Annotated in this window: 56 protein-coding genes and 2 tRNA genes (1 of these 58 running past the window's edge); 24 read left to right on the plus strand and 34 right to left on the minus strand. The window is 64.4% G+C overall.

Annotated features, from left to right (window positions below; translation table 11 throughout):
• Together BTH42_RS19270 and BTH42_RS19275 are read right to left on the minus strand one after the other, a co-directional pair.
• Positions 1-107: muconolactone Delta-isomerase family protein (locus BTH42_RS19270; protein WP_218641997.1), on the minus strand; the 107-nt coding region annotated here is incomplete at its 3' end.
• Between the two features lie 28 nt (positions 108-135).
• Positions 136-1,272: a muconate/chloromuconate family cycloisomerase gene (locus BTH42_RS19275; protein ID WP_075302336.1), complete on the minus strand. Its 1,137-nt coding sequence runs from the start codon at positions 1,270-1,272 to the stop codon at positions 136-138.
• A gap of 484 nt (positions 1,273-1,756) precedes the next feature.
• Here BTH42_RS19275 and ribBA point away from each other — a divergent pair, with 484 nt between their 5' ends.
• The 4 genes from ribBA to BTH42_RS19295 all read left to right on the plus strand — a co-directional run bounded on the left by ribBA (position 1,757) and on the right by BTH42_RS19295 (position 5,299).
• On the plus strand, positions 1,757-2,890 hold the full coding sequence (gene ribBA, locus BTH42_RS19280) for a bifunctional 3,4-dihydroxy-2-butanone-4-phosphate synthase/GTP cyclohydrolase II (protein ID WP_075302338.1): 1,134 nt from the start codon (positions 1,757-1,759) through the stop codon (positions 2,888-2,890).
• Positions 2,891-2,938: 48 nt separating this feature from the next.
• Positions 2,939-3,448, plus strand: a complete 510-nt coding sequence (gene ribH / locus BTH42_RS19285; protein WP_075302340.1) for a 6,7-dimethyl-8-ribityllumazine synthase — start codon at positions 2,939-2,941, stop codon at positions 3,446-3,448.
• Positions 3,445-3,879 carry a transcription antitermination factor NusB gene (nusB, locus tag BTH42_RS19290; protein WP_075302342.1) on the plus strand — a complete coding sequence of 145 codons (435 nt, stop codon included), beginning with the start codon at positions 3,445-3,447 and terminating at the stop codon, positions 3,877-3,879. Before ribH ends, nusB begins: the two co-directional genes overlap by 4 nt.
• Positions 3,880-4,102: 223 nt before the next feature.
• Positions 4,103-5,299 (plus strand): pyridoxal phosphate-dependent aminotransferase, encoded by a 1,197-nt coding sequence (locus BTH42_RS19295; protein ID WP_075302344.1) that lies wholly within the window; start codon positions 4,103-4,105, stop codon positions 5,297-5,299.
• 101 nt (positions 5,300-5,400) lie between these two features.
• On the opposite strand, the gene BTH42_RS19300 is transcribed toward BTH42_RS19295, so the two are convergent.
• Entirely contained in the window at positions 5,401-6,597 is a 1,197-nt protein-coding gene (locus BTH42_RS19300) for a lytic transglycosylase domain-containing protein (protein WP_075302346.1), read from the minus strand.
• A gap of 650 nt (positions 6,598-7,247) precedes the next feature.
• Between BTH42_RS19300 and BTH42_RS19305 the strand changes: the two genes are divergently transcribed.
• Positions 7,248-8,825, plus strand: coding sequence for a UbiD family decarboxylase (locus BTH42_RS19305; protein WP_075302348.1), 1,578 nt, complete (start codon positions 7,248-7,250; stop codon positions 8,823-8,825).
• 59 nt (positions 8,826-8,884) lie between these two features.
• Positions 8,885-9,565, plus strand: a complete 681-nt coding sequence (locus BTH42_RS19310) for a LysE family translocator (RefSeq protein WP_075302350.1) — start codon at positions 8,885-8,887, stop codon at positions 9,563-9,565.
• Positions 9,566-9,651: 86 nt separating this feature from the next.
• On the opposite strand, the gene BTH42_RS19315 is transcribed toward BTH42_RS19310, so the two are convergent.
• Entirely contained in the window at positions 9,652-9,948 is a 297-nt protein-coding gene (locus tag BTH42_RS19315; RefSeq protein WP_075302352.1) for a hypothetical protein, read from the minus strand.
• An 856-nt stretch (positions 9,949-10,804) separates the two neighbouring features.
• On the opposite strand from BTH42_RS19315, the gene BTH42_RS19320 reads away from it, so the two are divergent.
• The 3 genes from BTH42_RS19320 (at position 10,805) to BTH42_RS19330 (ending at position 12,954) form a co-directional block, all read left to right on the plus strand.
• Entirely contained in the window at positions 10,805-11,734 is a 930-nt protein-coding gene (locus BTH42_RS19320) for a Rossmann-like and DUF2520 domain-containing protein (RefSeq protein WP_075302481.1), read from the plus strand.
• A gap of 87 nt (positions 11,735-11,821) precedes the next feature.
• Positions 11,822-12,142 (plus strand): EthD family reductase, encoded by a 321-nt coding sequence (locus tag BTH42_RS19325; RefSeq protein WP_075302354.1) that lies wholly within the window; start codon positions 11,822-11,824, stop codon positions 12,140-12,142.
• 248 nt (positions 12,143-12,390) lie between these two features.
• Entirely contained in the window at positions 12,391-12,954 is a 564-nt protein-coding gene (locus BTH42_RS19330) for a YggT family protein (RefSeq protein WP_075302356.1), read from the plus strand.
• 93 nt (positions 12,955-13,047) lie between these two features.
• Here BTH42_RS19330 and BTH42_RS19335 read toward each other — a convergent pair whose 3' ends face one another.
• The gene (locus BTH42_RS19335; RefSeq protein WP_075302358.1) at positions 13,048-14,763 is read right to left on the minus strand and encodes a methyl-accepting chemotaxis protein; all 1,716 of its coding nucleotides are present in this window, start codon (positions 14,761-14,763) and stop codon (positions 13,048-13,050) included.
• Between the two features lie 205 nt (positions 14,764-14,968).
• On the opposite strand from BTH42_RS19335, the gene BTH42_RS19340 reads away from it, so the two are divergent.
• From BTH42_RS19340 to trmB, 3 genes are all read left to right on the plus strand, one after another.
• A complete protein-coding gene (locus BTH42_RS19340; RefSeq protein ID WP_143752129.1) occupies positions 14,969-16,003 on the plus strand; it encodes a hypothetical protein in 1,035 nt (344 codons plus the stop codon).
• A 118-nt stretch (positions 16,004-16,121) separates the two neighbouring features.
• A tRNA-Gly gene (locus tag BTH42_RS19345) sits at positions 16,122-16,195 on the plus strand.
• 199 nt (positions 16,196-16,394) lie between these two features.
• Positions 16,395-17,210 (plus strand): tRNA (guanosine(46)-N7)-methyltransferase TrmB, encoded by an 816-nt coding sequence (trmB, locus tag BTH42_RS19350; RefSeq protein WP_075302362.1) that lies wholly within the window; start codon positions 16,395-16,397, stop codon positions 17,208-17,210.
• A 145-nt stretch (positions 17,211-17,355) separates the two neighbouring features.
• Here trmB and BTH42_RS19355 read toward each other — a convergent pair whose 3' ends face one another.
• The 3 genes from BTH42_RS19355 to BTH42_RS34365 all read right to left on the minus strand — a co-directional run bounded on the left by BTH42_RS19355 (position 17,356) and on the right by BTH42_RS34365 (position 19,175).
• Positions 17,356-18,192: an undecaprenyl-diphosphate phosphatase gene (locus BTH42_RS19355; RefSeq protein WP_075302364.1), complete on the minus strand. Its 837-nt coding sequence runs from the start codon at positions 18,190-18,192 to the stop codon at positions 17,356-17,358.
• A gap of 91 nt (positions 18,193-18,283) precedes the next feature.
• A complete protein-coding gene (locus BTH42_RS19360) occupies positions 18,284-18,877 on the minus strand; it encodes a DUF1439 domain-containing protein (protein ID WP_075302366.1) in 594 nt (197 codons plus the stop codon).
• A 22-nt stretch (positions 18,878-18,899) separates the two neighbouring features.
• Complete coding sequence (locus BTH42_RS34365; protein WP_083654852.1) at positions 18,900-19,175, minus strand: YkgJ family cysteine cluster protein; 276 nt, start codon at positions 19,173-19,175, stop codon at positions 18,900-18,902.
• Between the two features lie 303 nt (positions 19,176-19,478).
• Between BTH42_RS34365 and hemN the strand changes: the two genes are divergently transcribed.
• Positions 19,479-20,864 (plus strand): oxygen-independent coproporphyrinogen III oxidase, encoded by a 1,386-nt coding sequence (hemN, locus tag BTH42_RS19370; RefSeq protein WP_075302370.1) that lies wholly within the window; start codon positions 19,479-19,481, stop codon positions 20,862-20,864.
• A gap of 96 nt (positions 20,865-20,960) precedes the next feature.
• Positions 20,961-21,045, plus strand: a tRNA-Leu gene (locus BTH42_RS19375).
• 327 nt (positions 21,046-21,372) lie between these two features.
• Here BTH42_RS19375 and BTH42_RS19380 read toward each other — a convergent pair.
• From BTH42_RS19380 to BTH42_RS19415, 7 genes are all read right to left on the minus strand, one after another.
• Positions 21,373-21,594 (minus strand): hypothetical protein, encoded by a 222-nt coding sequence (locus tag BTH42_RS19380; RefSeq protein ID WP_075302372.1) that lies wholly within the window; start codon positions 21,592-21,594, stop codon positions 21,373-21,375.
• Positions 21,595-21,822: 228 nt separating this feature from the next.
• On the minus strand, positions 21,823-22,110 hold the full coding sequence (locus BTH42_RS19390; RefSeq protein WP_075302376.1) for a helix-turn-helix domain-containing protein: 288 nt from the start codon (positions 22,108-22,110) through the stop codon (positions 21,823-21,825).
• Complete coding sequence (locus BTH42_RS19395; protein WP_083654850.1) at positions 22,107-22,808, minus strand: KilA-N domain-containing protein; 702 nt, start codon at positions 22,806-22,808, stop codon at positions 22,107-22,109. Before BTH42_RS19395 ends, BTH42_RS19390 begins: the two co-directional genes overlap by 4 nt.
• A 3-nt stretch (positions 22,809-22,811) precedes the next feature.
• Positions 22,812-23,021, minus strand: coding sequence for an AlpA family transcriptional regulator (locus tag BTH42_RS19400; RefSeq protein WP_075302378.1), 210 nt, complete (start codon positions 23,019-23,021; stop codon positions 22,812-22,814).
• Between the two features lie 121 nt (positions 23,022-23,142).
• Positions 23,143-24,153, minus strand: a complete 1,011-nt coding sequence (locus BTH42_RS19405) for a hypothetical protein (protein WP_075302381.1) — start codon at positions 24,151-24,153, stop codon at positions 23,143-23,145.
• Positions 24,150-24,884, minus strand: coding sequence for a hypothetical protein (locus BTH42_RS19410; RefSeq protein WP_075302383.1), 735 nt, complete (start codon positions 24,882-24,884; stop codon positions 24,150-24,152). Before BTH42_RS19410 ends, BTH42_RS19405 begins: the two co-directional genes overlap by 4 nt.
• Before the next feature lie 469 nt (positions 24,885-25,353).
• Positions 25,354-26,739, minus strand: a complete 1,386-nt coding sequence (locus BTH42_RS19415) for an amino acid permease (protein WP_075302385.1) — start codon at positions 26,737-26,739, stop codon at positions 25,354-25,356.
• A 284-nt stretch (positions 26,740-27,023) separates the two neighbouring features.
• Between BTH42_RS19415 and BTH42_RS19420 the strand changes: the two genes are divergently transcribed.
• Entirely contained in the window at positions 27,024-27,983 is a 960-nt protein-coding gene (locus BTH42_RS19420; RefSeq protein ID WP_075302387.1) for an alpha/beta fold hydrolase, read from the plus strand.
• Between the two features lie 115 nt (positions 27,984-28,098).
• On the opposite strand, the gene BTH42_RS19425 is transcribed toward BTH42_RS19420, so the two are convergent.
• The 9 genes from BTH42_RS19425 to BTH42_RS19465 all read right to left on the minus strand — a co-directional run bounded on the left by BTH42_RS19425 (position 28,099) and on the right by BTH42_RS19465 (position 39,284).
• The gene (locus BTH42_RS19425; RefSeq protein ID WP_075302389.1) at positions 28,099-28,938 is read right to left on the minus strand and encodes a M55 family metallopeptidase; all 840 of its coding nucleotides are present in this window, start codon (positions 28,936-28,938) and stop codon (positions 28,099-28,101) included.
• Positions 28,935-30,074, minus strand: a complete 1,140-nt coding sequence (locus BTH42_RS19430) for a P1 family peptidase (protein ID WP_083654851.1) — start codon at positions 30,072-30,074, stop codon at positions 28,935-28,937. The genes BTH42_RS19425 and BTH42_RS19430 overlap by 4 nt, the downstream gene beginning before the upstream one ends.
• On the minus strand, positions 30,071-30,976 hold the full coding sequence (gsiD, locus tag BTH42_RS19435) for a glutathione ABC transporter permease GsiD (protein WP_075302391.1): 906 nt from the start codon (positions 30,974-30,976) through the stop codon (positions 30,071-30,073). Before gsiD ends, BTH42_RS19430 begins: the two co-directional genes overlap by 4 nt.
• Positions 30,977-30,983: 7 nt before the next feature.
• On the minus strand, positions 30,984-31,904 hold the full coding sequence (gene gsiC / locus BTH42_RS19440) for a glutathione ABC transporter permease GsiC (protein ID WP_075302393.1): 921 nt from the start codon (positions 31,902-31,904) through the stop codon (positions 30,984-30,986).
• A gap of 69 nt (positions 31,905-31,973) precedes the next feature.
• Positions 31,974-33,536 (minus strand): glutathione ABC transporter substrate-binding protein GsiB, encoded by a 1,563-nt coding sequence (gene gsiB, locus BTH42_RS19445; protein ID WP_075302395.1) that lies wholly within the window; start codon positions 33,534-33,536, stop codon positions 31,974-31,976.
• A gap of 139 nt (positions 33,537-33,675) precedes the next feature.
• Positions 33,676-35,598, minus strand: a complete 1,923-nt coding sequence (locus BTH42_RS19450) for a dipeptide ABC transporter ATP-binding protein (protein WP_075302397.1) — start codon at positions 35,596-35,598, stop codon at positions 33,676-33,678.
• 164 nt (positions 35,599-35,762) lie between these two features.
• Positions 35,763-36,752 carry an isoaspartyl peptidase/L-asparaginase family protein gene (locus tag BTH42_RS19455; RefSeq protein ID WP_075302399.1) on the minus strand — a complete coding sequence of 330 codons (990 nt, stop codon included), beginning with the start codon at positions 36,750-36,752 and terminating at the stop codon, positions 35,763-35,765.
• Entirely contained in the window at positions 36,749-37,801 is a 1,053-nt protein-coding gene (locus tag BTH42_RS19460; protein ID WP_075302401.1) for a MurR/RpiR family transcriptional regulator, read from the minus strand. The genes BTH42_RS19455 and BTH42_RS19460 overlap by 4 nt, the downstream gene beginning before the upstream one ends.
• Positions 37,802-38,003: 202 nt before the next feature.
• The gene (locus tag BTH42_RS19465) at positions 38,004-39,284 is read right to left on the minus strand and encodes an MFS transporter (protein ID WP_075302403.1); all 1,281 of its coding nucleotides are present in this window, start codon (positions 39,282-39,284) and stop codon (positions 38,004-38,006) included.
• Positions 39,285-39,378: 94 nt separating this feature from the next.
• On the opposite strand from BTH42_RS19465, the gene BTH42_RS19470 reads away from it, so the two are divergent.
• Positions 39,379-40,089, plus strand: a complete 711-nt coding sequence (locus BTH42_RS19470) for a pseudouridine synthase (protein WP_075302405.1) — start codon at positions 39,379-39,381, stop codon at positions 40,087-40,089.
• Positions 40,090-40,246: 157 nt separating this feature from the next.
• Complete coding sequence (locus tag BTH42_RS19475; RefSeq protein WP_075302407.1) at positions 40,247-40,435, plus strand: hypothetical protein; 189 nt, start codon at positions 40,247-40,249, stop codon at positions 40,433-40,435.
• A 184-nt stretch (positions 40,436-40,619) separates the two neighbouring features.
• Here the strand turns inward: BTH42_RS19475 and BTH42_RS19480 are convergent, their stop codons facing one another.
• Positions 40,620-41,660, minus strand: coding sequence for an NAD(P)-dependent oxidoreductase (locus BTH42_RS19480; protein ID WP_075302409.1), 1,041 nt, complete (start codon positions 41,658-41,660; stop codon positions 40,620-40,622).
• 94 nt (positions 41,661-41,754) lie between these two features.
• On the opposite strand from BTH42_RS19480, the gene BTH42_RS19485 reads away from it, so the two are divergent.
• The gene (locus BTH42_RS19485) at positions 41,755-42,786 is read left to right on the plus strand and encodes a CDP-6-deoxy-delta-3,4-glucoseen reductase (RefSeq protein WP_075302411.1); all 1,032 of its coding nucleotides are present in this window, start codon (positions 41,755-41,757) and stop codon (positions 42,784-42,786) included.
• 280 nt (positions 42,787-43,066) lie between these two features.
• Here the strand turns inward: BTH42_RS19485 and BTH42_RS35530 are convergent, their stop codons facing one another.
• Positions 43,067-43,237, minus strand: a complete 171-nt coding sequence (locus BTH42_RS35530) for a hypothetical protein (RefSeq protein ID WP_178392200.1) — start codon at positions 43,235-43,237, stop codon at positions 43,067-43,069.
• Between BTH42_RS35530 and BTH42_RS19490 the strand changes: the two genes are divergently transcribed.
• Together BTH42_RS19490 and BTH42_RS19495 are read left to right on the plus strand one after the other, a co-directional pair.
• The gene (locus BTH42_RS19490) at positions 43,227-44,411 is read left to right on the plus strand and encodes an acetylornithine transaminase (RefSeq protein ID WP_075302413.1); all 1,185 of its coding nucleotides are present in this window, start codon (positions 43,227-43,229) and stop codon (positions 44,409-44,411) included. The genes BTH42_RS35530 and BTH42_RS19490 overlap by 11 nt on opposite strands.
• A 19-nt stretch (positions 44,412-44,430) precedes the next feature.
• On the plus strand, positions 44,431-44,892 hold the full coding sequence (locus tag BTH42_RS19495; protein ID WP_075302415.1) for a GNAT family acetyltransferase: 462 nt from the start codon (positions 44,431-44,433) through the stop codon (positions 44,890-44,892).
• 95 nt (positions 44,893-44,987) lie between these two features.
• Here the strand turns inward: BTH42_RS19495 and BTH42_RS19500 are convergent, their stop codons facing one another.
• From BTH42_RS19500 to BTH42_RS19530, 7 genes are all read right to left on the minus strand, one after another.
• Positions 44,988-45,692: an ABC transporter ATP-binding protein gene (locus BTH42_RS19500; RefSeq protein WP_143752133.1), complete on the minus strand. Its 705-nt coding sequence runs from the start codon at positions 45,690-45,692 to the stop codon at positions 44,988-44,990.
• 17 nt (positions 45,693-45,709) lie between these two features.
• On the minus strand, positions 45,710-46,522 hold the full coding sequence (locus tag BTH42_RS19505) for an ABC transporter ATP-binding protein (RefSeq protein WP_075302419.1): 813 nt from the start codon (positions 46,520-46,522) through the stop codon (positions 45,710-45,712).
• A gap of 20 nt (positions 46,523-46,542) precedes the next feature.
• Positions 46,543-47,712, minus strand: a complete 1,170-nt coding sequence (locus tag BTH42_RS19510; protein ID WP_075302421.1) for an ABC transporter ATP-binding protein — start codon at positions 47,710-47,712, stop codon at positions 46,543-46,545.
• 26 nt (positions 47,713-47,738) lie between these two features.
• Positions 47,739-48,689: a branched-chain amino acid ABC transporter permease gene (locus tag BTH42_RS19515; protein WP_075302423.1), complete on the minus strand. Its 951-nt coding sequence runs from the start codon at positions 48,687-48,689 to the stop codon at positions 47,739-47,741.
• 230 nt (positions 48,690-48,919) lie between these two features.
• Complete coding sequence (locus BTH42_RS19520; protein ID WP_075302425.1) at positions 48,920-50,119, minus strand: branched-chain amino acid ABC transporter substrate-binding protein; 1,200 nt, start codon at positions 50,117-50,119, stop codon at positions 48,920-48,922.
• 542 nt (positions 50,120-50,661) lie between these two features.
• On the minus strand, positions 50,662-51,621 hold the full coding sequence (ispH, locus tag BTH42_RS19525; RefSeq protein WP_075302427.1) for a 4-hydroxy-3-methylbut-2-enyl diphosphate reductase: 960 nt from the start codon (positions 51,619-51,621) through the stop codon (positions 50,662-50,664).
• A 2-nt stretch (positions 51,622-51,623) separates the two neighbouring features.
• Positions 51,624-52,079 carry a peptidylprolyl isomerase gene (locus tag BTH42_RS19530; protein ID WP_075302429.1) on the minus strand — a complete coding sequence of 152 codons (456 nt, stop codon included), beginning with the start codon at positions 52,077-52,079 and terminating at the stop codon, positions 51,624-51,626.
• A gap of 211 nt (positions 52,080-52,290) precedes the next feature.
• Here BTH42_RS19530 and radC point away from each other — a divergent pair, with 211 nt between their 5' ends.
• From radC to nadB, 4 genes are all read left to right on the plus strand, one after another.
• The gene (gene radC / locus BTH42_RS19535; protein ID WP_075302431.1) at positions 52,291-53,196 is read left to right on the plus strand and encodes a DNA repair protein RadC; all 906 of its coding nucleotides are present in this window, start codon (positions 52,291-52,293) and stop codon (positions 53,194-53,196) included.
• Between the two features lie 191 nt (positions 53,197-53,387).
• Entirely contained in the window at positions 53,388-53,621 is a 234-nt protein-coding gene (gene rpmB, locus BTH42_RS19540; protein ID WP_006050117.1) for a 50S ribosomal protein L28, read from the plus strand.
• A 10-nt stretch (positions 53,622-53,631) separates the two neighbouring features.
• The gene (rpmG, locus tag BTH42_RS19545) at positions 53,632-53,799 is read left to right on the plus strand and encodes a 50S ribosomal protein L33 (protein ID WP_008919555.1); all 168 of its coding nucleotides are present in this window, start codon (positions 53,632-53,634) and stop codon (positions 53,797-53,799) included.
• 237 nt (positions 53,800-54,036) lie between these two features.
• Positions 54,037-55,635, plus strand: a complete 1,599-nt coding sequence (gene nadB / locus BTH42_RS19550) for an L-aspartate oxidase (RefSeq protein ID WP_075302433.1) — start codon at positions 54,037-54,039, stop codon at positions 55,633-55,635.
• Positions 55,636-55,767: 132 nt separating this feature from the next.
• Here nadB and nadC read toward each other — a convergent pair whose 3' ends face one another.
• A protein-coding gene (gene nadC, locus BTH42_RS19555; protein WP_075302435.1) for a carboxylating nicotinate-nucleotide diphosphorylase crosses the window boundary here: on the minus strand, positions 55,768-56,372 show its 3' portion. 325 nt of this gene lie beyond the right edge of the window; only the last 605 of its 930 coding nucleotides appear in the window; the start codon falls outside the window, past its right edge; the stop codon is at positions 55,768-55,770.

A 56,372-nucleotide genomic window follows, 5' to 3' on the forward strand; every position in this document is an offset into this window, starting at 1 on the left:
CGCTGCAGGTCCTGCGAATAAGCCTTCTCGCGGGTTTTGATTTCGTTGGCGATTTCCGCCGGCATATCGACCGGCAGATTCACGTCCATGCGTACGTGGAATAGCATCTTTAAATCCTCTTGAATCGGAATCCGTTTAGCGGGTGACTTTCATCAGCCCATCGCGAGTGAAGCGCTTGATCTTCGCCTCGTCAAGTTCGATACCCAGACCCGGGCCGTTCGGCACGGTCAGTTCGAAGTCGCTGTAGTCCAGCGGCTGGGTCAGAATTTCTTCGGTGATCAGCAGCGGGCCGAACAGTTCGGTGCCCCACTGCAGGTTCGCGAAACTCGCGAACAGATGTGCGGACGCGACCGTGCTGAATGCGCCTTCGAGCATCGTGCCGCCGTACAGCTCGATGCCGGCGGCATCCGCGATCGCGGCCACGCGTTGCGCGGCGAACAGGCCGCCGCTTTGTTCGATCTTGATCGCGAACACGTCGGCGCCGCCGTTCTTCGCGATTTCAAACGCGCTGTCCGGGCCTTGCAGCACTTCGTCGGCCATCAGCGCGACCGGGAAACGGCGCATCAGGCGCGCGAGCGCGGCCGCCGATGCAACCGGCTGCTCGACTAGGTCGCAGCCCGCTTCGGCCAGTGCCGGAATCGCCCATGCGGCCTGGGTTTCACTCCACGCCATGTTGACGTCGACACGCACCGCCGCGCGGTCGCCGACCGCTTTCTTGATTTCGGCGACGTGTTTGATATCGGTTTTGAGTTCCTTCGCGCCGATCTTCAGCTTGAAGACGTTGTGGCGGCGCACTTCGAGCATGTGCTCGGCTTCGGCGATGTCCTTCGCGGTATCGCCCGAGGCGAGCGTCCACGCGACCGGCAGACGTTCACGGCGACGCCCGCCCAGCAGTTCGCTGACCGGCACGCCAAGACGCTTGCCGTGCGCGTCGAGCAGCGCGGTTTCGAGCGCGCTCTTCGAGAAATGATTGACCTTGACCAGCTTGCCCAGGTGCGCCATCAGCGCCTGGATGCGCGTCGCGTCCTTGCCGATCATCGCCGGCGCGAGGTACGCGTCGATCGCGAGCTTCATCGCTTCCGGGCTTTCCGGGCCGTAGGCCATCCCGGCGATCGTCGTGCCTTCGCCGATACCGACCACGCCATCGCTGCAGTAGATCTTCACCAGCATCAGCGTCTGCCCGTACATCGTGGCGACCGACAGTTTGTGAGGGCGGATCGTCGGCAGATCGACGAGGCTGGTTTCGATGCGTTCGATGGTCGGGTGGGTCATGGGGGGCGGCTGCGAGAGAGGAAGTTCGTTGGACGTTTTTATACCTCTGGCGCGATTTTGGCGTCCAATACTTTTGCCGTCCGCTTCCATACCTCCAAAGCATGATGTAGCCGAAAACCGCGTGTTTTCGACCTATTCCGCACTGCACCATGCAACTGATGCATTGAAAAACCGGCGCTTTTTCTTGCCCCCTCATGATCTACGTCAAGCTTCCATGCATGTGGAGCATGTTGTGCGATATGCCCATGATCTGGAGCAAAGCAGCGACGGTCGAGTTAGGTTAGATGCGTCCGCTTACGAGCCGAGGGGCGCCGCCCCGCCGCGAGAAACCTGAGCCCTCGCCACGGCCACCCAACCGTTTCGACGAGCGTAACAACGACGCCCCGCCCACCGATAGCCGGCCAAACGATCTATGTCGTCCGGCCCAGGCGACTTGGGCCCGCGCGTGGCGTAAAATACGCGCTTTCCCGAAAATCTCGCCAACATGACGCTCGCCTCCACCCAAGAGATCATCGCCGAACTGAAAGCCGGCCGGATGGTGATCCTCGTCGACGAAGAAGACCGCGAAAACGAGGGCGACCTCGTGATCGCCGCCGAGTTTGTCACTCCGGAAGCGATCAATTTCATGGCCCGCTACGGCCGTGGCCTGATCTGTCTGACGCTCACCCAGGAACGCTGCAAGCAGCTGAACCTGCCGTTGATGACGTACCGCAACGGCACCCAGTACGGCACCGCGTTCACGGTCAGCATCGAAGCGGCCGAAGGCGTGAGCACCGGCATTTCGGCCGCCGACCGCGCCCGCACGGTCGCCGCCGCGGTCGCGCCGGACGCGCGCGCCGAGCACATCGTGCAGCCGGGCCACGTGTTCCCGATCATGGCCCAGCCGGGCGGCGTGCTGGTGCGCGCCGGCCATACCGAAGCCGGCTGCGACTTCACCGCGCTGGCCGGTCTCACACCGGCCTCGGTGATCTGCGAAGTGATCAACGACGACGGCACGATGGCGCGCCTGCCCGACCTGATCAAGTTCGGCGAAGAACACGGCCTGAAGATCGGCACGATCGCCGATCTGATCCATTACCGCAGCCTCACCGAATCGATCGTCGAGCGCGTTTGCGAACGCACGATGCAAACCGCGCACGGCGCGTTCCGCGCGATCATGTATCTGGACCAGCCGAGCGGCCAGCCGCATCTCGCGCTGGTGCGCGGCACCCCGAGCCCGGACGTCGACACGCCGGTGCGCGTGCACGAGCCGCTGTCGGTGCTGGATCTGCTCGAAGTCGGCGAATCCACCCATTCGTGGACGCTCGACGCGGCCATCAAGGAAATCGCCGAGCGCGATCTCGGCGTGGTCGTGATGCTGAACTGCGGCGACTCGAAAGACCATCTGATCGACGTCTTCAAGGCGTTCGACTCGAAGGAAAAGGCCGATGCGCTCAAGCGCCGGCCGGTCGACTTCAAGACCTACGGGATCGGCGCGCAGATTCTGCGCGAACTCGGCGTCGGCAAGATGCAGGTGCTGTCGAATCCCCGCAAGCTCGGCAGCATGTCGGGTTATGGTCTCGAAGTCACGGGCTTCGTGCCGATGCCCGGTGGTAGCACGCAAGCCCCGCAAGGCTGATCCGGCCACTCCCGCGCATCGCGCCCACTCAAACACTACGGAATTCACATGGAAATCGGACAATACCAACCGAATCTCGATGGCGACGGACTGCGTATCGGCATCGTCCAGGCGCGCTTTAACGAACCGGTCTGCAACGGCCTCGCGGACTCCTGCATCGAAGAACTCGAACGCCTCGGCGTGACCGGCGAAGACGTGCTGCTGGTCACCGTGCCGGGCGCGCTGGAAATCCCGCTGGCGCTGCAAAAGCTCGCGGAAAGCGCGCAATTCGACGCGCTGATCGCGCTCGGCGCGGTGATCCGCGGCGAGACCTACCACTTCGAACTCGTCTCGAACGAAAGCGGCGCGGGCATCACCCGCATCGGTCTGGACTTCGGCATCCCGGTCGCGAACGCGGTGCTGACCACCGAGAACGACGAACAGGCGGTCGCGCGCATGACCGAGAAGGGTCGCGACGCGGCACGCGTGGCGGTCGAAATGGCCAACCTCGCGGTTGCGCTGGAACAACTCGGCGGCGATGACGACGAGGAAGAAGACGAAGACGAGGAACAGGCATGAAGAGCGCACGCCGACGCTCCCGCGAACTGGCCACGCAGGGGCTTTACCAGTGGCTGCTGTCGGGCTCGCCCGCCGGTGAAATCGACGCGCAACTGCGCGGCGCGCAAGGTTACGACAAGGCCGATCACGAGCACCTGGACGTGATCCTGCATGGCGTGATGCGCGATTCCGAGGCGCTGTCGGCCGCGATCGCACCGTGTCTCGACCGGCCGATCGAGCAGTTGTCGCCGGTCGAACGCGCGGTGCTGCTGGTCGCCGCGTTCGAGCTGAAGAATCACGTCGACATTCCGTATCGCGTGGTCATCAACGAGGCGGTCGAACTGACCAAGACGTTCGGCGGCTCGGACGGCTACAAGTACGTGAACGGCGTGCTGGACAAGCTCTCGGCGCAACTGCGCGCGACCGAGACGCAAGCGGCCCGCAAGGGCTGACCCGGGCGCGGGTGCGGCCACCCACCAGGATGGCCGCACGCGCCGCCTCGCATTACCCGAATCAAGCGGATGGCAAAGCTGGCCGTCCGCCCGGATGGCACCTCGCGCGCGACAGCGGCTATGTCGGCGCCTCATGCAACTCAGCGTCCCACTCCCCTTCCCGCGCGCGCCATCCCGCTTCTGCTTTCGTTTCCGCCTGTGCTTCTGAACTGGATCTAACTGTATGAACTCCGTGACCGAACCGCTCGCGCGGCTTGCCGCCCGCGTCGACGCGATCCAGCCCTTCTACGTGATGGAACTGGCCAAGGAGGCAGCGCTGCTCGAGCGCGCCGGGCGCGACATCATCCACATGGGAATCGGTGAACCCGATTTCACCGCGCCCGAGCCGGTCATCGAGGCGGCGGCGAACGCGCTGCGCCGCGGCGTCACGCAGTACACCAACGCGCTCGGCCTGCATGCGCTGCGCGATGCGATCTCCGCGCATTACGCCGACTTTTACGGCGTCGAGGTCGATCCGGCCCGGATCGTCGTGACCGCCGGCGCGTCGGCCGCGCTGCTGCTCGCGTGCGCGGCGCTGGTCGATCGCGACGACGAAGTGCTGATGCCCGACCCGTGCTATCCGTGCAACCGCCATTTCGTGATCGCCGCCGAAGGCAAGCCGGTGATGGTGCCGAGCGGCCCCGCCGAACGGTTCCAGCTGACCGCCGCCGACGTCGAGCGCCTGTGGGGCGAACGCACTCGCGGCGTGCTGCTCGCGTCGCCGTCGAACCCGACCGGCACGTCGATCGAGCCGGCCGAGCTCGAACGCATCGTCAAGGCCGTGCGCTCGCGCGGCGGCTTCACGATCGTCGATGAAATCTACCAGGGTCTCAGTTACGACGCGAAGCCGGTGTCGGCGCTGTCGTTCGGCGACGACGTGATCACCGTCAACAGCTTCTCGAAGTACTTCAACATGACCGGCTGGCGACTCGGCTGGCTGGTGGTGCCGCCGGCGATGGTCGGCGCGTTCGAAAAGCTCGCGCAGAACCTGTTCATCTGCGCGTCGGCACTCGCGCAACACGCGGCGCTCGCCTGCTTCGAGCCCGACACGATCGCTATCTATGAAGCGCGCCGCCTCGAATTCAAACGACGCCGCGATTTCATCGCGCCGGCGCTCGAAGCGCTCGGCTTCGCGGTGCCGGTAATGCCGGACGGCGCGTTCTACGTGTACGCGGATTGCCGCGGCGTCGCGCATCCGGCGGCCGGCAATAGTGCGGAGCTAACCAAGGCGATGCTGCACGACGCCGGCGTCGTGCTGGTGCCGGGTATGGACTTCGGCACGCATGCGCCGAAGGACTATATCCGGCTGTCGTATGCGACCGCGTATCCGAAGCTCGAAGAGGCGGTCGAGCGGCTGGCGAAGCTGTTTGGGCGGCATTGAGCGGCGCCGCGCGGAGCTGAATCGACCGCTGGAAACAAAAATGGACACCCTCGGGTGTCCATTTTTTTACGAGCTCAACCGCCCGGAACCGCTGCCGTCAGTCAGGCGCCCAGTTCCGAAGCCGACGCGACATGCCGCGTCGCACTCGCGCTCGTATCGTCATCCGGCTCGGCCGACGGCGTATGCGTCGACGTACCCGTGTGGCCGGTCTGCAACGTCACCTGCACGCGCTTGCCGTTAGCACCGTTGCTGCTGGCGGCAGCCGGAGCCGGATTAGCCGACGCGGTCAGAACCGGCGCCTGCGGCGCGTTGATCGGCACCTTGCGGCCGCGCGCGACGTCACGCAGACGACCACGCTCGGCCATCACCTTGGCGCCATAGCCGCCGTCGTCCGGCGAGGTCGAGCCGACGTACAGACGCAGGCCGCCCGGCAGCGAACCGCCGCGCGCGATGCAATCCTTCAGCACGAGCGCGCCGACCTTGATGTTGGCGAGCGGTTCGAGCGCCGCGCTCTGGCCGCCGAAGTACTGGAATTTGTCCGAATGCACCTTCGACATCACCTGCATCAGGCCCTGCGCGCCGACGCCGCTTTCGGCGTACGGGTTGAAGCCCGATTCGATCGCCATCACCGACAGCAGCAGCAGCGGGTCGAGACCGACTTCGCGGCCGGTATCGAACGCGGCTTTGACGAGTTCGCCGACCGGGTCCTGAGCAACGCGATAGCGCCGTGCGAGGTACGACGCCACCAGTTCCTGCTCGCGGCTCGACACCAGCACGCGGTCGTCGCGGGCATCGGCGGAGACGCGCTGCGCCGGAATCAGGCTGGCCAGCGCGGTGACGCTCTGCATCGTGCGCGGATCGAGGCCGTTCAGCGTCGCCACACCCATGCCGGCCGAGCCGGAATTGTTGAAGGCGCTGTCGAAGCTGGTGCTGCCGACCGTGAAGGTCGTGCTGCCGTCGTTAGCGGCGTCGGCGTTACCCGACATGCTGGGCGTGTTGGCCGCCAGCGAGTCGTCGGACGACGGACCGTTGTAGTGGGCCGGACCGATCGCGGGCATCGGATTGCCTTGCAGCAGGCGGGCCGGGCCGGCCTGCACGGCGGCGGACACCACCGGCATCAGCCGCGCGGCGAGCACGCCGCGCCATGTCGGCATCAGCCAGAGAGCGAGTGCCAGTACCACGGCGATTCCGCCGACAATACTGAACAGGTGATGACTGAGTCGCGTCCCGCGACGCAGCACACCACGCATCAACTGCGCAATACGCTCATCGGGACGCCACGATAACCAGGCGTTCATTCAGATCTCCCATCTTGCATGATCCGCGCACGCCGCCGGATAAACACAGGCGGAACGACATGTTCGCGGAGTCAAGACATCGTCTGCTCGCTGGTTGGGCAGCAGCGATGTCGGGAAAACGGCAAATACCGTCCGGGGAGCCATCTCAAAAACAGCCCAGACACACTCGAAGCGTGCCGGGCTTGGCTCCCACGCGAAAAACCAGCGTCAGCGGACGCTGGTGAGGACTTTCAGTGTGGCCGTTCGTGCCCTGAGGGCAAACGGAAACGGTGACGCGTTGCGTCGAAGGAGCGGGGCAGCGGTAAAAAGGTTAACGCCCTGTGACTAATGTGGACGGATTCTATGCACGGTTTTATAGATCGTCAACACTATAGAATGCAATATCTATAACTATTTGTAATTATGAACAGCGTTCAGTCGGTCGAAAACCGCGCGCCATGCGCGTTTTCAGCGGTCTGACCCTGACCGTTTCGGAGCGGTCATTTAGTCGAACTACGTGCGCTGGCCAACGCAGGTAAAATCGACAACCGTTTTTGCGCCAGCCGGGCTCCTTGCGCCGTTCCGGCCGTCGCATTTTGCGGCGGTTTTTGCACCGCTACCCGTCCGTCATCCGCCCCTATGCGCCGCGCATGCGGCCCCGACCGTTACAGATGAAATACAAAGACCTGCGCGACTTCATCGGCCGCCTCGAATCGATCGGTGAACTGCGCCGTATCTCGCAACCGGTATCGCCGCAACTCGAAATGACCGAGCTGTGCGATCGCGTGCTGCGCGCCGGCGGCCCGGCTGTGCTGTTCGAGAACACCGAGCGGCATGCGTTCCCGGTGCTCGGCAACCTGTTCGGCACGCCGCGGCGGGTCGCGCTCGGCATGGGCATCGACGCCGAGGCCGGCGCGGGCGACCACGACGCGCTCGAATCGCTGCGCGACGTCGGCCGGTTGCTGTCCGCGTTGAAGGAGCCGGAACCGCCGAAGGGGCTCAAGGATGCGGGCAAGCTGTTCTCGCTCGCGAAGGCGGTGTGGGACATGGCGCCGAAGACGGTCAGCGCGCCGCCCTGCCAGGAAATCGTCTGGGAAGGCGACGACGTCGACCTCGCCAAGCTGCCGATCCAGACCTGTTGGCCCGGCGACGCCGGCCCGCTGATCACCTGGGGCCTGACCGTTACGAAAGGCCCGAACAAGAGCCGACAGAATCTCGGCATTTATCGACAGCAGCTGATCGGCCGTAACAAGCTGATCATGCGTTGGCTCGCGCATCGCGGCGGCGCGCTCGATTTTCGCGAGTTCGCGCTGCGCAACCCGGGCCAGCCGTATCCGGTCGCCGTGGTGCTCGGCGCCGATCCGGCCACCACGCTCGGCGCGGTCACGCCGGTGCCCGACACGCTGTCCGAATACCAGTTCGCCGGGCTGCTGCGCGGCGGCCGCACGGAGCTCGCGAAGTGCCTGACGCCGGGCGTCGACGGTCTGCAGGTGCCGGCGCGCGCCGAGATCGTGCTGGAGGGCTTTATCTATCCGCAGGACGGCGCGCCTGCCCCCGCGCCGGCCGGTGCGCCGCCGCGGCCGTCGAAGGGCGCGTCGGCGGGCTACGAGCACGCGCTCGAAGGCCCGTACGGCGACCACACCGGCTACTACAACGAACAGGAGTGGTTCCCGGTCTTCACGGTCGAGCGCATCACGATGCGGCGCGACGCGATCTACCACTCGACCTACACCGGCAAACCGCCCGACGAACCCGCGGTGCTCGGCGTCGCGCTCAACGAAGTGTTCGTGCCGCTCTTGCAGAAGCAGTTCACCGAAATCACCGACTTCTATCTGCCGCCCGAAGGCTGCAGCTACCGGATGGCGATCGTGCAGATGAAGAAGAGCTACGCCGGCCACGCGAAACGCGTGATGTTCGGCGTGTGGAGCTTCCTGCGGCAGTTCATGTACACGAAGTTCATCGTGGTCGTCGACGAGGACGTCAACATCCGCGACTGGAAGGAAGTGATCTGGGCGATCACGACGCGGGTCGACCCGACGCGCGACACGGTGCTGGTCGACCGCACGCCGATCGACTATCTCGACTTCGCGTCGCCGGTAGCCGGGCTCGGCTCGAAGATGGGGCTCGACGCGACCAACAAGTGGCCGGGCGAAACCGACCGCGAATGGGGCCGCCCGATCGTGATGGACGACGCGGTGAAGCAGCGCATCGATAGCCTGTGGGATCAGTTGGGCCTCGGCAAACCCTGAGCCCCCTGTCACCGCACAACCCGCATAACCCATAACAACAAAGTTGGAGCAGGACCCGGATGCCCGCCTTTTCAATGATGTCGGACGGATTTTTTCTGTCCCTGTCGCTGTGTCTCGACATCGGTCTCGTCAACGTCGCGATCATTTCGATGACGCTGTCGCACGGCTTCCGGCCGGGCTTCTGGCTCGGCCTCGGTTCGTGCGTCGGCGACCTGATCTACGCGGCGCTCGCGCTCGCCGGCATGGCCGCGCTGCTGCAATTCGAGTCGGTGCGCTGGGTCGTATGGATCGGCGGCGCGGCGATCCTGCTGTTTCTCACGTGGAAGATGGCGCGCGAGGCGATGTTCCCCGCCACGTCGCCCGCGGCCGCCGGCGACGGCACCACCGCCGTGCCGCAACCGTCCGCGTGGCGCGGCTTTCTGCGCGGCGTGCTGCTCGCGGTGTCGTCGCCGACGGCGATTCTGTGGTTCGCGGCGGTCGGCGGCGCGCTGATCGCGAAAGCCGGCGCGACGAGCCCGAGAACCGCGCTGATCTTTCTCGGCGGCTTTTTCCTCGGTGGACTGTGCTGGACGCTGTTCATCTGCGGACTCGGCAGCCACGGCCGCAAGCGCGCCGGCACCGGGCTGCTGCGCGCGTGTCACGTGCTGTCGGCGTTGCTGTTCGCGTATTTCTCGTACAGCGTGATCGTCAATGGGTATCACGATCTGATCGTGCAGAGCACCGCGCATGTCAGCAGCTGACGCGCGCTGACCACCCAAACGCCGCCCAAACGCAAACGGCTCGCAGATGCGAGCCGTTTTTCATTGCGCGTCAGATGCGCCGGCGCCTAGCGGCGGTAATAGCCGTGGCCGTATCCATGGCCGTAGTAGCCGCGATAGTAGCCATGCCGATAGTACGGACGACCATAGCCGTAATAAGCCGGCGCGACGACGACCGGAGCCGGCCCATAGACCACCGGCGGGGGCGGCGCGTAATAGACCGGCGGCGGCGGCGCCGCATACACCGGATAGGCCGGCGCGACCGGCACCCCGAGGCCAATACCGACGGAAACGTGTGCCTGAGCGGCCCCGCCAAGTCCCAGGCCGAGTCCGGCTGCTACGACAAAAGGAACGATCTTTTTCACTTCTATTCTCCTAGCGCGGCCTGCCAAGGTCGCCGACTGCGCATGCCTCGCATGCTGTTGATCCAATTTAACGAAAAAGCCCCCGCCGAACTGTTCGCATTTGTTGCAAATTGCAATCAGCAACAGCCGACGAGCCACCGCGAACCGCGCACGAGCGTGCAGCCGCGCTCGCGGGGAGCCGGAAACGGACCGGGAATCAAGGGGTTGGGCGAGACTGACGCGGCGCGCTGGAAGGCCCGGCGCGCGCGAGTGAATGGAGCTTCGCGATTCGGTAATGTTTGATTACAAATTCGCTTCAAAACTGACAGCGGCAATCAATTCCCTACGAAAAATGCCCGGCCAAAACGTCATGCCGGGCATTTTCTCACCTGTAACGAGCGCGGGCCTACCCGACCTTCACATATGTAAATTCGCGCGACACATTCGGCGGCACGTACGCGACGCTGATCCGCACGCGCGGCGTCAGGCGCTTTTTCTGATCCCACCAGCGACGGCGCTGGGCGTGCGTCAGGAACCGCAAATGTTTTCGGTAAGAAAAAATACTCATCGCTACCCTCCCGAATCTCTGACTGCTTCACGTAGACAGGAACCGCAAAAGTACGCAACCGCAACTTCTTCCAAACCATTGCTTCATTCCACTCACGATTCTGAGCAGTTTTCAGGCCCGCGGGCATCGCGCGGCCCGATGACCGGCCGTGGGCGCCATATCGCCGGCGAACTGATCGGACGACAGGTGGCCACACGAGCGCAGAAACATCACGGAAAATCGCCGGGGCCGGACCGCGCGCGTGCGCGCCGCCGGATGCGCGATACTTCGTTTTTCCCGTTCAACCGATCCGTCCCGGAGCCGCCGACCATGTCCCAGTCTTCCCTGCCGCGCGTCGGCTTCATCGGCGCGGGGCGCCTCGCGCGCTGTCTCGCGCTGGGCTTCGCGCGGGCCGGCTATCCGGTTACCGCGATCGCCAGCCGCTCGACCGGGTCCGCGCGCCGGCTCGCCGACCAGCTCGAACACTGCGCGGCGTCGGATGATCCGCAACAGGTCGTCGCTGCCGCCGATATCGTTTTTTTAGCCGTTCCCGACGACAGCATCGGTACGACAGCGCACACACTCCGATTCGGCCCCGAAGACGCGAGCGGCAAGGCGCTCGTGCATTGCAGCGGCGCGTCGCCGGTCGAACTGCTGGCGCCGGCCCGCGCGCAGGGCGCGGCGATCGGCGGCTTTCATCCGCTCTATCTGTTTGGCGGCGAGCCCGCCGATCTCGAGCGGATCGCCGGCTGCTCGGTGACGATCGAAGCCGACGGCGCGCTGAAGGACCAGTTGACCGCGCTCGCGCTCGCGCTGCGCTGCCATCCGCTATCGATCCCGCCCGGCAGCCGGATGCTCTATCACGGCGCCGCGCACTACGCGGCGAGCTTCGCGCTGTGCAGCCTCGCCGAATGCGTCGCGCTGTGGCGCACGCTCGGTTTCGCCGAAGACGACGCGCTGCGCGCGCTGCTGCCGATGCTCGCCGGCACGATCGAAACCGCCCGCGACAAAGGGTTGTCGAACGCACTCGCCGGCCCGGTGTCACGGGGCGACACCGGCGTCGTGCAAAAGCAGCTGGCGCTGCTCGAAGGACTCGGCGGCGATCACGCCGCGCTCTACGGATTGCTGACGCGCCGCGCGGTCGAACTCGCGCGGCGTCGCGCGACCCCGCCCGCGACCCTCGATGCAATCTCGGCGTCGGTGGAAGAATCGCTGGGCCGCTCGCTCGATCAGGCGGCCGCAGGTGCAAGCGTCAAGTAAGCCGTGATAATGTGACGACCGGCGCGACCGCCAGACCGCCCGCGGCTGGCCGCGCCGCGCTTCGGGACCAACAGACGAGAACGCACAATGATCAAGGTCAGCATCCTTTATCCGTACCGGGAAAACGGCCGCTTCGACATGGACTACTACTGCGCGACCCACATGCCGCTCGCGGCGAAGTTGTTCGGGCCGGCGCTGAAAGGCTGGTCGGTCGACGCGGGTCTCAATGCGGGGCCGCCCGGCACGCCGCCGCCGTACGTGGCCGCCGGTCACTTCCTGTTCGACAGCGCGGACGACTTCTATAAAGTGTTCAAGCCCGCGTCCGAACAGTTGCTGGCGGACATTCCGAATTACACCGACGGCGGCAACGGCAAGATCCTGATCAGCGAGGTCCGGGTTTCCGTGTGATGCCGGACAGACAGCCGGCGGGCGGCGGAGCGCAATGACGTCGAGCCGCCGGCGGGCCGAGCCGGTCGAAATCTTTCCAACGCAATTTCCGCGCGACTCACCGCCAGCACCCCGCGCGGCCGCCTGAAACCGACACCAGTCGAGACGCCGTTGCGCGAGCAACACGTCTGCCAATCAACCGAGCACCGGCGCGCCCACGCGGGCAACCCCGGCCAACCGGGCCGCGCTCAGAAGCATAAGGACACGAGATGTTTGGCGATATCGCCCGTTTTCTACTCAATACCGTTTTCACGCTGTTCGGCGCGGCGCTGCTGCTGCGCGCGTGGCTGCAGGTCGTGCGTCTGCCGCCGTACAACCCGGTATCGAACGCCGTGATGCAGGCGACCAACTGGATCGTGCTGCCGCTGCGCCATATCCTGCCGAGCACGCGCAGGATCGACTGGGCGAGCGTGATCGCGACGCTGATCGCCGCGATCGTCTACGTGGTGCTGATGGTCGTGCTGACCGGCGCCGATCCGCTGGCGCTGGCGCCGACGCTGCTGATCGTCGCGGTGCTGACCGCGATCAAGTGGGCGCTGAACCTGATCATCTGGATGACGATCCTGATGGCGCTGCTGTCGTGGCTCAACCCGCGCTCGCCGGCGATGCCGATCCTCTATCAGCTGACCGCGCCGTTTCTGAATCCGCTGCGCCGCGTGCTGCCGCAGCTGGGCGGCATCGACCTTTCGCCGATTCTGCTGTTCGTGATCGTGCAGGTGCTGCAGATGGTGGTCACGCGCGCGGCGGTGCAGCTGACTTACTTTGTGATCTGAGTGTGTGTTGAAGCGAAGTGGCGCGTGGTGAAAGCCGCGCGCCGCTCGCCTCGGCGGCGCCACAGCCTCGCCTCAACGCGGATTTAGCGCAGCTCAGAACGTATCCCAGTCGTCGTCCGCCGTCGCCATCGCAGGCCTCGGCGCCGCCACCGAGGGCTTCTGCGCCACAGGCTGCGTTACCGCGGGCTTCGCGGCCCGCGCCGGCACCAGCGGCGCCGCCTTCGGCGCCAGCTCCGCCGCGAAACCCCGGCTCTCCCCGGTCCGGAACACCGCCACCGTCTGCTTCATCTTGCGCGCCTGCGCATCGAGCGATTGCGCAGCCGCCGCGGCCTGTTCGACGAGCGCCGCGTTCTGCTGGGTGGTCTCGTCCATCTGCGTGACTGCCTGGCCGACCTGATGGATGCTGCGGTTCTGCTCCTCGGAGGCCGTCGCGATTTCGCCGACGATATCCGACACCCGATGGATCGCGTCCTTGATGTCGGCCATCGTCGCGCTGACTTCGGCGGCCTGCTGCGTGCCGCCCTCGATGATCGCCGCCGAAGTCGTAATCATTTCCTTGATTTCCTTGGCCGCGCTGGCCGAGCGTTGCGCGAGATTGCGCACCTCGCTCGCGACCACCGCGAAGCCGCGCCCCTGCTCGCCGGCGCGCGCGGCTTCGACCGCCGCGTTCAACGCGAGGATGTTGGTCTGAAACGCGATGCCCTCGATCACGCCGGTGATCTCGGAAATCTTCGTCGAGCTGCCGCTGATCTCGCCGATCGTGCGCACCATCCCCTCGACCGCGGTGTTGCCGGTGTTCGCAACCTGCGCGGCCTGGGTGGCGAGCGCGCTGGCATTGCGCGCGTTGTCGCTATTGCGGCTGACGGTCTGCGTCAGCTCCGACATGCTCGCTGCGGTCTGTTCGAGCGATGCGGCCTGCCCTTCGGTGCGCGCGGACAGATCGATGTTGCCGCTCGCGATCTGCTGCGACGCGACGCTCACCGACTCGGCGCTTTCGCGAATCGAACCGATCGTGGTCGCGAGACGCTGCTGCATGTCGGCGATCGCGCCGAGGATGCTGCGCTGACCGGTGCGGCCGCTCTCCAGACGCTGACTCAGATCGCCGCCGGCGATCAGTTCGACCACCTGCGCGACGTCGGCCGGCTCGCCGCCGATCTGCCGCACGACCGCGCGCGTCACCAGCAGGCCCAGGCCGAGTGCGATCGCGACGCCGGCAAGCGCGCAGCTCGCTATCCACCACGTGACTGAGCGCACCGCGTCGACACCGTGTTCGACGCGCCGCCGCGCGAGCTCGTCGCGCACGTCCGACAGCTTGATCAGCAGCGTACGCAGTTTCACGTGCAGCGGATCGGTATTGGATTTCAGCTCGGCGAGCGCGCCGGGCTGATCGCCCTGGTCGGCGAGCGCCATCACTTTCGCGACCGAACTCATATAGGCCGGCCACGCGGCGTCGAAGTCGTCGAGCAACTGCTTCTGCGCGTCGGTGCTCGCGTGCTTGCGCTCGTAGTCGAACGCCGACAGGATCGCCGCCTCGCCGCCGTGATTGAGGCGCACGGTATCGGCGCGGCCGGCCACGTCCGGGTTCAGGATGTACGAATAGAGGCGCCGGAAGTGCGAGGCCGCCTGCCACGCGGCGGTGCCGTCGTTGCGCACCGGCACGAATTCACGCTCATACATTTCGGTCTGCATCGTCGCGACTTCGCGCACCTTGAGCACGCCGACGATGCCGACGATAGCCGTCACGAACGCACACAGCATCAATGCGCCGACCAGCTTGTGACTGAGCTTCAGATTGGAAAACCACTGCATTTTGGGAAATTCTCTCAACGGGATAGGAGGCGCCGCGGCGTTGGCTTTTCTTTTTTGAAGCTTATGGATCCAGGCGCAGACCGGGATAACGGCAGGAAGAAGGGGTTCTGAAGGCTAGAGCGTATAGCCCACAAGCACACATACAGGTTTTTAAACAGATGCCGTAAACCTTCGATAAATAACCGCCACCGTTCAGGAGAATGAAGTGCAAGGAATCATCTACCGAATCGAACAGCCGATAAACACGCTCCAGATAACTACCCCTCTACAAGGATCTTATTTTCTTGGGGCGGTTCATAGTTCAACCATGACGAGCGCCCATGACGGTTTGAACGAGCCATTCGCAATTCGCTTTTTTTCCGGCTCTAATCGATCGACCGTATTCTGTTTTTGTCCAGTTGACACTCTGAGCGACGGAGCCAAAAAATATGCCTGGGTATGCGCACGCAAATTCGCGCAGCAAGATACACCGGTTGAGGAAATAGGCCGGTTTGTCTGGTCCACCAGCAACTCGGCATCCATGATTAATGACATCTCGATGTTCTTTCGAGAGTCAGCCACCTTAACCCGAGAAGCCTATTCAGAGGTCGCGGGGGTAGAAGCGGCCGTCGATGCAAAAGGCATGGCGATTCTCGCGACATGGTCCAGCAGCGACCGGGTAGAACGAGCCTTAGTGGCATACATGCTCGGGCGCGCTTATCACCGTATGCTGGAAGATGCTATCCACGAACTTGCCGAATGCTGCCGCGACGATTTGAAAGTGAAGCGCATTGAAGCAATGCATTCGGAAATCTCTCGCTTCATTGCAAGCTATTACTTCGATGCGCCCGCACGAGTCACCACTACGGAGGTCGGGCCACTTTATGAAACGATCTACGAGCGGCTGCTCCTCAAATCGCTTCGCCACGAGCTTGTCGATCAACTGGGGAGAATCGCCGAAATCATTCGGATAGAGAGAACGGCTGCGGAATCCGCTTTCGAGACAAAGTTGCAACGACGTCTCACTATATTTGGCTCGTTGATTGGAATACTAGGCTTATTGCAATTGACGCAAACCACTCCAGCCCAAATCAGTGCTTTTGTAACTGGCTGGAAAGCAGAAATCTCAAACACTCCGGCGGTAACTGCGACATCGCCCGAGTCACAGAATTCCATTGCACTACAGCAGGACGACCATCCGGAGCCACAGTCTCACAAGCTAAAGCGACTCCGCCATGACGCGCAGATCGGCACTCACTGACTGCTCCCGATTAGAGCGACACACATTTCATACAAAAGCGTAGGGGCGGATCGCGCTGCCGGTCGCCGCAACCGCCCATTGCCCCCGACGCCCAAAACCCTGTAAAATCTCGCCTTCTGCGGGCGTCGTATAATGGTAATACCCTAGCTTCCCAAGCTAGAGCCGTGGGTTCGATTCCCATCGCCCGCTCCACTTTCCGCACTTGAGCGGTCAGCGGAACCCAGCAAGAGCCGCCTCCCTGAAGGCGGCTTTTTTGTAGCGGGCTTTTTTGTAGCGGTAAGGCCCGGCAGCGCGCGACGAGTAGCGCGCGACGCGCCCCGCCAACCCCGCATTCCGCGCGCGGCCCGCCACGCCAGCCGCGCAGCCCTCATCCTTGCAGCAGCATCGACGAATGATCCACGATCCCAACGACTCCGGCCTGCCGGACGACCTCCCGACGCCCGCCAACGATAGCGCGGAGCAGCCCGTCAGCGACGCGCCGGACAATCTCGACGACGACAGCGCCGGCGCGACCCCGGTCGACCCGCTGCACCATCGCCGCATCCGCAGCTTCGTGACGCGCGCCGGTCGCGTGTCGACCGGCCAGCGCCGCGCGCTCGACGACCTGGGCCCGCGCTTCGTCGTCCCGTACGCGCCGCAGCAGCCGGACTGGGACAGCGTGTTCGGCCGCGCGGCGCCGCGCGTGCTGGAGATCGGTTTCGGGATGGGCGCGACCACCGCGGAAATCGCCACGCATCGTGCGGGCGATGACTTCCTCGGCGTCGAAGTTCACGAGCCGGGCGTCGGCGCGTTGCTCAAGCTGATGGGCGAGCAGTCGTTGACGAACATCCGCATCATCCAGCACGACGCGGTCGAAGTGCTCGAACAGATGATCGCGCCCGACAGCCTCGACGGCGTGCACATCTTCTTCCCGGACCCGTGGCACAAGGCGCGTCATCACAAGCGCCGGCTGATCCAGCCGAAGTTCGTCGCGCTGCTGGTGTCGCGTCTGAAGCCGGGCGCGTATCTGCATTGCGCAACCGACTGGCAGAACTACGCCGAGCAGATGCTCGAAGTGCTCGGCGCCGATCCGTTGCTGGAGAACACCGCCGACGGCTACGCGCCGCGCCCCGACTATCGTCCGGTGACGAAGTTCGAGCGCCGCGGGCTGCGGCTCGGTCACGGCGTGTGGGATCTGGTGTTCCGCAAGCGCGCGGCGACGGCGTAAAGCCACGCAGGCATCGGCCGCAGCGCAGCTGCCGGCCAGCAAAACAAAAAAGGTCCGCAATCGCGGACCTTTTTGCTTTCGCTCATGCAACCGTGAGCGAACCGGTGGGCGGCCAGTCACGGCCTCCCTAATCGTTCGAAAAACCTCAATCCGCCCAGCTCAACCCGCCGCTATAACCGATCAGCAGAATCAGCAGGCCGAAGCCGATCCGATACCACGCGAACACCGTGAAGTCATGCGACGCGACGTAGCGCAACAACCAGCGGATACAGATGAACGCACTGACGAACGCCGCCACGAAGCCGAGCGCGAAGCTGCCGAGCGCATCGGTGGAGAGCGCGTGCCAGTCCTTGTAGAGCTCGTACGCGGTCGCGCCGAAGATGATCGGAATCGCGAGGAAGAACGAGAATTCGGTCGCCGCGCGCCGCTCGATGCCGAACAGCATCCCGCCGATGATCGTCGAACCCGAGCGCGAGGTTCCCGGAATCAGCGCGAAGCACTGCGCGAGACCGACCTTCAACGCATCGAGCGGCGTCAGATCGTCGATGCTACGCACCCGCAACGCCGCGTCGCCGCGCGCGCGCTGGCGCGCCTCGGCCCACAGGATCACGACACCGCCGACCACCAGCGCCAGCGCGACCGGCACCGGCGAGAACAGCGCCGCCTTGATGGTCTTTTCGAACATCAGGCCGAGCACGATCGCCGGAATCGTCGCGATGATCACGTTCAGCGTGAAGCGGCGCGCCTCGGGCTTGCTCGGCAAACCGACGATCACATCGCCGATGCGGCGCCGGAACTCCCAGCACACGGCGAGAATCGCGCCGAGCTGGATCACGACGTCGAAGGTCTTCGCGTGCTCATCGGTGAAGTTGAGCAGACTGCCGACGACGATCAGATGGCCGGTGCTCGACACCGGCAAAAACTCGGTCAATCCCTCAACGACGCCCAGAATCAGCGCTTTGCAAGCCAGTATCCAGTCCATCCGTGCCCCTTATCGCGGTAGGTAGGTTGTCGCAACGATCAGGGCCGGCACGCTGATTCAGAAATGCGCGGCCCCGCGGCCGCCGCGCGCGTCATTTTTCGACGATCTGCACGCGTATGCCGTTTGTAAGGACGGTGATTGTACCGGGTTCGTAGTGCGCGCCGGCAAATTGCAGCTGCTCGGGCTTGAACGTGTAGATCGGGTAATTGGTCAGCAGCTGCGTGGCGAGCAGCGCCGCGGCCGCGTTGATCTGCTGCGTGTAGGCCTGCGCCTGCCCGTTCACGCTGACGTTGTCGACGTTCGGCGATTTGAGGATCACCGAATGGCTGCCCGGGTCGTACGCGAGTTCGCTCGACAGCGTGAACACGCCATCGACCGGCTGTTGCAGGAACGGGCTCGCAAAGCGCGCGTCGAGCTTCACCGACACCCGGTTCGCATCGGGCAACAGCCCCACCACCGGGTTGCTCAGCGCGACGTCGAACACCTGCGACACCGTGCGCTGATACGGGAACTTGCGCTGCACCGCGTCCTGCACCTGCTGCTGCGAGAACGTGTAGTGCGACGGGATGAACGGAAAGGTCGGGCTCGCGCAGGCCGCGAGCGACATCGTGATGCCAAGCGCGCTGCAGCCGCTCAGCGCTGCGCGCAGAAAGCGGCGCCGGGCGGGCGCTGCGGGTCGGGTCATGCGAAATCTCCTGGGGAGGGGTTCAAACAGGCGACGCCGGTTGCGTCTGCGCTTCGAGCTGCGTGAGCCACGCCAGCGCCTCGCCGCGATTCGCGCCGCACATTTCGAGCTGCGGCTGCAGGCCCGAGCAGCACGCCGGCCGCTCCGGCTGGCCGAAGATCGCGCAGCGCAGATCGTCGCCGAGCTGCACGCAGCGCACGCCCGCCGGCTTGCCGTTCGGCATGCCCGGCAGCGGGCTCGAGATCGACGGCGCGATACAGCACGCGCCGCAATCGGGACGGCACGCATGACCGTCCACCTGAAACGGCGACGCGCGCGGCGCGCTGCCCTGTTGCAACGCCGCGCGGTCAGACCCGTCACGGCGCATTGCGCTGTTCAACCCTTGATCCACGTCATCTTTCCTGAACTGAAACCTTGGCAAAGCATGCCAGACCCGCATTGTGCCACCGCCTTTCCGTGCGACCTTTTTACACAATTTGTGAGAGAAGCACTCACTTAAACTCGAACGCTTCCGCGCCTCGTGCGCAGCGGCTCGCAGCACTGAAACAGCGCCGCCCTCGCGCCCGAAGCGTCCGCAGTCACCCACCGTAACGCCCCGCTCATGTCCATCGCCGACAGCCTGTTCCGCCCCGACCTGCTCGCCCGCTACAGCGCGAACGGTCCGCGGTATACGTCCTATCCGACCGCCCCGCAGTTCCGCGATTCGTTCGATCCCGCCGACTACCGGCGCGCCGCCGCCGACCCCGGCGCGGCATCGACCGATCTGTCGCTGTACTTCCACATTCCGTTCTGCGACACCGTGTGCTTCTACTGCGGCTGCAACAAGGTCGCGACGAAAAACCGCGCGCATGCGCGGCCGTACCTCGAACAGCTGAAGCGCGAAATCGCTTTGCAGGCGGCGTGTTTCGACACGCTGCGTCCGGTGACGCAACTGCATTGGGGCGGCGGCACGCCCACCTTCCTGTCGCACGACGAAATGGCCGAGTTGATGGCCGTGACCCGCGAGCACTTCACGCTGCTGCCGGACACCGACGCCGAATATTCGATCGAAGTCGATCCGCGCGAAGCGTCGCCCGCAACGATCGCGCACCTGCGCGAGCTCGGCTTCAACCGCCTGAGCCTGGGCGTGCAGGATTTCGATCCGCGCGTGCAGCGGGCAATCAACCGGATCCAGCCGTTCGAGCTGACCGCCGCGGTGATGCAGGCCGCGCGCGCGGAGGATTTTCATTCGATCGGTGTCGATCTGATCTACGGGCTGCCGCATCAGAGCGTGGACAGCTTCAGCCGCACGCTCGACACGATGCTCGAACTCGCGCCGGACCGGCTGTCGGTATTCGCGTATGCGCACATGCCGCAGCTCTTCAAGATGCAGCGGCAGATGGATCCGGCCACACTGCCCTCGCCCACTCAGCGGCTCGCGCTGCTGCAACGGGTGGTCGAGCGTCTGACCGACGCGGGCTATGTGTACATCGGCATGGATCACTTCGCGCTGCCCACCGACGAACTCGCGCGCGCCCAGGCGCGGCGAACGTTGCACCGCAATTTCCAGGGTTACAGCACGCGCGCCGAGTGCGATCTGATCGGCTTCGGCGCGTCGTCGATCGGCAAGGTCGGCGACGTCTACGCGCAGAACGCGAAGGAGCTGAAGGACTACGGCGCGGCGATCGACGCAGGCCAACTCGCAATCGCGCGCGGCATCCGCCTGTCCGCCGACGACCGTCTGCGGCGCGACGTGATCACCCAGATCATGTGCAATCTCGAACTGCGGTTCGATGAATTCGAGGCGGCTTACGGGATTCATTTCGCCGAAGCGTTCGCGCCGGAACTGGAACGTCTGCGCCCGTTCGAAGACGACGGCCTGATCGAGCTCGGCAGCCGCAAGCTCGAAGTGCGGATGGCCGGCCGCATGTTGGTGCGCAATATCGCGATGGTATTCGACCGCTATCTCGGCGAGCAGACGCTCGAACGCTTCTCGCGCACGGTCTGAAACCGAGGTGGTCGCGCGGGCGGCCCAAAGCAATCGGCTTGCCCGCCGTGAGATTTTCCGCCATAATCTGCGGCTTCTGCTTTTCGAGCAGAATCTGCCCAGGTGGTGAAATTGGTAGACGCAGGGGACTCAAAATCCCCCGCCGCAAGGCGTGCCGGTTCGATTCCGGCCCTGGGCACCAAAGAATTTTCCGGCAAGCTCCGGCGGAGTACATAAACCCGCGATAGCAAAAGGCTTCGCGGGTTTTTTTGTTTCCCGAACGTTCCAAGCTGTTCCGTGGACAGCCGGTGGTATCGGGTGGTATTTTGGGTGCTATCGAGCCCGGTTACCACCGAATTTCGCCTCGCGGTACCACCACGGATACCACCATGTCGCTCACCGACACATCGCACGCTCTTTATTGTTAGGGCCCGCCATCTGGTGTCAGGCCCGAGTCACTGGAAGCTGCATCTATCAATGACTCGATACGCTCCGAAAGCGCGGGCGAAGCAAACCCGGTCATAGCCAGTCAGCTATCGATGTCGTTGCTGCTCGCCTCCGCTGATACTCCCAATTCGCGGCGGACGGAATTCATGTGAGCCATCCGAATAGCAACACTGACGCCGCTCGAAACAGTGTGCGCCTCCTCAAGAATCGTCTCGATCTTGCCAGCGCTGGGACGTTCAAACCCGTCCAAGGCAGCGTCGGTGAACGGGCAAAGAAGGCCTGACGTCTCAATGTGATTAACCACGAGCCACCTCCACGCGGGACAGGTCAGCCAGGCGAACGAGCACCGTGCTCAGTACGTCGAGCGCGGCACGGTCAAACGGCGCAAGTGCGGCAGCGCGCCGGGCGGCAGCGATCAAGGCATCGGTGGGTTGCGAGAGATGAGTGGACGCAAGGCCTGCGAGGGTTGCGACAGGTCCAGTTCGATCGTTCCTCCTGCTTCTCGCATCCGTACGTTGCAGGAGAGCCTCCATCACATCGCCACCTTGCCTTGCGCGAGGGAATACACGCCGATCCGGTGCTGCACGCCCGATTCCGTTTGCTCGATGCGGGTTGCGGTCGTGATTACCGCCCCGTGTTTATGGCGCAGTTCGTGGATGCGCGGGCGCGGGTCGTAACAGTCGAGAATCCGCATTGCCTCGTGCGTCGTGACATGGCCGGTTTCCTGCATTGCAGCCATCAGGCGGGCACGTTGCGTCGCGGAGTCATTGCCGGGGATGCGGCGCAGGATCGCGGCCAGCTGTTTCTGGCAACGAGTCATCGCACACCTCCCGCTGCATCGATCAGCGACAGTTGCATGGCCGGGCGGCCGATGCGCTCGCGATTGCTGGCGATGCGCTCAAAGTCCGCCGACGTCGCATTGCCCGCTAGCAGGCGCGCGCCGAACTGCGCGGCGTCATTTACCTGCTTGCAATCCATGTCGCGTGCGTGTGCTACACCTACAAAATTGTCTAGCGCTTCATAAACCGGGCCGAACGGCAGACGGTGACGCGCGACAATGGCTGCAGCGACGGTCAGTAGCGGTTCGCGGTCGGGCGTCGTGCTAAGCACGTGAGAATCGCTCTTCATCATGTGCAGACCGCCACGCAGGATGTGGTCTATCTGTTCATCGCACCAAACTGCGAAATCCATATCGAGCCACTGCGCAAAGCGAACCGCTAGTTTCGGGTGCATCCACGTCCCACCGCCGCGCCCTCGCTTCGTTTTTAAATAAGGGATTTTCCCGTATTTGCGCTCGACGGCTGCAAGGTAGTCCTGCGTATCCGGAAGGCGAAGCCATTCGTGCGGTTTCTTGCCAGATCTCGCCCCTACCGTCGTGGCGTTGAACCACCCATCAACGGAGAAATCGACCGACTCGCCTTCATAGTCGAGGCGCAACGTAGCAGCATAGGGCGAGGTCGTCAGGGGTGCACTCTTTGCGAGAGTGTGACCCTTCTTATTTTGGAAGGTCGTCGCCATTGCTCAGGCCTCCGCGCGATAGTTCGCCGGATCGGCCAGGAACTCGTCAATGTCCGCCGCCCGCCAGCCTACGGAACGAAGGCCAAGCTGGATGGGCGCAGGAAAGGTACCCGCGCGAGTGCGGGCGTAGATGGTAAATTTGCTCAAGCCAGTCTCGGCTTGAACCTGTTTGCGCCGCAGGATTGCGAGCGCAGCACGGAATTGCTCTGCCATGTTTCCTCACTAGAGGTTAGTGAGTGCCCCCGGCCCTTCCGGGAACACATGGCGGCATTAAATCCGTGAATTGTTCGGACATTTGCCAGTTGGCAAAATCCTTTGCCAACTGGCAAACCCGTTATCTGGTGAGCAGATCAATCCCAGCCTTGATGCTCGCGCGAAGCGCAGATTTGCCGACTCCATGGGTTCTCGCGTCCGGCAACGCCTCCAGTATCTCGGAGACCGCCTCCGCAATCTGGTTTCCGTTCGGGCGCTCGCCGTTCTTGTATCTACTCGACCGTGCGGCCAAGGCCAGCGCCAAGGCAGCAATCTGCTTCTGAAGCGAGTCGCGCTCCCTGTTACTTAATGCACTAGTCGCCTCATCGGGCGAGGCATTGACGCCCTGAATAAATGAAGTCAGATTGACCGTTCGGACAACGAGATTGCAGTCTGCAGGCAGACCGCCAGCCGGATAATAGTCTTCTTGCGCAGGACGCTCCTGTCTCTTGGCCAGATACTTCTTCCGCTCTTCGGCATGCTCCCTCAATAACGCCTCGCCTTCTACGGCGGGCAGTTTTTTTTCAGCGATAAATTGTTTCAATTCCGTCAGTGCCGCAGTCGATCCAGGCTGGAACTCATTGTCATCCATGCTCTCTTGAAGCTGGCAAACCAGATCGCCACGCTGAACGAATGCGCCTTCAAGATTGGTAGAAGTGACAGCGTGGCCACCGATAAGCATTTGAAATCCATGCTCGACATCGAGCCGATCATTGCCCAGCAAGGGCAAGTCCCAAACACCATCAATCTTGGTGACCTCCGCGCTCAGATTGATGTACTCCTCGCGGTCCTCATGCAGTTGCAGACTCCTCATGTAGAGAACGGGCGCAGCACCTTCATGGCCGGGGACACTCTCCAAGCCGGGGATACTCTCCAGGCTAGGTAGCTCGCGCCACTCGATACCCTCAGGGCCAACAATTCGAGCGCAGCGGGCGCGAGCACCATTGACGAAGTTGATTGATAGCGTTAAACGCCTTTCAAGCGCAAATTGCAGTATGTCTGCCTCTGCCACTTCCTCGCCAAATATTGCAGACAAGTGCTTCGCCGCATCGGAAAGAGTCACCCATTTTTTCAGGTTGAACAGCTTGCTCATTCATCCTCCTCGCGCTTGCCTTGCAACATCGCGATCCCTGCCTTGATGCTGGCGCGTAAAGACGCGGAGCTAACTCCGCGCTTATTAGCCTCAGGCATAGCATCCAGCATGAGTGCAACAGCTTCGGCAATCTGGTTCGCGTTCGGCCGGTTTCCGTTTTTGTACTTAGCCGACTTCTCCGCCAATACCAAGGCCAGCGCGGCTACCTGCTTGTGCAGTGATTCGCGCTCTCGCTTTGATAGGTTAGGAGGCACATCAATGCACCCAACGCGCTGACCGCCGAAATTCTCTGACCGTTCCGGCTCCGTGGCTTCCTGGTCGCCGCCGAACCAAAATAAGGGCAAAGGCAAGCCTTTCTTTTCCATCCATTTTTGGAAGTCGTGCTTGCGGATGCACAAATGATTACAGGTTGAACTCAGTTCGAATACGTCAACTGTTTTTGGTCCGCCGTATTGGATAACCTCGCTAATCGATGTGAAATGACTATCCTTCATAAGGATCGGCCCATCCCCACTGTGCAGGTAGTGGCGACTATATTGTTTGTTCTCCAACAGGAAGTGATCGATGTCATCCTCTGTATCGAGAACCGAAGATTCAACAAGCGGGTCGACGACCGCTAGCTTGCCATTGGCGATGGCATAGAGAATTTCAAACGTGTAATCGCGGGTCGATTCTTTTTTCCACGACAAAGCTAGGTCACTAATGCTCAAGGCCTGAACACGATAATCCACAATGCGCCCTCACGCATGCCCCCTCACGAAGGAGGCCGCGCCTGCCAGGTGAGGGAACCCGGCTTGCGGTCCATCGACCGGGCGCGACCGGAAAGCATTTTACTGTGGTTTTATACAGCCCGGAGAGGTCCGCCTCCTGTTGATCGCGGGGCCAGCAGCCTGCGCCTGGTGGTATTTTTGGTGGTATCTCGCAGGATCAAAATTACAGGACCAGCGTCAGCATTGAAATAGCAAGGACTATTTCATTCCAGCCCTCCAAAGAATTCGATCGACCATTGTTGGTGAAGTGAAGGTCTACGCAAGCGCTGTCATACAGCGTTAGCGCTCCAACCAACCACCGCGTCGTCAAAGCACACAAAAAAACCCCGCCAGCAAAATCTGCTCGCGGGGTTTTTCGTTTTTGGCGCGGCTCGCGCGCCAAGAGCAAGGCCACTCTCCCACCGTGCCCGCGCTGCGCTCCGGGCGCCGTTCAGCGCCCCGCCATCTCCGTCTGACGGCGCACGCCTTCGCGACGCCGCTTGATCACATACCCGATCCACATCAGCACGAGCCACACCGGCACCAGCCACACCGACACCGACAGCCCCGGCGTCAGCGCCAGAATCACCAGAATCAGCGCCATGAACGCGAGGCAGATCCAGTTGCTGACCGGGAACCAGAACGAGCGGAACACCAGCGTCTCGCCGGCCGCGACCATCGCGCGACGCGACTTCAGATGGGTCAGGCTGATCAGCGCCCAGTTCAGCACCAGCGCGGCGACCACCAGCGACATCAGCAGACCGAGCGCCTCGGCCGGAATCACGTAGTTGATGATCACGCACGCGAAGGTCGCGAGCGCCGACAGACCGATCGCCATATACGGCACACCGCGCCGGTCGACCTTCAGCAGCGCGCGCGGCGCGTTGCCCTGCTCGGCGAGGCCGTACAGCATCCGGCTGTTCGCATACACGCCGCTGTTGTAGACCGACAGCGCCGCGGTCAGCACCACCACGTTCAGCACGTTGGCGGTCAGCGTCGAGCCGATCTGCGAGAAGATCATCACGAACGGGCTGCCGCCGGCCGCCACTTCGTTCCACGGATACAGCGAGAGCAGCACCGCGAGCGAGCAGATGTAGAAAATCAGGATCCGCAGGATCACCTGGTTGACCGCCTTCGGGATGCTCTTCTGCGGCTCGGCCGCTTCCGCCGCCGTGATGCCGATCAGCTCCAGGCCGCCGAACGAGAACATGATCACCGCGAGCATCATGAACAGCCCGTGGAAGCCGTGCGGGAAAAAGCCGCCGTGACTCCACAGGTTCGCGACCGTCGCCTGCGGGCCGCCGTGACCGCTGACCAGCAGATAGCCGCCGAACAGGATCATGCCGATCACCGCGACCACCTTGATGATCGCGAACCAGAACTCGGTTTCGCCGTAGGCCTTCACGTTCGCGAGGTTGATCGCGTTGATCAGCGCGAAGCAGACCAGCGCGGACACCCAGGTCGGCACGCCGGGCCACCAGTAATGCACGTAGGTGCCAACCGCGGTCAGCTCCGCCATGCTGACGAGCACGTACAGCACCCAGTAATTCCAGCCCGACAGAAAACCGGGGAAGTCGCCCCAGTATTTGTACGCGAAGTGGCTGAACGAGCCGGCGACCGGCTCCTGCGCGACCATCTCGCCGAGCTGTCGCATGATCATGAACGCGATGATGCCGCCGATCGCGTAGCCGAGAATCATCGATGGACCGGCTGCCTGCAATACGCTGGCGGAGCCGAGAAACAGACCCGTGCCGATCGCGCCGCCCAGCGCGATCAACTGGATGTGACGATTCTTGAGCCCGCGCTGCAGGCCCTCTTGCTGCTGTGCACTATTCATTGCGTTCTGCTATGTGGAGACCGCTCGTTGGCGACCGCTTGATTGGAACAACCTGTTGGAACCGTCTGCTTGCGTCCCGTTCGCCGCCGGTTCGGCACCTATTTCCCGGACGGGCACGGCGCCGCCGCGGCGAACCGGTAATTTTAACCCGGCCAATATTGACCCGACATTCGTAGCAACCCCGGTTCGTTCTGCGCCGCACTTAAGCGCACGGATTGTGATTGTCACGGCAGGGGCGCTTCGGTATGTTCCCGAGTTCGACTCTCAGCCCGCGGAGTTTCACCATGCTGCTCAGACGTCCGCTTTACGCCGCCGTTTTGTGCCTCTGCTTCGCTGGCGCGACGACGTTCGCTCAAACCGCGCCTACGGCCGCGCCCGGTGCCGAACAGGCGCCCGCTGCAACACCCGCAGCAACGCCCCCGGCCGCTGATTCCGGCGCACAGGGCAACGCGGCGCCGGCGCCCGCTCAAACGCCAACGCCGCAGGCCGCACCCAACGCCGCCGCCCCCACTCCCGCGAAGCCCGCTGCCGTGCCGCTCGCCGGCCCGGTGCGCAACATCGTGCTGGTGCATGGCGCGTTCGTCGACGGTTCGAGCTGGAACGGCGTGGTCGCGAAGCTGCAGCGCAAGGGCTATCACGTGAGTTCGGTGCAGAACCCGCTCACGTCGCTCGCCGACGATGTCGCCGCGACCCGTCGCGTGCTCGCGCGCGAAAACGGTCCGGTGCTGCTGGTCGGCCATTCGTGGGGCGGCGTGGTGATCACCGAAGTGGCGGCGAATGCGCCGAACGTCGCGGGGCTCGTGTATGTGGCCGCGCTCGCGCCGCAGCTGCACGAGTCGGCGATGGACGTGATGAAGGCAGGCGGGCCGATGCCGGCCGGCCAGAGCATCAGCAAGGACGCGAACGGTTTTCTGTGGCTCGACCGCGCGCGTTATCGCGCGGACCTCGCGGCCGACGTGCCCGAGATGGTCACGCGCGTGCTCGCCGCCGCCCAGGTGCCGATCGCCGCGCAGGCGTTCGACGAACCGGTCGATCAGATCGGCTGGAAAGACCGGCCGTCGTGGTACGTGCTGACGACGCAGGACCGCGCGGTGTCGCCCGCGCTACAGAAGTCGATCGCCGAACGGATCGGCGCGAAGGTGGTGCCGGTCGCGTCGAGCCATCTCGCGCCGGTGTCGCATGCGGGCGCGGTCGCCGATGCGATCGATCACGCGGCGCGCGAGTTGAGCCGCTTGCAGCAGTGATTCGCGGCGGGGTGTCGGACGGGCGCGCTCAGCGCATGACGCCTGAGCGCGCATAGCGGCTGGCGCCGATGGCCACGCCGCCGCATTTGCCCGCGGCAAGCCGCGGCACGTGTGCTCAGCGCAGCATGAACGACATCGCCGACAGACAGTTCAGCATCCGCACCGCGTGTTCGGCCGACGCCGCGCTAAAACGCAGCGTCACGCCATCGACGCGCGTGAGCGTCGGCCACTGACAGAACAGATCGGCGAGGCCGCTGGTTTGCACGCGCAGCTCGCATTCGACCGGTTGCGGTTGAGCCCGCGCGCCGGACGCCTCGGGCGCGCGGCCCGCTTCGAGATGCTGACGAACCACGTCGCGCGCGGCCGCCTGCAACGCTTCGCGCACGCTCGCCGGCGCTTGCGTGACGCCGCTCCCATACCCGGTCGCATTTTTAGTGACGACGAAACGCGCGTCCGGAAAACGCGGCGCGGTTTCCTCGGCGAACACATCGTCGCCCGATAACAGCGCGACCCGCGCGCCGTACTCTACCGCCAGCGCGCCATACACGCCCGCTTCGCCGAGTTCGACGCCGTTGAACGCGACGCGCGCGAACGCGAAGCTGTTGATCGTATGCGCGAGAATCCCGCGCGTTTGCGCCTTCGCGTGATAGCCGATCATGAACACCAGCGCCGCGCCGTATTCGACGCCGGCCATCATCCCCAGCGTGCGCGGTTTGCCGAGCACGACCTGCGCGCGCGGATCGAGCAGATCGGGCAGCAGATTGCGAAAGCCGCCGTGCGAATCGTTGACCCACACGTCGGTCGCGCCGCCCGCGAACGCGCCTTCGATCGCCGCGTTCGCTTCGAGCGTCATCCAGCGGCGCGCGGCTTCGTATTCGCCGTTGCCCGCGCGCGTCTGCTCGGGATGAAAGACACCGGCCACGCCTTCGATATCGGTGGAAATCAGGACTTTCATTGCGTGGACAGCCCCAGCAGTTCCGCGAGGTCCGGCACGCTGTCGCGCAGCGACAGACGCTGGTGGCCATCGCGGCCGGTTACTGATTCGGCGCTCCACAACGCATCGACGATCGCCTGCTCGACGCTGTCGGCGCACGCGCGAAACAGCGGGTCGAGGCAGTGATCGGCGACGAGCGGCGGCAGCGTGACGAGGTCCGCGTCGTGCGGCACCGTGTACGCGGTGGAGAACGCCAGCGCGATATCGCCGCTGCCGTGGCCATACACCGAGCCGGTGCGCGCGAGGCCGGCCGCCGCGCGCAACGACACGCGTTTTAGCTGGCGCGCGTCGAGCGGCGCATCGGTCGCGACGATCATGATGATCGAGCCTTGTTCGGGCTTGCCGGTGGTTGGGTTAGCCGTCGGGCTGGCCGTGGCGGCAGCGGCCGCGCGTTCGGCCAGCACGCGGCCAAGCGGCGTGCCGTCGATGGTCAGCATCGGCAGACGGCCGAAGTTCGCGAGCACGAGCGCGCCGACCGTATAGTCGCGTCCCGCAACCCGCACGACGCGCGACGCGGTGCCGATCCCGCCTTTCAGATCGAAACACGACATCCCGCGCCCGGCGCCGACCGCGCCGCTCGCGACCTCGGTGCCAGCGGCGGCGAGTGCTTCATCGAAATGCTGTTCGCCGATCGCGAGCGCCTGAATATCGTTCAGATAGCCGTCGTTGCATTCGAACACGAGCGGATTGACCGTCGACCACTCGCGGCCGATGCGCGGATTCGCGCGAATCGCCGCGCGGATCTGCGCCTGCGCGAGCGCGCCGACGCCGAACGTGTTGGTCAGCGCGATCGGCGTTTCGAGCGTGCCGAGTTCGTCGACCTGCACGAGGCCGATGCTCTTGCCGAAGCCGTTGATCACCGATGCGGCCGCCGGCACCTTGGCGACGAACGGATCGCCGCGATGCGGCCGGATCACGGTCACGCCGGTTTGCCTCGCGCCGTCGGCGAGCGTGCAATGTCCGACCGTGACGCCGGCCACGTCGGCGATCGTGCCGAGCGGACCGGCCGGCAACACGCCGATATGCGGCGCGCGCAGCGCCGCATGCAACTCCGCGCTCCGGTCCGCGCCGGCGGCGCAATCGTTAGTCTTACTCATGGCCGGTCCAGCTTCGGATCGAGCGCATCGCGCAGACCGTCGCCGAGCAGATTGAACGCGAGCACGGTCAGGAAAATCGCCAGACTCGGAAACAGCGCGATATGCGGCGCGGTCACCATATCGGCGCGCGCTTCGTTCAGCATCGCGCCCCACTCCGGGGTCGGCGGCTGCGCGCCGAGGCCGAGAAACGACAGGCTCGCCGCGGTGATGATCGAGGTGCCGATGCGCATCGTCAGATACACGACGACCGACGAAATCGTCCCCGGCAGAATATGCCGCACGATGATCGTCCAGTCCGACGCGCCGATGCTGCGCGCCGCCTCGATATACGTGAGCTGCTTGAGCATCAGCGTATTGCCGCGCACCAGCCGCGCGAACGCCGGGATGCTGAAGATCGCGACCGCGCAGATCACGTTGATCATGCCGTTGCCGAGAATCGCGACCACGCCGATCGCGAGCAGGATGCCCGGAAACGCGAACAGCACGTCGGCGACGCGCATCGTGATGCGGTCCCACCAGCCTTCGTAATAACCGGCCAGTAGTCCGAAGAACGTGCCGATCACCGCGCCGATCGCGACCGACAGAAAGCCCGCCTCCAGCGAGATGCGCGAGCCGGCCAGGATGCGGCTGAAAATATCGCGGCCCAGCGAATCGACGCCGAACCAGTGCGCGGCCGACGGCCCCGCGTTCAGCGCGTCGTAGTCGAAGAAGTTCTCCGGGTCGTACGGCACGATATGCGGCGCGACGATCGCGACGACGACCAGCAGCAGCACGAACAGGCCGGCGGCCATCGCGACGTGCTGCTTGCGGAATTTGCGCCAGAACTCGCTCCACGGGGTGCGGATCGCGCGTTCGGCGGGGGCGGCGTTGGCCGCGTTCGGCCCGGTGGCGGTGGTGCTCATGCGCGCCTCACTTGAAACGGATAGTCGGATTGATCACCGCGTACAGCACGTCGACGATCAGATTGATGATGATGAATTCGAGCGAGAACAACAGCACTTCCGCCTGAATGATCGGATAGTCGCGCATCGATACCGCGTCGATGAGCAGACGCCCGAGCCCCGGCCAGTTGAACACGACCTCGACGACGATCGAGCCGCCCAGCAGGAAGCCGAACTGCAGGCCCATCATCGTGACGACCGGAATCAGCGCGTTGCGCAGGCAGTGTTTGGCGATCACGCGCCACTCCGGCACGCCCTTCGCACGCGCGGTGCGCACGAAGTCCTCGTGCATCACTTCGACGAACGACGCCCGCGTGAAGCGCGCCATCACCGCCGCGACCGCCGCGCCGAGCGTCAGCGACGGCAGCACGTAGCCGCGCCACGTGCCGTCGCCGACGATCGGCAGCCAGCCCAGTTGTACCGAAAACACTTCCATCAGCAGCATGCCGAGCGCGAACGCCGGAAACGAAATGCCGGACACCGCGAGCGTCATCCCGAGCCGGTCGGGCCAGCGGTTACGCCACACCGCCGAGACGATGCCGAGCGCCATGCCGATCACGACCGCCCACACCATGCTCGCGAGCGTGAGCCACAGCGTCGGCATGAAGCGTTCGGCGATCTCCTGGCTGACCGGACGCTTGCTGCGCGTCGACACGCCGAAGTCACCGTGCGCGATGCGCCAGAAGAAATTGACGAACTGCTGCGGCAGCGGCCTGTCGAGCCCGAGGTCGGCACGCACCAGCGCGACGGTCGCCTCGTCCGCTTCGGGACCGGCGGCGAGTCGCGCCGGATCGCCCGGCAGCAGATGCACGAACAGGAATACCAGCACGGCGACGATGAAAAGCGTCGGCAGCAGGCCAAAAAGACGTTTGACGAGGAAGTTCAGCATGAAACCAATCCGGCAGAAATGCAGGCAACGGAGAATCGGGCGCGGCCCGCGGGCCGCGCGTTCGACTGATTACTTGACCGCGATCTCGTCGAAGTTGAACGAGCCGTCCGGCGCGACGTATGCGCCCGACAGACGCTTGCTGCGCGCGTACACGACCTTCTCCTTGATCAGGAACACCCACGGCGCATCGGCCCATACGCGCTTCTGCGCATCCGCATACAGCGACGCCTTCTGCGCGCGGTCGGTAGTTTCGAGCGCCTGCTTCAGATCGCTGTCGACCGCGTCGTTCTTGTAGTACGCGGTGTTGACCATCTTCGGCGGGAACGCGTGACCCGCGAGCAGCGGGCTCAGCGCCCAGTCCGCTTCGCCCGTCGACGCCGACCAGCCGGTGTAGAACAGCCGCACCGGCGCGGTGGCCGGATCCTGCGCGCTTTCCACCTTGGCGACCCGCTGACCCGCTTCGAGCGCTTCGACCTTCGCCTTCACGCCGACCTGCGCGAGCTGCTGCTGCAGGAACTGGATCACCTTCTGCGACGTCGAGTTGTTATACGCGGCCCACAGCGTGGTTTCGAAACCGTTCGGATAACCGGCTTCCTTCAGCAGTTCGCGCGCCTTCGCCGGGTCGTACGGCCACGGGCCGGTCTTCGTCGCGTAATCGACGCCCTGCGGCACCACGCCTTCCATCGACACCGCATTGCCCGAGAACGCGACCTTCGCGAGCGCTTCCTTGTTGATCGCGTAGTTCAGCGCCTGACGCACCTTCAGGTTGTCGAAGGGCTTCTGGTTCATGTTCATGCTGATGTAGCGCGCGATGATCGACGGCGTCGCAATCACGTCGACCTTCGGGCTCGCCTGCAGCTGCGCGACCTGCTCGTACGGCACCTGGAACGCGAAGTCCGCTTCGCCGGTGCGCATCAGCGCGGAGCGCGTGTTGTTGTCGACCACCGGCTTCCAGTCGATCGCGTCGATCTTCGGGTAGCCCTTCTTCCAGTAGCCGGCGAATTTCTTCACGGTCAAATCGCCCGCCGGGTCCCACTTCACGAATTCGAACGGGCCGGTGCCGACCGGATGGAACGCGATGTCCTTGCCGTACTGCTTCAGCGCGGCCGGCGAAATCATCACCGCCGACGGATGCGCGAGCACGTTCACGAACGCCGAGAACGGCGCCTTCAGCGTGACGCGCACCGTGTACGGGTCGACCACCTCGGTCTTCTCGATGCGGTTGAACATGCTGTAGCGCTTGAGCTTGTTCGCCGGGTCGGTCACGCGGTCGAAGTTCGCCTTCACCGCGGCCGCGTTGAAGTCGGTGCCGTCCTGGAACTTCACGCCGTGGCGCAGCTTGAACGTATAGACCTTCGCATCCGCGCTCACCTCATAGCTGTCCGCGAGCACGTTGACGAGCTTCATGTCCTTGTCGAAGCCGAACAGCCCCTGGTAGAACGACTTCGAGACCGCCTGCGACAGCGTGTCGTTCGCGTCGTACGGATCGAGCGTCGTGAAGGTCGACGCGACGGCCATCACGGCCGTGGTTTCGGCCTGGGCCGGATTGCCCGCGAGCATCGCGAACACCACCGCGCCGCCGCTGACCAGCGCGCGCAAACGAAACGGAGAAGACGGGAACAGCAGGTTCATCAGATTGCTCCAGGCTGCGAGATTGACGTTGAAGGTGTGACTGGGTCGTTATGTGGTGTTGCGCGGTACTACGGAGTGCTACAGGGTGCTGCGGCTCGCGCGGCCTGAATGCGGCCGCGGTACAGCTGATTCAACAAGGTCAGTACGCGCCGCCCACGCGATGCTGCGCGACGAAATGATCGGGGCCCACCGCGATCAGCGGCGCGACCAGCGGCTCGTCGTGCAGCGCGCGGATCGGGCTCGGGATGTCGTCGGCGGCGAGCATCCGCTTCGCGTGACGGCGCGCGGCGTCGGCGACCGGCACCGCGCTCATCAGCTTCTTCGTGTACGGATGCTGCGGCGCCTCGAACACCGCGCGGCGCGGTCCGATCTCGACGATCTGGCCGAGGTACATCACCGCGACCCGATGGCTGATGCGCTCGACCACCGCCATGTCGTGCGAAATGAACAGATACGCGACGCCCAGTTCGCGCTGCAGATCGAGCATCAGGTTGACGATCTGCGCCTGCACGGACACGTCGAGCGCGGACACCGATTCGTCGGCGATCACGACCTTCGGATTCAGCGCGAGCGCGCGCGCGATTGCGATCCGCTGGCGCTGGCCGCCGGAGAATTCGTGCGGATAACGGCGCGCCGCCTCGGCCGGCAAGCCGACCTTTTCGAGCAGCCACGCAACCCGCGCCTGCGCTTCGGCGCCCTGCGCGACGCCGTGCACGAGCAGCGGCTCCATGATCGAGAAGCCCACCGTCAGGCGCGGATTCAGCGACGCGAACGGGTCCTGGAAAATGAACTGGATATCGCGCCGCAATGCCTGCAACGCGGGGCCGGTCAGCGAGCCGATTTCCTTGCCGCCGAATTCGATCGACCCGCTCTGGCTTTCCACCAGACGCAGCAGCGAGCGGCCGGTCGTCGATTTACCGCAGCCGGATTCGCCGACCAGCGCGAGCGTTTCGCCGGGCCGCAGATCGAAGCTGACTTTTTCGACCGCATGCACGCGCCCGGTCACGCGGCCGAACAGGCCGGTGCGGACCGGAAAGCGCGTGACCAGATCGCGCACGCGCAGAATCGGCGGGGTGTCGTCGTGCACCGGCGGCTGCGCTTCTTCGGCAACGCTCGCGGCCGGCTGCACCGCCGCGTCGGCGCCGTTCGCGCCCGCCTGCTCGACGCTCAGGATCGGGAAGCGCGCGGGCCGGTCGGTGCCCTGCATCGAGCCGAGCCGAGGCACCGCCGCGAGCAGCGCCTTCGTGTACGGATGCGAGGGCGCGGCGAACAGCGTGTCGGACGGACCCTCCTCGACCTTGTCGCCGCGATACATCACCAGCACGCGATCGGCCACTTCGGCGACCACGCCCATGTCGTGCGTGATGAAGATCACGCCCATGTTCATCTCGTCCTGCAAGCCGCGGATCAGTTGCAGGATCTGCGCCTGGATCGTCACGTCGAGCGCGGTAGTCGGCTCGTCGGCGATCAGCAACGCGGGCTTGCACGACAGCGCCATCGCGATCATCACGCGCTGGCGCATCCCGCCCGACAATTGATGCGGAAAGCGCGCGGCCACCCGGCGAGCCTCAGGAATCCGAACCAGTTCGAGCAGACGCAAAGTTTCGGCCGACGCGGCCTCGCGGCTCTTGCCCTGATGCAGCGCGATCGCCTCGCTGATCTGGTCGCCGACCGTAAACACCGGGTTCAGCGAGGTCATCGGCTCCTGGAAGATCATCGCGATGTCGGCGCCGCGAATCGAGCGCATCGTGCCGGACGATGCCTGCGCGAGATCGAGCACGCTGCCGTCGCGGCGCCGGAACGCGATGCTGCCGCCGGCGAGCCGGCCGCCGCCATGCTCGATCAGGCGCATCAGCGCAAGCGACGTGACCGATTTGCCGGAGCCCGATTCGCCGACGATCGCCAGCGTTTCGCCGCGCTCGACCGTAAACGACAGATTGCGCACCGCGTTGAAAGTCGAGCCGCCACGGCGGAACGCGACCGTCAGATCGTCGACCGCGAGCACGCGCTGCGGCGGCAAGGTTTCGATAAGCGGGCGGGCGGTGTGCGATGAAGTCGGCACGGTGATTCCTTTGAAGTCGAACGCGGCTAACGGGTTGGAGCGCGGTTCAGGCGCGGGAGTCGAGCGAGTGGCGCGGTGGGTTCGGTTCGCGCGGGCGCCGCTTCGGCGCGCTGCCGCGGCAGTGCGCCGAGGCAGTGCTCCAACGCAGCGCCGCGCGCTGGCGGCTAGCGGTAAATCGCCGTCACCGGCGCGGCGCCGAGCCGCGCGAAACCGCGGTACATCCCTTCGGTGTTGAACGGCAGCGTGACGTTGCCGCGCGCGTCGACGGCGATCAGACCACCGCGTCCGTCGATCTTCGGCAAGCGGTTCATCACCACGTCGTGCGCGGCTTCTTCGAGCGACACCGCGCGGTAGGCCATCTGCGCGGCGACGTCGTAGGCAGCGACCATCCGCATGAACATTTCGCCCGAGCCGGTGGTCGACACCGCGCAGGTCGCGTCGTCCGCATAGCAGCCCGCGCCGATCAGCGGCGTGTCGCCGACCCGGCCGACCTGCTTGTTGGTGACGCCGCCGGTCGAGGTCGCCGCGGCGAGGTGGCCGTGCACGTCGAGCGCGACCGCGCCGACGGTGCCGAACTTGCGATTCGGATCGATCGGCTCGTGCGGCGTGGGTTCGGCTTGCGTCGACGCCGCGGCCGCGAGCGTCGCGCCGTCGTGGTCGAGCATCGGCCGCTGCTGCTCCTGCGCGAGTTGCCATTGGCGATAGCGCGCATCGGTATCGAAGTAGCTGTTGTCGACGAACTCGAGGCCCTGCGCGGCTGCGAACGCTTCCGCGCCTTCGCCGGTGAACAGCACGTGTTCGCTGCGTTCGAGCACGCGGCGCGCGGCGAGCACCGGATTGCGCACGCGCTTCACGCAGCAGATCGCGCCGGCTTCGAGCGTGCGGCCATCCATGATCGCGGCGTCGAGTTCGTGGGTGCCGGCCGACGTGTAGACCGCGCCGTGACCCGCGTTGAACAACGGACAGTCTTCGAGCAGACGCACCGCTTCGCTGACCGCGTCGAGCGCGCTGCCGCCGTCGGCGAGCACGCGCTGGCCGGCGCTCAGCACCGCGTTGAGCGCTGCGTGATAGTCGGCTTCGGCGCTGGCCGACAACGACGCGCGCAGGATCGTCCCTGCTCCGCCATGAATGGCAATGACTGCGTTGGAATTCATTTTTTCGAGTGTGGAGTGCGAGTTGTTCGGGTGCCGCGGGGGGCGTCGGCGCGCCTGGCGGCGCCGGCTTTTGCGTTGGTTTTTGTACCGGGCTTTGCGTTGGGTGTTGCGTCGGCTTTCGAGCCGGCTTTCGTGCTGGCTTTCGCGCCGGCCGCGCCGGTCTGCGAATCGAACAGCCACGGCAGCACGAACTCGCTGAGCTCGGCGGCCGCTTTCACCGAGCGTTGCGCGCGATACGCAACCGCGTCGCACAGCGCCTCGATCACCGCGAGCACCGCGGAGTCGGCATTCGACGCGAGGCGCCGGTCGGTGCGGATATACAGCGCAAGGTCGGCGAACTGCGCGAGCGGCGAAGCCGGCGAGTCGGTCAGCGCGAGCACGCGCGCGCCGCGTTCGGATGCGCGCCGCGCGAGTTCGATCGTGTCCTCGACGTAACGCGGGAACGCGATGCCGATCACGAGGTCGCCCTCGTTCGAGCCCACCAGCTGCCGCGCAGCATGCGACGGGCCGCCGATCAGCGCGAGCGAGCGGACGTTGTCGTGATACGGCAGCAGCCCGTGCTCCATCAGGCTCGCGAGAAACGCGCTCGCGCCGAAGCCGAGCACGAACACGCGCCGCGCGGCGATGATCGCTTCGACCGCGGCGTCGGCGGCGGCGCGATCGATCGACGTGCGGGTCGCGTGCAGATTGTTGGCGGCCTGCTCCAGCGACGCGTCGATCAGATCGTCGCCGGCCGCGAGCGATTCCTGCGCGCTGCGCAGCCGCTCGACCGGCGCGAGCGTCGCTTCGAAGCCGCGCACCAGCGCGTCGCGAAACTGCGGATAGCCGTCGAAGCCGAGCGCGCGCGCAAAACGGTTCGCGCTCGCAACCGAAGCGCCGACCACGCTCGCCAGTTCGTCGATCCGCATCGTCGCCGCGCGGAACAGGTTGGCCAGCACGTACTCGCCCATGCGCCGGTGAATCGGCGTCAGCGTCGGCATCGCGGCGCCGATGCGCGCGGCAATCGCCTGCTCGGCGGAGTTCGGAACAGCGGACGGATGGTGGGCCATACGGGCGGCGTCGGGCTGATGGAGTTATCTGGAATTAATGAAAGTATATTTACATAAATTTGCACAAGACAAAAATCTATTTTCATCTTCCAGGGGTTTTCACTGAGCCACCCCTTTAAACAAGGGGTTTTGGCGCTCAGCGATGCTGCGCTGCGATGAAAATTCATTTTCATCGGGTCAGCTCACCCCTCCTCGCGTTTGGTTAGCACACCACCCCTCTCTCCTCCGCGCATTGCTCCGGAATCCCAACCAATCGCGCCGCCGGCGACATGAAAATGATCAGCGCCTGCACCAGAAACGCGATCGCCGCCGCGACCAGACACACGTCGACGCTCCAGCGCGCGCTGAGCGCCGCGCCGAGCAACGCGCCCACCGGTCGCGCGCCATAAGTAGCGGTGCTGATCAACGCGGATACCCGGCCGATCATCCGCTCCGGCGTGATCGCCTGACGCAGCGTGGTCGAGCCGACGACCCACAGGATCGGCCCGGCGCCGAGCAGAAAGAAGCTCGCGAGCGCGAGCCAGAACGACGGCGCGACCAGCGTCGCGACCATCACGAGCGAGGCCAGCAAACCGAACGACGGCCCGATCACCAGCAGCCGGCCGAACGTCACTGCCCGCGCGATCGCGGGCGCGGCGAGCGCGCCGCACACCATGCCGACGCCGTACGCGCCAAGCGTCACGCCGACCGCCGACGCGGACAGCCCCAACCGATGCACCGCGTACGGCACGTACACCGCTTGCAGGATAAAGAAGCCGAGGTTGAAGAACACCGCGGTCGCGAGCATCGGCAGCAGCAATGGATCGTGCAGCACGAAGCGGGTGCCGTCGCGTAACTCCAGCATGAAGTGCCGGCGCGGCGCGACCGCGCGCGGCGGCTCGCGCAGTCCCGCGAGCAGCACGACCGCGAGCGCCGACAATGCCGCCGCGCCCCCATACGCCCAGCCTGCGCCGATCCAGCCGACCAGCAGGCCGCCGAGCGCCGGCCCCGCTGAATACGCGACGCTACGCGCGAGTTCGAGCCGGCCGTTCGCGCGCGCATACGCTTCGCGCGGCACCAGCGACGGCACCAGCGCGGGCGCGGCGACGTTGTAAGCCACCGTGCCGGTCGCGGCGACGAAACCGAGCGCGGCGAGCAGCGGCAGATTCAACCCATGCGTGAGCACCAGCAACAGCACGCCGAGCATCGCGCAAACGCGCACGCTTTCGGCGAGCGTCATCAGCACGCGGCGCGAACGGCGATCGGCCCACACGCCGAGCGGCATCGACAGCAACAGGAACGGCAGCGTCTGCGCGGTTTGCAGCAGGCCGGTGTCGCGCGCATTCGCGCCGAGCGCGAACACCGCGACGAGCGGCGCGGCGGCCAGACTGATCTGCTCGGCCGATTGCGCGCACAGATTCGACCACGCGAGGCGGTGAAACGCGCCGGATAAACGCGGCGCAACGGACGAAGAGGAGGAAGCGGATGAAGAAGCGGCACGCATCGATGGACTCCGGAGATTCGACTTGAAGGCCTCATCGTCCGCGCTCACGCGATGCGCAGCGCCCCGCTTCTTGCGGTGTTATTCTTCGCTCGCCATGAATCTAGAAAGCATTCTCTTTACCCAGGGTTTCGGTTCGCGCCGCCAATGCCGCGCGCTGATCGGCGACGCGCGCGTGAGCATCGACGGCGCCGTCTGCACCGATGCCGACACCGATTTCGCGGTCGCTAGCGGGACCTTGCGCTTTAGCGTCGACGGCGTCGAATGGCCGTATCGCGAGCACGCGTATCTGCTGCTGAACAAGCCGGCCGGCTACGAATGCTCGCGCGATCCGCAGCATCATCTGAGCGTGTTCAGCCTGTTGCCGCCGCAGTTCGCCGAGCGCGGCGTGCAGTGCGTCGGCCGGCTCGACCAGGACACCACGGGCCTGCTGCTGCTCTCCGACGACGGCAAGTTCGTCCATCAGTTCACGTCGCCCAAACGCAAGGTGCCGAAGCTGTACGTCGCGACCACCCGTCATCCGCTCGACGATGCGCAATTGAGCGCGCTGCGCGACGGCGTGCTGCTGCACGGCGAAAGCAAACCGAGCGCCGCGCTCGACGCGCAGGCGCGCGACACCCACACGCTCGCGCTCACCGTGCTCGAAGGCAAATATCACCAGGTCAAGCGGATGATCGCGGCGGCCGGCAACCGCTGCGAGGCGCTGCATCGCGAGCGCGTCGGCGGCCTCGCGCTGCCCGCGACGCTCGCACCGGGCGCATGGCAATGGCTCGATGAAAACGAGCTCGACGCGCTACGGGGCGGGTAAACCGGTAGTTCACGCATAAGCCCTTGATGCGCCGAATAAAGCGCGCGCGCATTGCGGTGCACCGCACGTAAGGCGCTGCGCCGCAGCATGCCGTTGCTTACAGGTCGCCCTATACTCGTTGAAACAAACGACTACAAAGGTTTCAAGGAGGGGCGCCATGGATATCGACGGCACGATTGCGATCTCGCAGGCGATGATTGCGTTTATCGGTTTTGCACTGCTGCTGATCGGCGGCTCGCTGGTCATCATGCGGCTGCGGCACAAGTACCATCCGAACCTGATCGGCGCGATGATCGGCGGCATGCTGTGTTTCCTGTTGCTGGAAATGCTGCCGACGCTGACCTGAAGCGCTTGAATCGCGCGGCCGCTCTGGCCACGCGGTTTGATGATGCGGTGCGGGGAAACGGCTTTTTGCGGAGCAGCGATGCTCCGCGAGGACCGCTTGTTGTTTTCGCGCAATGCGGCGATTTTCGCGACTTATGCCGCCGCGAGTTGCCGCCCGCCGTCCGCGCGTTCCTAGCGTAAAGACACTAGCTTCCCGCCTTCACCGCTTCCCGCAAGAAATCCCCGACGCTCGGATAGCGCAGCGTTACCCGCAACTCTTCCTTCAGACGCCGGTTCACCAGCCGCCGCGATTCGCGCATGAACGACAGCAGCATCGGCTCGATCTGCGTTTGCGCCTGCGCGCGCGTGATGCGCGGCGCGCGCGGCAGACCGAACGCATCGGCGACCGCGTCGAAGTACTCGCCCATCTTCAGCGACGAATCGTCGGACGCGTGAATCGCGCGCGCGGGCCGGCCGTGGGTCGCGAGCCGCACGAGGATCGCGGCGAGGTCGTCGGCGTGGATGTGGTTGGTGTAGACGTCGTCGGCATCGACCAGCGCCGGCGTGCCTTTTTCGAGCCGCGCGAGCGGCAGCCGGGTGCCCGCGTAGATGCCCGGAATCCGCGCGATGCTGGCCAGCACGCTGCCGCGCGCGCTCGCCTCGCGCAGTTGCCGCTCGGCCGACACGCGCCGTTTCGCGCGCGCATTGGCGGGCCGCGGCGCGCGCGTTTCGTCGATCCACGCGCCGCCGCAGTCGCCGTAGACGCCCGTCGTACTCGCGTAAACGATGCGCGGCGGTGCCGCCGGCGCGGCGGTCCGGCGTACCCTGTCGGGTACAATACCGGCTGTTTTAGCGTCCACCCATGAAGCACGCGCGCGCCGCAAACGCGCGGTCGGCACGACCGGCGAACGCGCGGCGGAAGCGCTCCGGCGGCCCGCTCCAGCGGCGGAGCCGAGCGTCGCCAGCAACGCGCGGGTACGCCGGTCGGTGTCGCCGGATTTCTGCGGCGGCGCCAGATGCAGCACCGTCGGCGCGAGTCCCGCGAGCCGTTTGAGACTGCCGCGCACATCGAGATCGCCGACCAGCGGCGTCACACCGGCGGCACGCAACTCGGCGCAACGCGCGGGGTGGCTGGTTAGTGCGAAGACATGCGCGTGCGGCCGCAATAGCGGCACACAACGCATACCGACGTCGCCGCAGCCGATAATCAGCACGCGCGGCCGGCGAAAGTTTCGAGTCGCATTCATGGTGGGCGCATTGTAGCGGTCACACGCAACAGGTACCGCGCGGTTAATCCGGCGGATCCGATAACGATTCCGTTTTTTCGATTTCGAACACTCTATGGCATTTAACGTCACGCTCCGGCAAAGCGGCCGGCAGTTTCAGGTAGAACAGGACGAACCGGTGCTCACCGCCGCCCTGCGTCAAGGCATCGGCCTGCCGTACGGCTGCAAGAACGGCGCGTGCGGTTCGTGCAAGGGCACCGTGGTGAGCGGCGAAGTCGAACAGCGCGCGCACTCGTCGTCGGCATTGTCGAACGATGAAAAGACTCGCGGCATGGCTCTGTTGTGCTGCGCGACCGCGTGCTCCGATCTCGAAGTCGACATCCGCGAAGTGGCCGGCGTCGGCGACGTGCAGGTCAAGAAGCTGCCGTGCCGCGTGAACGCGATCGAGCGCAAGGCCGACGACGTGATCGTCGTCAAACTGCAACTGCCCGCCAACGAGCGTCTGCAGTATCTGGCCGGCCAGTACCTCGAATTCATCCTGAAGGACGGCAAGCGCCGCAGCTATTCGATGGCCAATGCGCCGCACACCGAAGGCCCGATCGAACTGCACATCCGCCACATGCCCGGCGGCGCGTTCACCGACCACGTGTTCAACACGATGAAAGAGCGCGACATCCTGCGCTTCGAAGCCCCGCTCGGCACCTTCTTCCTGCGCGAAGACTCGGACAAGCCGATCGTGCTGCTCGCGTCGGGCACCGGCTTCGCGCCGCTGAAGGCGATCGTCGAGCACGCGGTGTTCAAGAACATCACGCGCCCGATGACGCTTTACTGGGGCGCGCGCCGCAAGAAAGACCTGTATCTGCTCGAAGTCGCCGAACAATGGGCGCGCGAGATTCCGAACTTCAAGTTCGTGCCGGTGCTGTCCGAACCGGACGCGAGCGACGCATGGACCGGCCGCACCGGCTTCGTGCATCGCGCGGTGATCGAGGACCTGCCCGATCTGTCCGCGTACCAGGTGTATGCATGCGGCGCGCCGGTGATGGTCGAGTCGGCGCAGCGCGATTTCACCCAGCATCACCAGCTCCCGGAAGACGAGTTCTACGCGGACTCGTTCACGAGCGCAGCCGATCTCGCGAACGCGGTCTGATAGCCTGCCGAGCAAACGGCCTGCCCGCGCGTTGTCACGCGGGCGGCCGGCGCGGCGCGCGAGCCTCGATTCGCGGGCCGCGCGCGCCGACCGAATAAGCCAAATCCGCCGAACATGTCAGCCGCGCGACAAGCCGGCAAATTCTTCTCATCACCGCGCCGCTGCAAATTCATGGTTTACACCGGCGCTTCGGTTGTCGTATTCTTTCGCGCATGAACCGCATCCAGTCCGAACTCCGACGTCGCCGCTCGCCGCTCCCCTAGGGACGCCGCTGGCTTCGTCACGGATTCGCGCCGCACACCACTTCGGCGCAAGCTGTTCGAATCATGAAAGCCACGGCCTGCCGTGGCTTTTCTGTTTTTCCGGCCGCCGTTTTCGACGCGCCAAACCGACCTTGATCCTTCACCCTGCTTTCATCTTTTTGCCTGGAGCCTGCCGTCATGAATTTCAATGAGTATCCGATCGAGTCGCTGATGTACATCACGAACCGGCCCGAAATCGTTTTCACGCACGGCAAGGGCTCGTGGCTTTACGACAACAACGGCAAGCGCTATCTGGATTTCATTCAGGGCTGGGCGGTCAACAGTCTCGGCCACTGCAACGACGGCATGCTCGAAGCGCTGAACACCCAGGCGAAGCTGCTGCTCAATCCGTCGCCGGCGTTCTACAACGAGCCGATGGCCAAGCTCGCGGGCCTGCTCACGCAGCACAGCTGCTTCGACAAGGTGTTCTTCGCGAACAGCGGCGCCGAGGCGAACGAAGGCGCGATCAAGCTCGCGCGCAAGTGGGGCAAGAAGTTCAAGGACGGCGCGTTCGAAATCATCACGTTCGATCACAGCTTCCACGGCCGCACGCTCGCCACCATGTCGGCAAGCGGCAAGCCGGGCTGGGACACGATCTACGCGCCGCAGGTGCCGGGCTTCCCGAAGGCCGACCTGAACGACATCGCGTCGGTGGAAAAGCTGATCAACGCGAAGACCGTCGCGGTGATGCTCGAGCCGATCCAGGGCGAAGGCGGCGTGATTCCGGCGACGCGCGAATTCATGCAGCAACTGCGCGAGCTGACGAAGAAGCACAACCTGCTCCTGATCGTCGATGAAGTGCAAAGCGGTTGCGGCCGCGCGGGCACGCTGTTCGCGTATGAACTGTCGGGCATCGAGCCGGACATCATGACGCTCGGCAAGGGTATCGGCGGCGGCGTGCCGCTCGCGGCGCTGCTGTCGAAGAAGGAAATCGCGGTGTTCGAGGCGGGCGATCAGGGCGGCACCTACAACGGCAATCCGCTGATGACCGCGGTCGGCTACTCGGTGATCTCGCAACTGACCGCGCCGGGCTTCCTCGAAGGCGTGCGCGCGCGCGGTGAATATCTCCGTACCAAGCTGCTCGAACTGTCGGAAGAGCGCGGCTTCAAGGGCGAGCGCGGCGAAGGTTTGCTGCGCGCTCTGCTGCTCGGCAAGGACATCGGTAACCAGATCGTCGAGAAGGCGCGCGACATGCAGCCGGACGGCGTGCTGCTGAACGCCGCGCGCCCGAACCTGCTGCGCTTCATGCCGGCGCTGAACGTGACGACCGAAGAAATCGACCAGATGATGGCGATGCTGCGGTCGGTGCTCGACTCGCTGTAATCGACCGGAGAGCGTGCCGATGACGACCAACACGTTGCTGTCGATCCGCCGCTTCGACGCGCGCGATACCGAGGCGGTGGTCACGCTGTGGCAGCAGGCGTTTCCCGAGTACCGGGACACGACGCGGCCGCAGCGCAATCCGCGTCTGTCGATCGAGAACAAGCTGGCGACGCAGCCGGAGCTGTTCTTCGTCGCGGTGCTCGACGAGCGCATCGTCGGTACCGTGATGGGCGGCTACGACGGCCATCGCGGCTGGCTGTATTCGCTCGCGGTCGATGAAGCGCTACGACGTCATGGAATCGGCACGCGTCTGGTCGCGCACGTCGAAAGCGTGCTGACCGGGCTGGGTTGTCCGAAGCTGAATCTGCAGGTGCTGTCGGCGAAGGCCGACATCCAGGCGTTTTACGAAGCGCTCGGTTATCGCGCCGATGCGGTGATCAGTCTCGGCAAACGGCTGGGTAAATTCGCTGACGCGGCGTAAGCGCCGGCTCGCTCCGCAATAATGAAAAGGCCGCATGCGCTACGAAGCGCATGCGGCCTTTTTTCATCGCCAGACCGAGGGTCTAGCGACCTGGCTTACTCACCGAGATAAGCAGCCCGAACCTTCGGATCATCGAGCATCTGCTTCGCGTCGCCGGACATCGTGATCAGACCGGAGTCCATCACGTAGCCGCGGTTGGCGGCCTGCAGCGCCAGACGCGCGTTCTGCTCGACCAGCAGCACGGTCATCCCTTCCGACGAAATCGCCCGCACCACCTCGAAGATCTTCTCGACCATGATCGGCGACAGACCCATCGACGGTTCGTCCAGCAGCAACAGCTTCGGCCGCGAGATGATCGCGCGCGCCATCGCCAGCATCTGCTGTTCGCCGCCCGACAGCGTGCCCGCGTATTGCGACGCGCGCTCCTTCAGACGCGGGAAGAAACCGAACATACGGTCGACGTCCTTCTCGATGCCGTCCTTGTCGGTGCGCAGATACGCGCCCATCTGCATGTTCTCGACGATCGACATCCGCGCGAAGATTCCGCGCCCTTCCGGCACCATCGCCAGACCGCGCTTGAGCAGTTCGTGCGCGGGCAGTCCCTTGATCGACTGGCCCATGTACTCGATGTCGCCGGCCGCGTATGCCTTCAGGCCGGTAATCGCCTTCATCGTGGTGGTCTTGCCCGCGCCGTTCGCGCCGATCAGCGTGACGAGTTCGCCCTGACCGACTTCGAGATCGACGCCCTTGACCGCCTGGATGCCACCGTAGTTGACCTGCAGGCCCTTGATTTTCAACATTGCTTGCGTCGTGGACATCAGTGGACTCCCGCACCCAGATAAGCTTCGATCACCTTAGGATCCTTCTGCACGTCTTGCGGCAGACCTTGCGCAATCACCTTGCCGTAGTCGAGCACCGTCATCTGGTTGCACAGACCCATCACCAGCTTCACGTCGTGTTCGATCAAGAGGATCGTCTTGCCGTCCGCGCGGATCTTGTCGAGCAGCTTGGTCAGCTCGACCTTCTCCGTCGCGTTCATGCCGGCGGCCGGTTCATCGAGCGCGAGCAGCTTCGGGTCGGTCGCCAATGCGCGTGCGATTTCCAGACGACGCTGGTGACCGTACGACAGGTTGCGCGACGTGTAATCCGCGTACTGCGCGATGCCGACGTATTCGAGCAGTTCCAGCGCGCGTTCCTTGATCTCGCGCTCTTCCCTGCGCTCGGCCGGGGTCTGGAACACCGCGCCGAGCAGACCGTGCTTCGTGCGTACGTGCCGGCCGACCATCACGTTTTCGAGCGCGGTCATCCCGCCGAACAGACGGATGTTCTGGAACGTGCGCGCGATCCCCGCCTTCGCGACCTGATAGACCGCGGTCGGCGTGTAGTTCTCGCCGTCGAGCTTGAATTCGCCCGAGTCCGGCGTGTACAGCCCGGTGATCACGTTGAAGAACGTCGTCTTGCCGGCGCCGTTCGGGCCGATCAGACCGTAAATCTGCCCGGCCTTGATCTCCAGACCGACTTCCGAGAGTGCCTGCAGGCCGCCGAAGCGCTTGTTCACGCCCTTCACCGAAAGGCGGATCGGCGCGTTCGCGAAGCCATTCATCGCGTTGTTGCTTACGTTATCGCTCATGTCTTTTTCTCCACCGCGCGTTACGCGCGCACCGGCTTCTTGCCGTTGCGCTTCGCCAGCTTCGCAATCTTGTCTTCGTGCTTCGGCGCCGGCCACAGGCCTTCCGAGCGATACAGCATGATCACGACCATCGCCAGACCGTACAGCAGCTGACGGATCACTTCGGTATCCACGATTTCATGGCCGAAGATCATGTTCTGCAGCGGACCCATCGTCGAGCGCAGGAATTCCGGGAACACCGCGAGCAGCACCGCGCCCAGAATCACGCCGGGGATATGGCCCATGCCGCCGAGCACCACGCAGGCGAGCACCACGACAGATTCCCAGAAGGTGAACGATTCCGGCGACACGAAGCCCTGGAACGCGCCGAACATCGCGCCCGACAGACCGCCGAACGACGCGCCCATCGCGAACGCGAGCAGCTTCACGTTACGGGTGTTGATGCCCATCGCCTTGGCGGCGATTTCGTCTTCGCGGATCGCCGCCCATGCACGGCCGATACGCGAATGCTGCAGACGCGTACAGACCCAGATCACGAACAGCGCGCACAGCACGAACAGGTAGTAATAGCCGTACACCGACGGGAACTGCAGGCCGAACAGCGAGTGCGATTGCGACAGGTTGAAGCCGCCGATCTGCACCGGATCGATCCCCGTGATCCCCTTCGGGCCGTTGGTGATGTTCACCGGACGGTCGAGGTTGTTCATGAAGATCCGCACGATTTCCCCGAAGCCGAGGGTCACGATCGCCAGATAGTCGCCGCGCAGACGCAGCGTCGGCGCACCGAGCAGAATCCCGAACAGCGCGGCGAGCGCCATCGCGATCGGCACGATGATCCAGATCGGCGTGTGCAGGCCGTGCGGCGCGAGCGCCGCGATCCACTCGAACTGCGAGGTCAGGTGCGGCGAGCTCAGCAGCGCCGCCGTGTACGCGCCGATCGCGTAGAACGCGATATAGCCCAGGTCGAGCAGGCCGGCGAAGCCGACCACCACGTTCAGGCCCAGCGCGAGCATCACGTACAGCATCGCGAAGTCGAGCACGCGCACCCAGTAGTTGCCGCCCGCGGTGCCGATGATGATCGGCGCCGCGATCACGAGGATCGCGGTGATGATGCCGACGGTCAGCGTCTTCGCCAGGTTCTTTTCGGGGATCAGCGTCGTCGACGGCTCGATCGGTTGAATTGAGGTCATGTTCTGTTACTCCTTATGGCCCGGGATCACGCGCGATCCGCGACACGTTCGCCGAGCAGACCCGACGGACGGAACACCAGCACGACGATCAGCACGATGAACGCGAACACGTCCTGGTAGTTACTGCCGAAGACGCCGCCCGTGAGATTGCCGATGTAGCCGGCGCCCAACTGCTCGATCAGGCCGAGCAGCACGCCGCCGACCATCGCGCCGCCGAGGTTGCCGATCCCGCCCAGCACCGCCGCGGTAAAGGCCTTCAGGCCGGGGATGAAGCCCATGTAGAAGTGCGCGTTGCCGTATTCCGACGCGATCATCACGCCGGCCAGTGCGGCCAGCGCCGAGCCGATCATGAAGGTCGCCGAAATCACGAAGTTCGGGTTCACGCCCATCAGCGATGCGACGCCGGGGTTCTCCGCGATCGCCCGCATCGCGCGGCCGAGCTTGGTCTTGTGCACGAGCAGCAGCAGGCCGCCCATCACGAGGAACGCGACCACGATGATGACGATTTCAGTCATCGAGATCACCGCGCCCGGCGTGGTGTCGGTGGCCTTGATCACGTTGATCGGATCGGTCGGCAGCAGCTGCGGGAACGGCAGCGGGTTGCGCGACCAGATCATCATCGCGAGCGTCTGCAGCAGGATCGACACACCGATCGCGGTGATCAGCGGTGCCAGACGCGGTGCGCGCCGCAACGGCCGGTATGCGACCCGCTCGATCGTGTAGCCGACCACCGAGCAGACCACCGCCGCGATGATCAACGCGATCACCAGCGTCGGCACGTTGCCGAGTCCGGGGAAGTGGTTCTGCAGCACACCTATCGCGGACAGCGCAACCATCGCGCCGACCATCAACACATCGCCATGCGCGAAGTTGATGATGCCCAGAATGCCGTAAACCATCGTATAGCCTAGTGCGATGATGGCGTAGACACTGCCAAGCACCAGTCCATTCAGGATCTGCTGGATGAAAATATCCATTTAATGCTCCTTAGCCCGTGCGACTGGATTCACGCTCGTCATCTGCCGGTGGGCGGTGATGCGCTACGAAAATCTCAACGGCACTGCGGGTACTGATATAAAAGACCGGTAAGGGTTATCCGCTGCCGGTTCGCCCCGCCGACCGGGATGCGGTCGCGGGCTCGCCATCGGCGGATGCAAAAACGGCACCGTTGGATGGTGTCGGTGCCGTCAGGCCAAACGTCCCGTCATCACATCTTGACGACGTCGAGAACCGCTTTCTTGCCGTCCTTGAAGTCGTAAAGCGTAATGGCGCCCTCTTTCAAATCACCCTTGTCGTCGAACGCGATGTGGCCGATTACTCCGTTGTAGTCGGTCGACGGCATCGCGGCCAGTACCTTGGGCGCCTCGATCGAATTGGCGCGCTTCATTGCATCGACGATCACGTACACAGCGTCATACGTAAACGGCGCGTAAATCTGCACCGGTGTGTGGAAACGGTCCTCGTACTTCTTTTCGAAGTCCGCTCCCCTATCCATTCTGGAGAGCGCGAGTCCCGCCTCCGAACAGACCAGGTTTTGCACGGCGGTACCCGCCAGCTCACCTACCTTGTCGGTACACACACCGTCGCCGCCAAGGATTTTTGCCCTGATACCGAGCGCCGCCGCCTGCTTCGTAAACGGCCCGCCCGTCGCGTCCATGCCGCCGAACATGATGACGTCCGGCTGAACACTCTTGATCTTCGTGAGGATGGCCCGGAAATCCGTGGCCTTGTCGGTGGTCGCCTCGCGCGCGACGATCTTCGCGCCGGCCGCTTCGACGGTCTTCGCGAATTCGTCCGCGAGACCCTTGCCGTAGGCGGTCGCATCGTCCACCACCGCGATGCGTTTGGCGCCGAGCGCCTTGGTCGCGTAATTAGCGAGCGCCGGGCCCTGCTGCGCGTCGGTGGCGACCACCCGGTAGGTCGTCTTGAAACCCTGCTGCGTGTAGGCCGGATTGGTCGACGACGGCGAGATCTGCACGATGCTCGCATCGCTATAGATCTTCGAGGCCGGAATCGACACGCCCGAGTTCAGATGGCCGATCACCGCGACCACATGATCGTCGACCAGCTTCTGCGCGACGCCGGTGCCCGTTTTCGGATCCGCCGCATCGTCCTGCGCGTCGAGCTGCAACTGAATCTTATGGCCGTCGATCGTCAGACCCTGCGCGTTGATCTCCTCGACCGCGAGGCGCGCGCCATTTTCATTGTCCTTGCCCAGATGCGCGATGCCGCCGGTCAACGGGGCCGCATGACCGATCTTCACGATAGTCGCTTCGCTCGCGGCAGCGACCGGCGCCGAGGCCGCCGACGCGCCCGCACCCGCTTCGCCATCCGGTTTCTTGCCGCACGCAGTCAGCATCGCAACCGCGGCCGCGATGGACACGGCGTAAGCAAATTTGACTCGCATTAAATAAGGTCTCCCGCGCCTTGCAAAATCCACTGTTCAGGACCTTAAGGCCTTGAGAACGCGCGCATTGTAACTCCAATTATGCGACTGGCAATATTGTTGAAACGGCAGGGTTTTCCTGCATTGCAACCTCATTTTGAGAGCTAAATAGGTGAAAAAGCGCAACCTGGTTGCGATCCTTTTTCGTGCACCAGTTGCACCGGGCCAAAGCCTAGCGGCATCAAGTGTTGCCGGCGATCGCGCGAAATGCCGGATAGGCCTGGCTTTGCGTCGAACCCTCGCTTTAGCCTGCATTAGATAAAGCGCACTAATTCAGTGCATCATTAACTTGCCTGCGCGGATGAAACTCCTGAAAAATGGGGCCACATTACGGATAAACGAAAAAAGGCCGGATCGCGTTTCAAAAATAATTTGTGCGCGAGGTCGCTTATCTCGTTAAGTTCGTTCGATCTGGCACTTAATATTTGAGTGCGTTGCGACCGCCGAGCCATAAAAAAAACGCACCCTGGGGTGCGTTTTTCTTACAACGAAGCTGTGGTGCGTCAGGCTGGCAGACCGAGTCCGCGCGGCAGCGGGAAGGCGATGTTTTCCTCGATGCCGTCGAGCGCGCGCACGTTGCGCACGCCGAGTTCGCGCAGCCGCGCGATCACGGCCTGTGCGAGCACTTCAGGTGCCGACGCGCCGGCGGTCACACCGATGCGGCGCTTGCCCTCGACCCACACCGGATCGATCTGATCGGGCGAATCGACCATGTAGGCCGGCACGCCGAGCTTTTCGGCCAGTTCGCGCAAGCGGTTCGAATTCGAGCTGTTCGGACTGCCGACGACGATCACGACATCGCACTGCGGCGCCATGAACTTCACCGCGTCCTGACGGTTCTGCGTCGCGTAGCAGATGTCCTGCTTTTTCGGCTCGCGGATAGACGGATACTTGGCCTTCAGCGCACCGATGATTTCGGCGGCGTCGTCGACCGACAGCGTGGTTTGCGTGACGAACGCGATGCGCTCGGGGTCGGCGAGCTGCAACGCCTGCACGTCCTCGATATCTTCGACGAGATGCATGCCCTGGGCCGCCTGCCCCATCGTGCCTTCGACTTCCGGATGACCCTTGTGACCGATCATCACGATGTCGAAGCCGTCCTGGCGCATCTTCGCGACTTCGATATGAACCTTGGTGACGAGCGGACAGGTTGCGTCATAGACCCGCAACCCACGCGACTCCGCCTCCGAGCGCACGGCCTTCGACACGCCGTGCGCGCTGAAGATCACCGTGTTGCCGGCCGGCACTTCTTCGAGCCGCTCGATGAAGATCGCTCCCTTCTTGCGCAGGTCTTCGACCACATACACGTTGTGAACGATTTCGTGACGCACGTAGATCGGCGAGCCGTGCAGCTTGATGGCCCGCTCGACGATCTCGATTGCCCGGTCGACGCCGGCGCAGAATCCGCGTGGCTGGGCCAGCAGGATCTCCGCTTCGGCGAGAGTCGTATCCGCAATGCTCATGTTTACAGAATCCCGATGATTTTCACTTCAAACGCCAGCGCCTGGCCGGCAAGCGGGTGATTGAAATCGAACAGGGCCGACGTTTCGCCGACTTCTTTCAGCACGCCGGCATAGCGTCCGCCGCCCGGGGCGTTGAATTCGACCAGATCGCCCGGCGAAAAATCCTCGCCGATCATGCTGTTCTCCCGCAACGTGGCGAGGGAAACACGCTGGATCAGTTCCGGATTGCGCGGCCCGAATGCCTGGCCCGGCGCTAGCTGAAAGGTCGAATGGTGACCCACCTTCAAACCCAGCAAAATATCTTCCAGCGGTGGCGCCAGTTGACCGGCACCGAGTAGCAGCGTGGCCGGCTTGTCGTTAAACGTGTTGATCACTTCGGCGCCATCGGCAAGCGAAAGCCGGTAATGCAGCGTGACGTGTGAACCGGGTTTCACCTCGGAAATGTCGATGATGCTCATGCAATGCTCGCTCAGTCGAAGCGCGCTGCACGCGTGCGCCGCGGGCGCAGTCGACGCGTGTGGCAAACCGTCGGGGTGCCGTGCGCAAAGCGTCTATTGTAAGCCACCTAGCGGGCGCCGGCTTGAGTCCGTCGCGCGCAAAAGGGGGCACGGTCCGGGCGGCACCGCGTGCCGGGCGGACCGCCAACCGGAAGCGGAGGACCTTGTATATATGGCAGATTTCGCCAGCACAATCGACGAAACCCCTGAGGCCGGCACGCGGCGACCGGCGCGGCGGCGCGGGAAAGGCGCGCGCGATGGCCCGGATCCGGCAGCGGCTGCGGGAGCGGCTGACGGAGCCGCCGCCCGCGCCCGGCCGCGGCTGCTGCGCGGCAAGTGGCATCGCAGCGACATGCCGCGCGAGCGGCTGATCAGCAAGGGCCCCAGCGTGCTGTCGGATACCGAAATGATCGCGCTCGTGTTGGGCTCCGGCCTGCCTGGCCACGACGTATTCAGGGTCGCGGGTGCGTTGCTGGAGCGCTTCGGCACACTGCGCGCGATGCTCGACGCGACCTACACGGATTTCGACGGGATCCGCGGCCTCGGTCCTGCTAAAAAAGCCCAGTTGCTCGCGATCATGGAAATGTCGCGCCGCTCGCTGGTCGACCGGATGCGCACCCGCGAGCTGCTGAACTCCCCGGAAACGGTCGAGAACTATCTGCGCCTGTTGATCGGCGGGCGGCCGCTGGAGGTGTTCGTGTCGCTGTTTCTCGACGCGCGGCATCGGCTGATCGATTGCGAGGAAAGCGCGCAGGGTTCGCTCACGCGGATGGCCGTATATCCGCGCGAAATCGTGCGGCGCGCGCTTGCCGCCAACGCGGCCAGCCTGATCGTCGCGCACAACCACCCGTCCGGCGCGTTGCAGCCGAGCGCCAGCGATTGCCGGCTGACGCAAACGCTGCGCGACGCGCTCGCGCTGGTCGATATCCAGTTGATCGATCATCTGGTGGTCAGCGCGGACGGCGTATACTCGTTCGCCCGCGCCGGCTGGCCGAAGCACCCGCATCAGCCAGCCGCGCCGCGGCAAGCCGAGGGGCCGCCGCGCAAGGCCGTGTCCGGTGTCGCAAATAAGGTTTGATTTTTCGAGTTTTTTTCTGCTAGAATCCCGGTTTGCCTATTTCCAACCCCCTGTTCCGAAGCCACTGAGGCGTTCCAAAAAGGTCAGGCGGCTGTAGTAGCGAGTACTTGCGGGACTCCACTTCAGTGCGGCTCTTTTCGGGAAACTTTCACGGCGTTCGAACTCAGAATTAGCGTATTAGGAGTGCTCTCATGGCACGCGTATGCCAAGTAACTGGGAAAGCGCCGATGAGCGGCAACAACGTTTCCCACGCGAACAACAAGACCAAGCGCCGGTTCCTGCCGAACCTGCAAAGCCGCCGTATCTGGGTGGAAAGCGAAAACCGTTGGGTGCGTCTGCGTATCTCGAACGCCGGCCTGCGCCTGATCGACAAGAACGGTATTGACGCTGTGCTCGCAGATCTGCGCGCACGCGGCGAAGCCTAAGGAGTAAATCATGGCGAAAGGCGCACGCGACAAGATCAAGCTGGAATCGACCGCAGGCACGGGTCACTTCTACACGACCACGAAGAACAAACGCAACATGCCGGAAAAGATGCTGATCAAGAAATTTGATCCGGTCATCCGCAAGCACGTTGACTACAAGGAAACCAAGATCAAGTAATCTTGGATCTCCTCTAGCCTGACGAAGGCGAAGACATGCCGAAAAGCCTCGCATCCGTGCGAGGCTTTTTTGTTTTTGCGCGTCGCTCGCGGCGGAAGCGCTGCCAGGCTCGCACGTTCGTCCTATTCCATTTGGCCAGCTTTCCCTCGCCGGCTCCGACGCGTATCCTTTGTCGTTTTCGCGGCGCGCCCCGGTTCGCGCGCCGTCATCGCAAAACGAAAGACGGAGATGTAGGCAATGGAATTCGATGTGGCGATTGTCGGTAGCGGTCTGGCGGGTCTGAGCGTCGCGCTCAATCTCGCGCAGACCCGGCGGGTCGCGGTGATCGCCAAACGATCGCTGACCGAGGGCGCTAGCGACTGGGCGCAAGGCGGCATTGCCGCGGTACTCGACTCGGCGGACAGCGTCGAAAATCACGTGCGCGACACGCTGATCGCGGGCGGTGGGTTGTGCGACGAGGCGGCCACGCGCTATATCGTCGAACATGGGCCCGCGGCGATCGAATGGCTGATCGAGCAAGGCGTGCCGTTTACGAAGGACGACGCCGCGGAACTCGGCTTTCACCTGACGCGCGAAGGCGGCCACAGTCATCGCCGGATCATTCACGCGGCCGATGCGACCGGCCATGCGGTGGTCGCCACGTTGAGCGAAAAGGTGCGCCAGCACCCGAACATCACGCTGTTCGAAGACCATCACGCGATCGACCTGATCACCTCCGAGCGCCTCGGCCTGCCCGGCCGCCGCTGCCACGGTCTGTACGCGCTCGAACTGCAAAGCGGCCGCACGGTGACGATCGAAGCGCCGCATACGGTGCTCGCCACTGGCGGCGCCGGCAAGGTCTATCTGTACACGACCAATCCCGACACCGCGACCGGCGACGGCATCGCGATGGCGTGGCGCGCCGGCTGCCGGGTGTCGAACATGGAATTCATCCAGTTCCACCCGACCTGCCTGTTCCATCCGTACGCGAAATCGTTCCTGATTTCGGAGGCGGTGCGCGGCGAAGGCGGCATCCTCAAGCTGCCCGACGGCACCCGCTTCATGCCGAATCACGACGAGCGCGCGGAGCTCGCGCCACGCGATATCGTCGCGCGCGCGATCGACTTCGAGATCAAGAAGCGCGGCATCGATTGCGTGTACCTCGACATCAGCCATCAGCCGGCCGAGTTCCTGCACGAGCATTTCCCGACGATTCTGGCCCGCTGCCTCGAATTCGGCATCGACATCACGAAAGAGCCGATCCCGGTCGTGCCGGCCGCGCACTACACGTGCGGCGGCGTCGTCACCGATCTCGCAGGTCGCACCGACCTGGCCGGCCTGTATGCGGTCGGCGAAACCTCGTGCACCGGCCTGCACGGCGCGAACCGACTTGCCAGCAACTCGTTGCTCGAATGCCTCGTGATCGGCCGCTCGGCCGCGCAGGCGATCGAAGCGGAAGGCTTCGGCGCCGCGGTCGGCGCGCCGCTGCCCGCATGGGACGAAAGTCGCGTGTCCGATCCGGACGAGGAAGTGGTGGTCGCGCACAACTGGGACGAACTGCGCCGGTTGATGTGGAATTACGTCGGCATCGTGCGCACCGACAAGCGGCTCGAACGCGCGAAGCACCGGCTGGCGCTGCTGCGCGACGAGATCCACGAGTACTACGCGAACTTCAAGGTGAGCCGCGATCTGCTGGAACTGCGCAACCTGGTCGACGTGGCTTCGCTGATCGTCGACGGCGCGAGCTCGCGGCGCGAGAGCCGCGGGCTGCATTTCAGCCGCGACTGGCCGGCTACGTTACCGAAGGCGCTGCCGACGGTGTTGTCGCCGGAATACGTGCGGAAGGCTGGCGTCTGACCTGCGCTTGAAAAAGCAGTGCAAAAACGGCAAGGCCATCGCCGGATCGACTCCGGCGATGGCCTTGTTTTTTCCTTTGCAGCAACCGCAACCGCAACCGCGGACGCCGTCTCGCGCGCTAACGCAGCCGCGTCAAACGATCCGCATCGAGTAATCGGTCGCGCGCACGTCCTTGGTCAGCGCACCGATCGACACGCGATCGACGCCGGTCTCCGCAATCGTGCGCACGGTGTCGAAATTGACGCCGCCGGACACTTCGAGCACCGCCCGCCCGGCCGTGATCTTCACCGCGTCGCGCATCATGTCGAACGAGAAGTTGTCGAGCAGGATCGACTGCGCGCGATGCGCGAGCGCGATTTCCAGTTGCTCGATCGTCTCGACCTCGATCTGGATCGGCACGCCGGCATTCAACGCGAGCGCCGCGTCCATCGCCGCCCCGACCCCGCCGGCCGCGGCGATATGGTTTTCCTTGATCAGGATGCCGTCGTACAGCGCGAGCCGCTGGTTCGCGCCACCGCCCACGCGCACCGCGTACTTCTGCGCGAGCCGCAAACCGGGCAGGGTTTTGCGCGTATCGAGCACGCGTGTCTGCGTATGGGCGATCGCGTCGACATAGCGGCGCGTCGCGCTCGCTACGCCCGACAACAACTGCAGGAAGTTCATCGCGTTGCGCTCCGCGGTCAGCAGCGCGCGCACCGGCCCGCGCAGTTCGCAGACCGGCGTGTCCGCGCTCATCC

Origin of the sequence: Burkholderia sp. SRS-W-2-2016 (genome assembly GCF_001931485.1) — a bacterium.
Taxonomy (GTDB): domain Bacteria; phylum Pseudomonadota; class Gammaproteobacteria; order Burkholderiales; family Burkholderiaceae; genus Paraburkholderia.

Coding starts and splice junctions, on each gene's coding strand:
- BTH42_RS19275 (WP_075302336.1), bottom strand. CDS start 1,272: ATGACCCACCCGACCATCGAACGCATCGAAACCAGCCTCGTCGATCTG.
- ribBA (WP_075302338.1), top strand. CDS start 1,757: ATGACGCTCGCCTCCACCCAAGAGATCATCGCCGAACTGAAAGCCGGC.
- ribH (WP_075302340.1), top strand. CDS start 2,939: ATGGAAATCGGACAATACCAACCGAATCTCGATGGCGACGGACTGCGT.
- nusB (WP_075302342.1), top strand. CDS start 3,445: ATGAAGAGCGCACGCCGACGCTCCCGCGAACTGGCCACGCAGGGGCTT.
- BTH42_RS19295 (WP_075302344.1), top strand. CDS start 4,103: ATGAACTCCGTGACCGAACCGCTCGCGCGGCTTGCCGCCCGCGTCGAC.
- BTH42_RS19300 (WP_075302346.1), bottom strand. CDS start 6,597: ATGAACGCCTGGTTATCGTGGCGTCCCGATGAGCGTATTGCGCAGTTG.
- BTH42_RS19305 (WP_075302348.1), top strand. CDS start 7,248: ATGAAATACAAAGACCTGCGCGACTTCATCGGCCGCCTCGAATCGATC.
- BTH42_RS19310 (WP_075302350.1), top strand. CDS start 8,885: ATGCCCGCCTTTTCAATGATGTCGGACGGATTTTTTCTGTCCCTGTCG.
- BTH42_RS19320 (WP_075302481.1), top strand. CDS start 10,805: ATGTCCCAGTCTTCCCTGCCGCGCGTCGGCTTCATCGGCGCGGGGCGC.
- BTH42_RS19325 (WP_075302354.1), top strand. CDS start 11,822: ATGATCAAGGTCAGCATCCTTTATCCGTACCGGGAAAACGGCCGCTTC.
- BTH42_RS19330 (WP_075302356.1), top strand. CDS start 12,391: ATGTTTGGCGATATCGCCCGTTTTCTACTCAATACCGTTTTCACGCTG.
- BTH42_RS19335 (WP_075302358.1), bottom strand. CDS start 14,763: ATGCAGTGGTTTTCCAATCTGAAGCTCAGTCACAAGCTGGTCGGCGCA.
- trmB (WP_075302362.1), top strand. CDS start 16,395: ATGATCCACGATCCCAACGACTCCGGCCTGCCGGACGACCTCCCGACG.
- BTH42_RS19355 (WP_075302364.1), bottom strand. CDS start 18,192: ATGGACTGGATACTGGCTTGCAAAGCGCTGATTCTGGGCGTCGTTGAG.
- BTH42_RS19360 (WP_075302366.1), bottom strand. CDS start 18,877: ATGACCCGACCCGCAGCGCCCGCCCGGCGCCGCTTTCTGCGCGCAGCG.
- hemN (WP_075302370.1), top strand. CDS start 19,479: ATGTCCATCGCCGACAGCCTGTTCCGCCCCGACCTGCTCGCCCGCTAC.
- BTH42_RS19390 (WP_075302376.1), bottom strand. CDS start 22,110: ATGACTCGTTGCCAGAAACAGCTGGCCGCGATCCTGCGCCGCATCCCC.
- BTH42_RS19395 (WP_083654850.1), bottom strand. CDS start 22,808: ATGGCGACGACCTTCCAAAATAAGAAGGGTCACACTCTCGCAAAGAGT.
- BTH42_RS19400 (WP_075302378.1), bottom strand. CDS start 23,021: ATGGCAGAGCAATTCCGTGCTGCGCTCGCAATCCTGCGGCGCAAACAG.
- BTH42_RS19405 (WP_075302381.1), bottom strand. CDS start 24,153: ATGAGCAAGCTGTTCAACCTGAAAAAATGGGTGACTCTTTCCGATGCG.
- BTH42_RS19415 (WP_075302385.1), bottom strand. CDS start 26,739: ATGAATAGTGCACAGCAGCAAGAGGGCCTGCAGCGCGGGCTCAAGAAT.
- BTH42_RS19420 (WP_075302387.1), top strand. CDS start 27,024: ATGCTGCTCAGACGTCCGCTTTACGCCGCCGTTTTGTGCCTCTGCTTC.
- BTH42_RS19425 (WP_075302389.1), bottom strand. CDS start 28,938: ATGAAAGTCCTGATTTCCACCGATATCGAAGGCGTGGCCGGTGTCTTT.
- BTH42_RS19430 (WP_083654851.1), bottom strand. CDS start 30,074: ATGAGTAAGACTAACGATTGCGCCGCCGGCGCGGACCGGAGCGCGGAG.
- gsiD (WP_075302391.1), bottom strand. CDS start 30,976: ATGAGCACCACCGCCACCGGGCCGAACGCGGCCAACGCCGCCCCCGCC.
- gsiC (WP_075302393.1), bottom strand. CDS start 31,904: ATGCTGAACTTCCTCGTCAAACGTCTTTTTGGCCTGCTGCCGACGCTT.
- gsiB (WP_075302395.1), bottom strand. CDS start 33,536: ATGAACCTGCTGTTCCCGTCTTCTCCGTTTCGTTTGCGCGCGCTGGTC.
- BTH42_RS19455 (WP_075302399.1), bottom strand. CDS start 36,752: ATGAATTCCAACGCAGTCATTGCCATTCATGGCGGAGCAGGGACGATC.
- BTH42_RS19460 (WP_075302401.1), bottom strand. CDS start 37,801: ATGGCCCACCATCCGTCCGCTGTTCCGAACTCCGCCGAGCAGGCGATT.
- BTH42_RS19465 (WP_075302403.1), bottom strand. CDS start 39,284: ATGCGTGCCGCTTCTTCATCCGCTTCCTCCTCTTCGTCCGTTGCGCCG.
- BTH42_RS19470 (WP_075302405.1), top strand. CDS start 39,379: ATGAATCTAGAAAGCATTCTCTTTACCCAGGGTTTCGGTTCGCGCCGC.
- BTH42_RS19475 (WP_075302407.1), top strand. CDS start 40,247: ATGGATATCGACGGCACGATTGCGATCTCGCAGGCGATGATTGCGTTT.
- BTH42_RS19480 (WP_075302409.1), bottom strand. CDS start 41,660: ATGAATGCGACTCGAAACTTTCGCCGGCCGCGCGTGCTGATTATCGGC.
- BTH42_RS19485 (WP_075302411.1), top strand. CDS start 41,755: ATGGCATTTAACGTCACGCTCCGGCAAAGCGGCCGGCAGTTTCAGGTA.
- BTH42_RS19490 (WP_075302413.1), top strand. CDS start 43,227: ATGAATTTCAATGAGTATCCGATCGAGTCGCTGATGTACATCACGAAC.
- BTH42_RS19495 (WP_075302415.1), top strand. CDS start 44,431: ATGACGACCAACACGTTGCTGTCGATCCGCCGCTTCGACGCGCGCGAT.
- BTH42_RS19500 (WP_143752133.1), bottom strand. CDS start 45,692: ATGTTGAAAATCAAGGGCCTGCAGGTCAACTACGGTGGCATCCAGGCG.
- BTH42_RS19505 (WP_075302419.1), bottom strand. CDS start 46,522: ATGAGCGATAACGTAAGCAACAACGCGATGAATGGCTTCGCGAACGCG.
- BTH42_RS19510 (WP_075302421.1), bottom strand. CDS start 47,712: ATGACCTCAATTCAACCGATCGAGCCGTCGACGACGCTGATCCCCGAA.
- BTH42_RS19515 (WP_075302423.1), bottom strand. CDS start 48,689: ATGGATATTTTCATCCAGCAGATCCTGAATGGACTGGTGCTTGGCAGT.
- BTH42_RS19520 (WP_075302425.1), bottom strand. CDS start 50,119: ATGCGAGTCAAATTTGCTTACGCCGTGTCCATCGCGGCCGCGGTTGCG.
- ispH (WP_075302427.1), bottom strand. CDS start 51,621: ATGAGCATTGCGGATACGACTCTCGCCGAAGCGGAGATCCTGCTGGCC.
- BTH42_RS19530 (WP_075302429.1), bottom strand. CDS start 52,079: ATGAGCATCATCGACATTTCCGAGGTGAAACCCGGTTCACACGTCACG.
- radC (WP_075302431.1), top strand. CDS start 52,291: ATGGCAGATTTCGCCAGCACAATCGACGAAACCCCTGAGGCCGGCACG.
- rpmB (WP_006050117.1), top strand. CDS start 53,388: ATGGCACGCGTATGCCAAGTAACTGGGAAAGCGCCGATGAGCGGCAAC.
- rpmG (WP_008919555.1), top strand. CDS start 53,632: ATGGCGAAAGGCGCACGCGACAAGATCAAGCTGGAATCGACCGCAGGC.
- nadB (WP_075302433.1), top strand. CDS start 54,037: ATGGAATTCGATGTGGCGATTGTCGGTAGCGGTCTGGCGGGTCTGAGC.